Raw genomic sequence first — 57,671 nt, forward strand, 5'->3', positions numbered from 1 at the left:
ACCAGCCGTCCCAGAGCAGGAAGTGGCAGGTCAGCAGCAGCCGGTCGGTGCCGTCGGGGCGGCGCACCACGGTGAGCCGGACCAGCGGCGGGGTGTCCAGGTCGAACGGGCGGGTGCGGTCCTCGGCGGCAATCCGCTCGGGGTCGCCGTCGACGACGGTCACCACGGCCGGCACGCGCGCCGGGATGACCTGGTGCGGCCTCGGCTCGCCGGTGAACCCGGCCCGCAGCGTCGGGTGCCGGTCCAGCAGCGCGGCGAAGGCCAGCTCCAGCGCCGGCACGTCGACGCGCCGGTCCAGGTCGAAGACGTTCTGCGCGAGGTAGGTGGCGCCTCCGTCGGCGAACGTCGCCTGGTAGTAGACGCCCTGCTGCAGCGGCGACAGCTCCCAGACGTCCGCGGCGGGTGCGGCCTGCGGCGCGGTGACCGGCTGCTCGCCGGTGGCGGCGATCGCCGCGGCGGTACGGGTGCGGAAGACGTCCTGGGTGGACAGCACGATCCCGTCCCGGGCGAGCAGGTTGACCAGCCGGATCGCGGTGATGCTGTCCCCGCCGGCGGCGAAGAAGTCGTCATGCACGCCGACGGTCGCCACCCCGAGCACCGCCGCGAGCCGCTCGCAGACCAGCGCCTCGCGCGGGGTGCGCGGCGGGGTGGCCACGGCGGCTGCCGGGTCGGGCAGCGCGCGCCGGTCCCGCTTGCCGTTGGGCAGCAGCGGTACGGCGTCCAGCACGGTCACCGTCGCCGGCACCAGGTACCCGGGCAGTTCCTCGCGCAGCGTCGCGAGCAGGCTCTGCGGGTCGAGCGCGTCACCGACCACATAGGCGTGCAGGCTCCGCCGATCGCGGGCGACCGCCACCGCCTCGCGGACCCCCAGGCGGCGCAGCAGGGCCGCCTCCACCTCCGCCAGCTCCACCCGGTGCCCGTTGACCTTCACCTGGTCGTCGTTGCGGCCCAGGAACTCCACCGTGTCACCACGCCAGCGGCCCAGGTCGCCGGTGCGGTACAGCCGCTCCCCGGGGGTGAACGGGTCGGCCACGAACCGGACCGCGGTGGCGCCGCCCTGGCCCCGGTAGCCCCGGGCCAGCTGGGCCCCGCCGACGTAGATCTCGCCCACCGCCCCCGGGGCGACCGGGTCCAGGGCAGCGTCGAGCAGGTGGACCCGTACCCCCGGCACCGCCCGGCCGAGGGTGACCGGCTCCCCGGGGGTGACCACGCCGGCCAGCACGTCGCCGGTGTTCTCGGCGGCGCCGTAGGAGTTGACCACGGTCGCGCCGGGCGCAGCCGCCAGCAGCACGGCGACGGTGGCCGCGTCCAGGGCCTCGCCGCTGGTGATCCACCGCCGCAGCCCGCGGACCCGCTCCGGAGCGGTCTCGGACAGCGCGGCGGCCAGGCTCGGCACGGCCAGCAGCTGGGTGGCGCCGGACTCGGCGACCAGCCGGGCCAGGGCCGCGCCGTCGGCAGCCGCGGTCTCGTCCGCGACCACGACCGTGGCACCGGCGACCAGGCCGCCGAGCAGCTCGGTGGTGCCGTCGATGAAGCTCATCGAGCTCTTCGCCACCCGCACCGCGCCGTCCCAGGCGTCGCGGGCCCAGGCCAGCCGGTTGGCGAGGCCGGCGTGGGTGCCGACCACGGCCTTGGGCCGCCCGGTCGAGCCGGAGGTGTAGACCACCGAAGCCGCGTCAAGCCCCGCCACCGTCACGGCCGGCGCCTCACCGCGGGCGGTCCGGACCCGGACGGTCGGCAGGTCGTGCGGCGGCAGCGTGCGGGCGCTCGGGTCGTCGACCAGGACGCAGACGGGTGCCGCGTCCTCCAGCATGAACTCGATGCGGGCGGCCGGATATCCCGGGTCGACGGGCAGGTAGGCGGCCCCGGCCCGGAGCACGCCGAGCAACGCGACGGGCAGCTCGGCGGTGCGCCGGGTGGCGACCGCGACGACATCGCCGCGGCGTACCCCGGCGGCGTGCAGCGCACCGGCCACCTCGCCCGCGCGGGACCACAGCTCGCCGTAGGTGAGCGCGACCGCGCCACCCCGCACGGCGGTCAGCGTGGGGTCGACGGCCGCGATCATCTCGGGCACGGTGGCCTCGTGCCGCGCAGGTGCGCCGATCCCCCGGGTGAGCGCGGCGGCCCGCTGCTCGGCCGACAGCAGGTCGAGCGCGGCGACCGGCCGGGACGGGTCCTGCGCGATCGCGCTCAGCACCCGGAGGTACTGCGCCAGCAGCAGCTCGGCGGTCTCCGGGGCGAGCCGGTGGGTGAGGTCGACGGCGATGGTGTCGCCGGGCTTGACCATCAGCGTCACCGGGTAGTGCGGCGCCTCGATCGCGCGCATCCCGGCGATCCGCAGGTCACCACCGGCCGGCGCGGTCGTGTCCGGGTAGTTCTCGACGACCACGAGGGTGTCGAACAGCTCGGGCAGGCCGAGGCGGCGCTGCACGTCGGCCAGCGCGGTCTGCTCGTGCTCGACCACCTCGCGCTGGCTCGCCGCGAAGCCGCGCAGCACGTCGGCCAGGGTGTCGGCGCCGGCCCAGCGGACCCGGGCGGGCACGGTGTTGATGAGCAGGCCGGCGATCGTGTCGACGCCGGGCAGGTCACCGCCGCGGCCGGACACCGTCGAGCCGAACACCACGTCGCCGCGGCCGGTGACCCGGCCGACGAGCACACCCCAGGCGGCGGCCAGCACGTTGCTCACAGTGATGCCGTAGGCGCGGGCGACGGCCTGGACACCGGCGCCGTCGACGGTCGCGGAGATCCGCCCGGCCGGGGCGGCGGGGCCCGGCCGGGCCGCGCCGCCGACGGTCCCGGACTTCCGCGCCGCCGGGGCGGCGGCGCCGGGGGCCAGCAGGGTCGGCTCGTCCACGCCGTCGAGCAGGCGGGCGAACGCCTCCGGGTCGCCGGTGCCACGCCCGGCCAGGAAGTCGCGATAGGACGGTGCCGGCGGCAGCGACTCGCCGGCGTAGCGGGCGAGGAGGTCGTTGAGGATCAGCGGGACTGACCAGCCGTCGGCGACGATGTGGTGCACGGTCTGCACCAGCACGTGCCGGTCGGCGGCGAGCCGGACCAGCGCGTACCGCATGCCGGGCGGGCGGGCCAGGTCGAAGTGCTGCGCGCGCTCGGCGGCGGCCACCGTCTCCACGTCGTCGGTGACGACCAGGCGCCACGGCAGCTCCGGGCGGGCGGCGAGGACGGCCACCACCTCACCGTCCCCGATCGGCCGGAACGCGGCGGCCAGGTTCGGGTGGCGGTCGAACAGGTCCGTGGCGGCGCGGCGCAGCCGGTCCTGGTCCAGCGGCCCGTCCAGCTCGATAAGCTGCTGCACCACGTACGGGTCGGCGTCCGGCGCGTACGTGGCGTGGAAGTAGAGCCCGGCCTGCAACGGCGTCAGCGGCAGCACGTCGGTCACGTCCGGGCCGAGCGCGTCCACGTCGGCCTGGCTCAGGGTGACCAGCGGGAAGTCCGCCGGCGTGTGCCCGCGGACGTCCGGGTCGGCGGCGATCACGGCCAGCAGCTCGACCCAGCGGCCGGCGATCTCCTCGACCCGTCCCCGGCTCAGCACGCCGGCCGGCCAGCTGAACGTGGCGGCCAGCCCGGCGTCGACGGCGACGGCGTTGACCTCCAGCGCCCGCGGCAACGGCATCCGCGGGTCGCGGCGCTCGGCCACGGTCTCGCCGGCACCGAACCGGCCCAGGTAGTTGAAGAGCACCTGCGGCTGCACCGCGAGTTCGGGCCGGGGCGCCAGGTAGCGCAGGGCGCCGTAGGAGAGGCCGTTGCCCGGCACCGCGCGCAGCTGGTCCTTGACCGCCTTCACCGCGGCCGCCACGGACAGCCCGGTCACCTCGAGCCGCACCGGGAACAGCGTGGTGAACCAGCCGACAGTGCGGGACAGGTCGAGGTCGACCACGTCCTCCTCGCGCCCGTGTCCCTCCAGCTCGACCAGCAGCGGCGCGTCCGGGGAGAGCGCCAGCGCGAGGGCGGCCAGGAGCGCGTCGTTCGGGCCGCCGTGGATGGCCGCGGGCACGGTGCTCAGCAGTCGCTCGGTGAGTTCGGCCGGCAGCGTGACGGTCAGCGTCTCCTCGGTGGCGACGGTGTCCCGGGCCGGGTCCAGCGCCCGGCTGCCCAGCAGCGCGACCGGCTCCGCGGCGACCGCCGCCCAGTGCGCCTCGTCGGCGCTGAAGTCCACTCCGGACAGCGCGGTGGCCCACTGCCGGTAGGAGGTCGGCGCCGGCGCGATGGGCAGCCCGGTGCGCAGGTCCTCGGCCAGCACACGCAGCGACACCCCGTCCACGACAACGTGGTGGACCGCCACGATGAGCCGGCCGGCCGCGGGCGCCCAGTCCACGGCGACCATCCGCTCGGTGCTCAGCCGGGCGACGGTGGCGTCCAGACCCGCGTCGACGGTGAGGACGTCCGTCGGGGTGAACGGCGGGATCGTCAGCACCGCGCCGTCGAGCCGGGCCCGCAGCACGTCGTGCGCGGCCAGCAGGCCGTTGATCAGCTCACGCAGCCGCGCCTCGGTCAGGTCGGCCGGCGTCCGCACCGTGACGGCCTGGAAGAAACCGTCGGTCGCCGAGCCCACCTCGTCCAGCCACGCCACGATCGGCGTCGGCGGCACCGGCCCGGTCGCTTCGACGGTCGCGGGCGCGGGCTCGGCGGCGGCCGAGACGACCAGCGCCAGCGCGGCCGGGGTCGGATGGGCGAACAGGTCGCGGGCGCGCAGCGTGAACCCGGCCCGGCGGGCGGCCCGGACGGCGCCGATCGCGACGATGCTGTCCCCGCCGAGCGCGAAGAAGTCGTCCTCGGCGCCGACGGTCTCCAGACCCAGCACGCCGGCGAACACCTCGCAGAGCGCCGCCTCGGTGGCGGTGCGCGGCGCCCGGGACGCCGGGCGGGCCGGCCCGGGTGCGGGCAGGGCGCGCCGGTCGACCTTGCCGTTCGGGGTCAGCGGGAACGCGTCCAGCAGCACCACCGCGGACGGGACCATGTATTCCGGGAGCCGGTCGGCGCACCAGGCGCGCAGTTCCTCGGCGGTGGCGGGGGTGGCCGTCACCGCGTACCCGATCAGCTGCCGGTCGTGCACGACCGCGACCGCCTGGCGCACCGCGGGGTGGGTGGTGACGACCGCCTCGACCTCCTCCAGCTCCAGCCGCATGCCCCGGATCTTGACCTGGTTGTCGGCACGGCCGACGAACTCCAGCGTGCCGTCGCCGTGCCAGCGGGCCAGGTCGCCGGTGCGGTACATCCGTGCGCCGGGCTCGCCGAACGGGTTGGCGACGAACCGGGAGCCGGTCAGCGCGGGCGCGTTGACGTAACCGCGGCCGAGCAGGAACCCGGCGGCGTAGAGCTCGCCGGTGACCCCGGGGCCGACCGGGGCCAGCGCGTCGTCGAGCACGTAGAGCTGGGTGTGCGGGTTGGGCCGGCCGATCGAGGTGGCGATCCGCTCGGCCGCGTCGCGGTAGATCACGTGGGAGACCCCGATGGTCGCCTCGGCCGGGCCGTAGCCGTGGTAGAGCGTGGTGCCGAGCTGGGCGCGGAACCGGTCGAACAGCTCCGGGGTGAGCACCTCGCCGCCGCACCACACGTGCTTGAGCCCGTCCAGCAGGTGGGTGCCGCGGGCCAGCTGGAGCAGCACGTCCAGCATGGACGAGACCAGGTAGACGAAGGTCACGCCCTCGGTGGCGATCAGGTCGAGCAGGTACTGCGGATCGCGTTCGCCGCCGGGCTCGGCCACCACCACGTAGCCGCCGGAGACCAGCGGCAGCAGGATCTCGTTGACGCTGATGTCGAACGACAGCGGCGCCTTGAACAGCGACGCGTCGCCGGGGCCGAAACGCAGGACCTGCTCGACCTGCCAGCGCAGCCGCTCGGCGATGGCCTCGTGCCGGATCATCGCGCCCTTCGGCGTGCCGGTCGAGCCCGAGGTGAAGATGACATAGGCGAGCTGGCCGGGCGCGACCGGGATCGCCGGGTCCGTGGCGGCGCCGGCCGGCAGGTCGGTGAGCACCAGCTTCGCCCGGGCCTCGGCCAGCACCTGCGCGCGGCGCTGGGCCGGCCAGGCGGGATCAACTGGCACGAACGCGCCGCCGGCGACCAGCACGCCGAGCACGGCGATGACCATCTCGGCGGACCGCGGCATGCCGATGCCGACCACGTCCTCGGCCCGCACGCCGTGCTCGCGCAGGTGCCGCGCGACCGCGAAGACCCGGCCGCTGAGCTCGGCGTAGGTCAGCCGGGTCCCGCCGGCGACCAGCGCCAGCGCGTCGGGGGTACGCCGGGCCTGCGCGACAAAATCAGCGACCGGCGTCGAGACGGTCTCCGGCCTGGTGTGGTTGTTCCACCGCGCGAGAAGCCCCTCGACACCCTGCAGCCCTGCCGTCATCTGATCCCGCCCTCCGATGGGGAACGCCACGAGGGCGCGCGTCACCGACGCGGGATTAGGTTAGCCTAACCTTCTAGGTGCCTGTTCCCGGCCCAGCGGGCCACGGTGGGCCGGGAACCGCCCGGTCTCATCTCATGTCGACGAGGTCATCGAACTCTCCGCCCTTGATCCCTTCGACGAACGCCTGCCATTCAGAGATCGAATACACAATGGTTTCCGCGTCGGGCCGGCGGGAATGGCGGAACGCGACGGAACCGTCAACGAAAGCAACCTCCACGCAGTCGCCACCACCGCTCCGGGTGGAGATACGCCACGTGCCCTTGTTGCCCGTTGCTGAATGGTCCATGTAAATCTCCCTAATCGCGATGAGCTGTCTGGTCGAGGGCTTGGATACGGCGCCGGATCACGGCGTTCGAGCTCCGCGGCGCGAGGGCCTGCTTCGCCAGCGTTTCGAATGCCGTCCGGCACCGCTTCACGGCGAGGGGATCGGCCTCGAACGTCTGGCCGATCTGGTCCTCGACGTAGGCGAACTCGTCAAGTTCGGCGCCGAACGAGAATAGGCTGAAGCTGCCGTTGAGGCCGGGGTTCGGGCCGACACTGAGCGGCAGGATCTGCACGGTGACGTTCGGCAGCCGGGTGGCTTCCAGCAGGTCGGTGAGCTGCTCACGCATCGCCTCGGCACCGCCGAGGGCGCGCAGCAGCACCGACTCGTCGAGGACGGCGTGAAATTCCAGCGAGCGCGGAGCCAGCAGATTCTTGCGGCGTTCGAGCCGGGCCCGCACCGTTTCCTCGATCTGCTCGTCGCTGAAGTACGGGCGCAACGAACTGACCACCGCCCGGGCGTACAGCTCCGCCTGCAACAGGCCGGGAACCAGCATCGCCTGGAAGGTCGAGACGCTCGTGGCGTCGCCCTCGAACGTGAGGTACTTGGCGGTCCCGGTCTCGAGGTCGTGCCGCGACCAGTCGTTGTTGTCCCCCCGGACCGGCTCGGCCAGCTTCATGAACTCCGCGGTGGTCTGCTGCCCCAGGCCGTAGAAGTGGCACAGGGCCAGGACCTGCGAGGCCACCGGGGGCCGTTCCAACGATTCGAGCCGGCTGATCTGGGTCAGATTGATCCGGCTCGCGGCGGCCAGCTGCGTCGGCGTGAGACCCCGCTCCAGCCGGAGTTGCTTGAGCCTCGCCACCAGGAGCCGGTGCTGCGTCCTGGGTATGTAAGGCGCCCTCGCCATGGTGCGGCCCCCTTACAACATCGGGCGTTGCGGTGTCAAGAGTCCGGACGTTGCCGAGCACCGGCTGACCATAGTGCTTGCCATGCCCCGTGGCAAGTTGCCAAGCCGCATGGCAGGGCGCATTCTGGACTCATCGGACGATGCTACGGCGGTAGGCCCGCGGCGTCACCCGATCAAGTGATCGGGCTCCCGGCGGCAACCGGGAGCCCGACCCACCCGGCCCACCACTGCCCGCGGAGGACCAGCATGGAAAGGGTATTCCTCGCTTCCCTGTTCGCACAGCCAGGCAATGGCGCCACCGTGCTCGATCCGGGCTTTCTGACCGTCCTCGCCGTGATCCTTCTCGTGCTGGGCCTGGCCGCATTGCGCCGCGCCGTCCAGCCGATTCAGGAATTGCTGGTGGCGGCCGCCGCCGCTGGCGCGGCCGTGCTGCTCATGATCGTCGCTCTGCTGATCCTCGGCCTGGCGCTCTCCCGCCACCTCGTGCCGTAAAGGTCATCAGCTCCGTGGCGAGCTGCGCTTTCTCCGCGACGACCCGGCGCATGACATCCATGTAAAACTTGTCTCGACGCAACGACGCGCGAAACTCATCACGGCGCTGCCGAGGGGGCTGAGCATGCCTGACAACCCGGACCCCGCGGCGTCACGCCGCACGCTGCGAAGGGAACTCCGCAGGCTGCGCGAGGCGAGAGGGTGGTCGCACCACGACGCGGGCGCCACCCTCAATTGGGCACCGAACAAGCTCCTGCACATCGAGAACGGGGTCGTCGGCATCGTGCCGACCGACCTCACGACCCTGCTGGACGCCTACGGCGTGCACGACCGCGGCCACGTCGAGCAGCTCTTCCGGCTGGCCGAGACCTCGCGGCACCTTCCGACCGCGGCCTACCAGGCGGTTCCCCCGAGCACGATCAAGTTCTGGAACCTGCGGAGCTCGGCCGTGCGGGTCCGCCAGCTGGAGACGCTGCTGATTCCCGGTCTGCTGCAGACCGAGTCGTACGCGCGCGAGGTCATCCGGGCCTACAGCACGCCCGGCCTGTCCGAGGAGGACATCGAGAGCCGCGTCTCGGCCCGGCTCGACCAGCAGGCCCTGCTCGTGCGGGACGACCGCCCGCACCTCTACTTCCTGATCGACGAGGCGGCCCTGCTCCGCCCCGTCGGCGGTCGCGAGGTGATGCGCCGCCAGCTGGAGCAGCTGAAGCGGCTCGCCGACGTGCCGCGGCTGTCCGTGCAGATGCTCCCGCTGCAGCTGGGTGCCCACTCCGGAATTCGCGGGCCGTTCCAGATCCTCGAGTTCGTGGACGAGGACTTTGTGCTGTACATCGACGACCTGGCCGGCGGCAAGACGACCCGCGACATGGAGCACGAGACCCTCGAGTACCTGTCGGTCTTCTGGGAACTCGAGACCGTCGCCACCCGCCCGGACGACCTGCCCGACGTGATCGACCGCATCGTCGCCGGCCTGGCGGACTAGCGTCATCGACGGCGCAGCCGGATGAGCAGGGCCGGCAGCAACACCGCCGCCAGCGCCGCGAAGACGATCGCGCCGTAGCCGATCCGGTGGTGATCCGGCCCGCCGGTCGTGGCGGCGATCCAGTCGGCGAGGTTGTCGGTGCGGGCGCTGAGGTCCGGACCCCGGTGCGGACATCCCGGCCCGGTGCTGACCACGGCGACCAGCACCGCCGTGCCGTCCCGGCGCTCCCGGAAGTACGGCCCGCCGGAGTCGTGCGGGCACGGGCTGGTGTCCGGCCGCGGCGCTCTGCCGATGGTCTCGATGAGCGAGTCGGTGGCGTGGCCGACGACGAACTGCCCCGTCTGCAGCCGGCGCGGCGGCGCGGACCCGTCATCGGCGGTCAGCCCGTAGCCGGTCAGCCGGACGACCTCGCCGGTCGCGGGCGGCGTGGTGCCGATCCGCACCGGCGTGATGTCGGTGACCGCGGTGTCGAGCTCGGCCAGCGCCACGTCGGCGGTCTCCGCCTGCCGCACGGCGACGACCTCGGCCTGGTGGCCCGCCCGGCTGCGCAGATCCGCGCGCCCGACGGTGGCGACGGTGCGGGCCGCCACCGGCCGGCTCACCCGGCGGCCGTCGGCGGCGCGGAAGCAGTGCCCCGCGGTGATCACCCAGCGGGGTGCGACCAGGGCGCCGGAGCACGAGCTGTCGCGGGTACCGCCGCCGGCGGCGGGCAGCCCGGTCATGGTCAGCAGCACCGAGAACCGGTAGGCGCCGGTCCGGACGTCCTCGCCGTACGCGATGGCGGCGGCCGGCCGGGCGCTCACCGGCGCGACGGCCAGCGCCCCGGCCAGCAGCACGGTGGCGAGGCTTCGACGCAGAGGGCTCATGGCGGGCCATGCTGCGCGGGAGCCCGTCCGGGCGACGTCGGCGCCGTCCTTACGGATCCTTTATCGGTACTGTGCCAGCCTGGCGGGGCGAGCGTGGAGGCGAGGAGGGCGCGACGGTGCGGGTGCTGGTCGCGGACGACGAGCGGGTGCTGGCCGACATGGTGGCCGAGGGGCTGCGGCGGTTGTCCATGGCCGTCGACGTGGTCTACGACGGCGACACCGCCTGGGAGAAGCTGAGCGTCAACCGCTACGACGTGGCCGTGCTCGACCGGGACATGCCCGGCAGCACCGGCGACGAGGTGTGCCGGCAGATCACCGCCGCCGGGCTCGGCACCCGGGTGCTGCTGCTGACCGCCGCCGCCGGGATCCGCGACCGCGTCGAGGGGCTCGGCCTCGGCGCCGACGACTACCTGACCAAGCCGTTCGCGTTCGCCGAGCTGGTCGCGCGCCTGCAGGCGCTGTCCCGGCGTTCGACGCCGGCGCTGCCCCCGGTGCTGGAACAGGCCGGCATCGTGCTGGACGTGACCCGGCACACCGCCGCCCGCGACGGGCTGGCGCTGTCGCTCTCGCCGAAGGAGTACGCGGTCCTGCACGTGCTGATGCGCGCCGACGGCCGCGTGACCAGCGCCGAGGACCTGCTGGAACAGGCGTGGGACGAGCACGCCGACCCGTTCACCAACACCGTCCGCACCACGGTCATGACCCTGCGGCGCAAGCTGGGCGACCCGCCGGTGATCCACACCGTGCCCCGGGTCGGCTACCGGCTCGGGCCATGAGCACACCCTCGCCGGCCCGGCGGATTCTCCTGCTCTGCGCGATCCTGCTCGTCGCGGCGCAGGTGGCACCCACCCTCGCCGGCTATCTGCTCACGCTGTGGCGGGAGCTCGGGCCGTCCTGGTGCCACGTGGAGATGCTGCGGGCGCCGGGCGCCGACGCCTCGTCCCTCTGCGTCCAGATCTATCGGCGCCCCAGCATCGTGACCGTCCTCACCCTGACACCGGTGCTCCTGGCCTTCCTGGCGGTGTGTCCGTTCGCCGTACGGTGGTGCCTGCGCCCGGTCCGGGACCTGGTCCCGGTGATCGCGAACGTCGGCCCGCAGAACCTGGGCCACCGGCTGCGGCCCGGCGCCGGCGGGGACGAGCTGGCCCTGCTCGGCCGCACGATCGACGACATGATGGACCGCATCGCGGTGGGCTACGAGGCCCAGCGCCGGTTCGCCGCCGACGCCTCGCACGAGCTGCGCACGCCGCTCGCGGTCCAGCGCACGCTGATCGAGGTCGGCCTGGCCGGCGCCCGCACCGAGGACCAGCTCGCGCTGCTCACCGCCCAGCTGCTGGAGACCAACGAACGCAACGAACGGCTGATCGAGGGCCTGCTGGTGCTCGCCGAGAGCGACCGCGGCCTGCTGGCGCGCACCCCGCTGCGGCTCGACCACATCGTCGCGGAGGTGCTCGACGCCCACCGCGCCCGGGCCACCGAGGCCGGGATCACCATCACCAGCACCCTGCGCCCGCGCCTCGTCCTGGGCGAGCGGGTGCTGCTGGAACGCCTGGTCAGCAACCTGGTGCAGAACGCGGTGCGGTACAACCGGCCGGACGGCACGATCGACGTGCGGGTCGACGCCGACCCCGCCCTGATCGTCACGAACACCGGCGACGACGTGCCGCCCGACGCGGTGCCGGCCCTCTTCGAGCCGTTCCGCCGGCTCTCCGGCGCCCGCATCCACCACGGCGGCGGCGCCGGGCTGGGCCTGGCGATCACGCGCTCGATCACCCGCGCGCACGACGGTTTCATCGCGGCGTCCTCCACCGGCCACGACGGCCTGCGGGTCCAGGTCTCGCTGCCCGATGCCGAAGGGGCGTACGGTCATCCCTGACTGTCGGTAGCGGACACCATCAGATCGACTGTCGGGTCCGGTCCCGGCTCGGGCGGCAGGCCCCGGTGCTCGACCGAGCCGTCGATGAGGCCCACCATCAGCGACACCAGGCCACCCTCGTGTTCCCACCAGTCGCCGTTCGAGGTGTGGACGACGGCCGGCCACCGGTCGGGGTCCGGGCCGTCCAGGCGCCAGAAGAAGAGGTCGCCCTCGTTGGATTCGCCCCAGGGGAACAGCCCACCCGGGTGGGGATGGAACGTGTAGTTCTCCGTCATGTCGCGCTCGGCCAGGCGGGCCATCATCCCGAGTGTCTCGAACGCTCCCCGGAGGTAACCACTCTCGTCACCCGGTTCGGGCACCACGATCATCATGAAGTCGTCGTACGACAGCGCCGGATAATGATCCACGTACTCGCGGTAGTCCGCCGGGAACGTGATCCCCAGGTCGGTCCGCAGCACCTGCCAGTCGACGGGCCGCGCGGTTGCCGACCGATGAGGCAGCAGCGCCGGCGCGACACGCTCCAGGTCACCCAGCGTCAGCATCCGATGCCCAACTCCTGACCGGCGAGAATGTGCGTTCGATTGTAGGTGGACGAGGCAGGGTCCGGTCCGCCGGTTCAGAGCTGGTGCAGCCAGGCGACGAAGAACAGCACCGCGGGCAACGGCGCCGTCAGCGACACCGGCAGCACCCAGCGGGCGGGCCGCCGACCGGCGAGCAATCCCGACAGCCGGTCGTGCACGGCGGCGAGGCCGGCCAGTAGCAGCAACGCCACCACCGCTATCGGCAGGCCGATCAGGAAGTGCGCCGCCCACGCACCGGCCCGGCTCGGCCCGCCCCACGAGTGGTCGTACGGCCCGGGGTCCACCAGGCCGTAGCAGACCCCGCGGACCACGAACGCCAGGATCAGGCCGAGCGGAATCAGCGCGGTGAGCCCGAGCAGCACGGTCAGCAGGGCGTGGCCGGCCACCACCAACGGCCCCGGCGGCGGCACCGGAGCCGGGGCGGTGCCGCCGAGCAGCCCGGACCGTAGCCGCGACCACCAGCGGACGGCGACCGGCGACCGGCCGGCAAACACCGCGAGCAGCGACCCGAGCGCCAGCGGCAGCAGCGCGACACAGTAGACGGCACGTTTCCCGAGGGCGATGACCATGCGTCCACGCTCGTCCGGACCGCCCGCCGCGACCACCGGGCCACCCCTACTCCGCCGGTACGGTCACCCGCCCCTGGTCCGCGCCGCGGGTCGCCCAGGCCGACCAGAGCTGCGCGTACCGGCCCCCCGCGGCGACCAGGTCCGCGTGCGGTCCGGACTCCACGATCTCGCCGTGCTCCAGCACGATGATCCGGTCGGCGGCCGCCGCCTGGGTGAGCCGGTGCGCCACGATCAGCACCGTCCGTCCCCGGGTCGCCGCCGCCGCGGCCTCCTCCAGCGCCCGCGCCCCCGCGCTGCCGGCCTCGGCCGTCGCCTCGTCCAGCACGGCCACCGGCGGGTCCAGCAGCACCAGCCGGGCCAGCGCCAGCTGCTGCGCCTGCGCGGCCGTCAGCTCATGGCTGCCGTCGCCGACCAGCGTGTCCAGGCCCTCGGGCAGCGCCAGCGCCCAGTCCAGCGCGCCCACGGTCGCCAGCGCCGCGGTGACCTCGTCGAGGCTCGCGCCCGGCCGGGCCAGCCGCAGGTCCTCGATCAGCGGGCCGGCGAAGACGTGCGTCTCCTGGCTGATGATCGTCACGGTCCCGGCCGGCAGCTCCGGCACCGGCACCCCGCCGACCCGCGCCACCCCGTCGTCGGGTCGCAGCACACCGGCGGCGATGGAGGCCACCGTGGTCTTGCCCGCGCCGGTGGAGCCGACCAGCGCCACCCGCTCCCCCGGCGCCAGCCGCAGGCTCACCCCGCGCAGCACCGGCGTCCGGCCGTCGTAGCTGAACCGGACGTCGTCCAGGGTCAGCGCCGCGTCCGCCGGCGGCCGGCCCGCGCCGCGCTGTTCCACCGTCATCGTCTCGACCCCGACCAGCCGGGACAGGCTCGCGCCGGCCGCCTGGATCTCGTCGAAGGTGAACAGCAGCGTCGACACCGGGTTGAACAGCCGGTGGAACAGCAGCGCCGCCGCCGAGGCCTGCCCGACGGTCACCGATCCGTCGCGGACCAGCCAGAAGCCCGCCACCAGGATGGCCGCCAGCCCGAAGAACTCGGCCCGGTTGATCCGGCCGACGAAGCGGGTGAAGAGCGTGAACACGCCGACGTCGAGGTCGCGCGCCTTGGCCGACGCCGCGTCGATGTCCGCCAGGTGCCGCTGCTCCAGCCGGTACGCGTGCACCGTCCGCAGCCCCTGCATGCTCTCCACGAGCAGCTGCGACCGCTCGGCGACGGCCCGGCGCTCGGCGGCGTAGCGGGGCGCCGAGCGGGGCAGGTACCAGCGCAGCGCGACCACGTAGAACGGCACCGCCACGGCGCCGGCCAGCCCGAGCCGCCAGTCGATCCCGGCCATCGCCACCAGGCTCAGCACGCCCAGCAGCAGCGCCGAGATGACGTTCGGCAGCACGTCGGAGACGGCCTTGCCGATCGCGGCGATGTCCGCGCCGACCCGGGACAGCAGGTCGCCGCGGCCGGCCCGGTCCAGCACCAGGGCGGGCAGCCGCAGGGCGGTGGCGACGGTGCTCTCCCGCAGGTCGGCGAGCATCCGGGCGCCGAGCCGGCCGATCAGGTACGCGGACAGCCCGGTCGCGCCCCCGCCGACCAGCGCGGCGGCGACGATGACGACGGAGATCAACACGATGGCACCCGGGCCGGCGCCGTCGCGGACCCGATCGACCAGCATGCCGAGGGCGTACACGGGAACGATCGACGCCGCGGCGGCGAGCACGCCGGCCAGCAGCGTCCCGGCGACCTCGGCCCGGCGGCCCCGCAGCTCGGCCCGCAACCAGGCGCGGGTCTGCCGGGTGGTCGCGATGGGCAGGATCTCACTCATCGCAGCACCAACTGCCGGTAGATCTCGTCGCTCGCACCCAGCGTCTCGTGTGCTCCCTCGGCCGTGACCACGCCGTCGCCGAGCACGACGATCCGGTCGGTGGCGGCGAGCAGCGCGGGGCTGCTGGTGATGACGATGGTGGCGAAGCCGGCGTCCGGGCCGTGCCGCAACGCGCGGATGCCCTGCGCGATGGCGTGCTCGGTGACCGCGTCGACGGCGGTGGTCGGGTCGTGCAGCACCAGCACCGGCGGCCGGGCGAGCAGCGCGCGGGCCAGCGCGATCCGCTGGCGCTGGCCGCCGGAGAGGCTGGCGCCGCGCTCGGCGACCAGCGCGTCCAGCCGGTCCGGCTGGGTGTCGAGCACCTCGTCGGCGGCGGACGCGCGCAGCACCTCGGCCGGGATGCCGGCGTCGGCGTGCACCGCGACGTTGGCGGCGATGGTGCCGGTGAACAGGTCGGTGTGGTGCGGCTCGACCAGCAGCAGCCGGCGCGCGTGCGCGCGCTCGACCTGCTCCAGCGGCGCGCCGCCGAGCAGCACGCTGCCCTGGTAGCCGGCGGGCACGCTGAGCAGCCGCACCAGCGCTTCCGCGTCGCCCGGTCGGCGGGCCACCACGCCGACGAACTCACCGGGCCGCACGTGCAGGTCGAGCCCGTCGAGCGGGCCGTGCCGCACGCCGGACAGCCGCAGGTCACACGGGTGCTCGGCGGGCCGGTCGGCGCCCTCGGGCAGCACCAGCCCGGCGTCGGTGACCAGCGCGACCCGGTCCGCGGACGCCCGCGCCTCGGCGATCCAGCTGGGCACCACGGCGAGCGTGCCGAACGGCTCGATGAGGAACTGGGCCAGCCCGATAACCGTGATGAACTGGCCGACGGTGATCCGGCCGGTCAGCGCGAACCAGCCGGCCATGATCGCGATGCCGCAGGCCAGCAGGGTGCTCAGGATCGTGGAGGCGGCCAGGTAGCCGCCCTGGGTGCGGGCGGCGCGCACGGTGGCCGCCAGCGAGCGGCGGCTGACCACCCGGTAGCGCTCGGCCGCCGCGTCCTGCGCGCCGATGCCCCGCATCGGCCGCAGCCCGGTGACCAGGTCGGTGGCGAGCGAGGTGGCCCGGCCGGCCTGCTCCTGCTGGTCGGCGACCCGCCTGGTGATCAGCGGCGAGCTGATCTGCAGCAGCACCAGCACCAGCGGGGTGGCGATCAGGACCACCAGGCCCAACGGTACGGAGATCAGCAGCAACGCCACCGCGCTGATCACCGTGGCGACCACCGCACCGGCGATCCGCGGGATGTAGTCCAGCAGGTACGAGGTGTTGTCGGCGTCGCTGGTGGACACCGTCAGCAGGTCACCGGCCCGCAGCTCGGTACGCACCCCGCGCGGGTGCAGGATCTTCGCCGACACCTCGAGGCGCAGCTGGTGCCCCTCGGCGGCGATGGCCTTCATGAGCTGCCGCGCCCCGAACCGGTACGCCGTGGTCAGCAGCGTGAACTGCACGGCCAGCACGCCCACCCAGAGCAGCAGCTGGCCCAGGTCGCCGGGGGTGACCGCGCGGTCGATGACCACCCCGATCAGGATCGGCACGAACGTCTCGCAGACCTGGTGCACCGCGATCAGGGCGGTGCCGGTCCACAGCCGTTTGGCGTTGCGGGTGGCGGTGCGCAGCAGGATGCGGGAGCCCGGAGAGCTCAACTCACTGGGCCATGCTGTCGCGCAGCGACTTCGGCCGCAGGTCGGTCCAGTTGGCGTCCACGTAGTCGACGGCCTCCTGCCGCGACGCCGGGCCGAACACGCTGCGCCAGCCCGCCGGGACCTCCTTGAAGGACGGCCAGAGCGAGTGCTGCTCCTCGTCGTTCACCAGGACGTGGAAGGTGCCGTTCTCGTCGTCGAACGGGTTGCTGGACACGACGTCTCCCCACAGGTCTGCCGAAAAGTAAGGACAGCCTAACCTATGCGCTGGCTCACCTTCGAGCGTGGGATCACCAGCGGGGTGCCGGTCTCCGGGTCCTCGATGATCCGGCAGCCCAGCGCGAAGACGTCCTCGACCAGCCCGGCCGTCAGGACCTCCCGCGGGTCGCCCTGCGCCACGATCGCGCCGGCCTTCATCACGACCAGGTGGTCGGCGTACCGGGCGGCCTGGTTGAGGTCGTGCAGCACCGCGACCATCGTCGTGCCCTGCTCCCGGTTGAGCCGCACGCACAGCTCCAGCAGCTCGATCTGGTGCGCGATGTCGAGGAACGTGGTCGGCTCGTCCAGCAGCACGATCGGGGTCTGCTGGGCGAGCACCATGGCCACCCAGACCCGCTGCCGCTGCCCGCCGGAGAGGGTGTCGACCAGCTCACCGGAGAGCTCGGTCACCCCGGTGGCGGCCATCGCCGCGAGCACCGCGGCCTCGTCGGTGGCCGACCACTGCCGGATCAGCCGCTGGTGCGGGAACCGGCCGCGCGCGACCAGCTCGGCGGCGGTGATGCCGTCCGGCGCGATCGACGACTGCGGCAGCAGCCCGAGCCGGCGGGCCACCTCCCGGGCCGGCCGCGAGTGGATGTCCCGGCCGTCCAGCAGCACCTCGCCGGCGCCGGGCCTGAGCAGCCGGGCCAGCGCGCGCAGCAGGGTGGACTTGCCGCAGGCGTTGGGCCCGATGATCGCGGTGAACCGGCCGTCCGGCACCACCAGGTCGAGGTGCTCGCTGATGACCTTCTTGTCGTAGCCGACGGTGATGTCACGGGCGGCGAGGCTCATCCGGGCTCCCTAACGTCGCGCCTGGCGGACCAGCAGCCAGACGAAATAGATGCCGCCCACCGACACGGTCACGACGCCGACCGGCAGCTGGGTCGGCGCGAACGCCCGCTGGGCGAGCAGGTCGCTGATCATGAGCAGGCAGGCGCCCATCGCCGCCGACGGGATCAGCGCGATCCCGGGGGTGCGGGTGAGCCGCTGGGCGAGCTGCGGTGCGGCCAGCGCGACGAAGGAGATCGGCCCGGCGGCCGCTGTCGCGACCGCGGTCAGGGCCACCCCGATGATCAGGTACGCGAGCCGGGTCGCTTCCACCCGTACGCCGAGAGCCGCCGCCGCGTCCTCACCCAGCTCGAGCATCGCCAGGCGGGGGCCGTACCCAAGGAGAAGCAGGCAGAGGACCGCCACCGTGACCGCCACCGGGGTGACCTGGGCCCAGCCGAGCCCGTTGAGGCTGCCCTGCCCCCAGAGCATGGCGGCGAACGCCGCCTGCAGGTCCACCTTGATGATGAACCACTGGTTGACCGAGGCGAGCATGGCGCTGACCGCGATGCCCACGATGATCAGCCGGAAGCCCTGCACGCCGCGCTTGACGGCGAGCAGGTAGACGGCGAGCGCGGTGGCCAGCCCGCCGGCCAGCGCCCCGGCCGCGACCAGGTAGTAGCCGTTGCCGGCGAGCACCGTCACCAGCAGCACCCCGGTGTACGCGCCGGTGCTGAACCCGATCACGTCCGGGCTGCCCAGCGGGTTGCGGGTCAGCGCCTGGAAGACCGCGCCGGCCAGCCCCAGCGCGACCCCGATGATCAGCGCGAGCAGCACCCGCGGCAGCCGCCACTCGACGACCACCAGCCGGGCGGCCCGGGTGCCCTCCCCGGCCAGCGCCCGCAGCACCTCGGCGGGCGTGAGGGTGAACTCGCCCGTACCCAGGGCCAGCACCCCGGCGGCGAGCGCGGCCAGCACCAGCACGCCGCAGACCAGCGCGGGCCGCACCGCCAGCCGCCCGGACACGCTCCGATGCGGACGGACCACCACGACCTTGCGGCCGAAGTCGACGCTCACAGGCCGCTCACCCGGGCCCGGCGGACCCACCAGATGAGCACCGGCGCCCCGAGGAACGCGGTGACCACGCCGACCCGCAGCTCGCCCGGCCGCACCACGAGCCGCCCGACGATGTCGGCCAGCAGCAGCAGGACCGGACCGCACACCACGGTGTAGCCGAAGATCCAGCGCTGGTCCGGCCCGACGATCCAGCGCACCACGTGCGGCACCATCAGCCCGACGAACCCGATCGGCCCGACCGCGGCGGTGGCCGCGCCGGCCAGCAGCATGACCGAGACGGTGGCCAGCACCCGGGTCCGCCCGATCCGGGCGCCGAGGGTACGGGCAAGATCGTCACCGAGCGCAACGGCGTTCAGTGACCGCGCCACGACCAGCGCCAGCAGCGTGCCCGCCAGCACAAACGGCAGGATCGTGGTCGCCACCTCCAGCGGCCGCCCGGCCAGCGACCCGATGTCCCAGAACCGCAGGTAGTCGAAGGCCCGCGGCCGGACCAGCCGGATGCCACCGGAGATGCCGTCCATGACCGCACCGAGCGCGACCCCGGCGAGCGTCAGCCGGATCGGCGTGGCGCCACCCCGCCCGGCGGACCCGAGCAGATAGACCAGGGTGAGCGCGAACGCGACGCCGGCGAACCCGAACCACAGGTACTGCCCGAGGCTGGTGAGCCCGAGCACCCCGACCGCGAAGACCACGAACAGCCCGGCGCCGGCGTTGATGCCGAGGATCTGGGAGTCGGCGAGCGGGTTGCGGGTGACCGCCTGGATGACCGCACCGGACAGTCCGAACGCGACCCCGGCGAGCAACCCGAGCACCGTACGCGGCACCCGCAGGTCCCGCACGATCGACTGCTCGTCGGTGTCGGCGTAGTGGAAGAACGCGTCCCAGACCACACCCGGGGCGATGGTCCGGGTGCCGAGCGCGATGCTGAGCAGGCACACCAGCACCAGCGCACCGAGGCAGATCAGCAGGCCGACGCCCCGCCGGGCCTGACTCGCGGCAACCCCGGCGGCGGGCGCCACGGGCCGTACCGGCGCAGGCGTCCGCGTCAGAACCATGCCCGAAGCTTAGGCTAACCTTCCTAACCCGTCACCATCGCTCCAGCCGCACCGACAGCAGGGCAAGCGCCGCCATGCCGGCGGTGGAGGTCCGCAACACCGAATCCCCGAGCCGCATCGGCTGCGCCCCGGCCGCCACGAACGACCCGAGCTCCTGATCGCTGATCCCACCCTCGGGCCCGACCACCAGCACGATGTCACCCCCGTCGGGCAACTTCGCCCGGCTGAGCCGATCAGTGGCCTCCTCATGCAGCACAAACGCCGCCGCGGCCCCGGACAGCAGCCCGGCAACCTTCTTGGTGGAAACATCGGGACTGCCGCCGACAACGGGAAGCCAGGACCGCCGGGCCTGCTTGGCGGCCTCCCGGGCGGTGCTCACCCACTTCTCCCGCGCCTTGACCCCCCGATCCCCCCGCCACTGCGCAACGGAACGGGAAGCGGCCCACGGCACGATCTCGTCCACACCGATCTCGGTCATCGCCTGCACGGCAAGCTCACCCCGGTCACCCTTGGCAATGCCCTGCACCACCACAAGCCGAGGATCGGGCGCGGCAGCGAACTCCCGCCCGAGCACATCAACATCAACACTGCCCCGCCCCACGGCGGTCACCTCGGCGACGGCGGTGCCACCCCGCCCATCGGAAAGCAAAAGATCCTCCCCGACCTTGAGGCGCTGCACAGTGGCGGCATGGTGCCCCTCGGCACCAGCAAGCGTGAACCGCTTACCACCGGGCAACTCGTCAACAAGGAAAAGAGGCGCAGACACCCACCCACGCTACCGAACCAAGAGATCACCTGTCCCCACCACAACACGCCCCCCACCCCAACCAGCAGCACCCCACCGAAAAGAAGCACTCCCCCAAGACCGCCGGACCGCCGGACCTCCGGACCTCCGCACCGCCGCACCGCCGCACCGCCGCACCGCCGCACCGCCGCACCGCCGCACCGCCGCACCGCCGCACCGCAAGGCCACCGCACCGCAAGGCCACCCGCCGCCGCACCCCAAGGCCGCCGCGCCCCAAGGCCGACCACCACACAAGGCCCACCGCGATGCAGGCTGGCTGTCCTGCGGCCCGACCGCGGCGCGGAGCCCGCCGTTGTGCGCAGCCTGCGCGCGGCAACCGCGGCGATCCTGCATGCCGATGCCCAACGCGCGCCCTCCGACAGCGGCAGAAAGCCCACCCCGCATCACACCCGGCATTGGCAGATCTTGGAGCGCCACGGCTCCGCTAAAGAGTCTTTTGCATGGCTATTGTGATGATCGATCGCCATCCCCGGACGGGCGACACGCTTCTGCCGCGCCGAAACGGCCGCGCCAAGCATTGCCGTAGGCCTGCCCACCGCCGAACCCGCAGCACCGGCCCACATATTGAGCAGGATTCTCACACCGCAGAACCCCTAAGGGAACAAAGGGCGTAAAAGTCACGAAGCAGGCAGCGAATTGTCGATCTTGTGGACTTAAGGTTCGGAGCTCACACCACATCAACAAGATCTAAATCTTGCGCGTCGGTAGCGGTCGGCGCGCGGCCCACGTCACTCCGGCGAGCTATTGCCATCGCCCGATACACCAACCACGCAAAAGACTCTAAATCGAGTTAGCTATCCAAGATCTACTGGAGCACAGCACTGAGAACAACCCGGCGACCATTCGTCCACGCCATGCCACCCCGAAATCCAGAGAGAACGAGCTCAGCCACCCCAAGACCTCAACGGAGCGGCACCCACCCCGGTGCAACTGCCAGGAGGCGGCACCCGAGCGAGACGAGTCCAGGCGAGACGGGCCCAATCGGGAGCCTGAGCGGGACGGAACAAACCTCAGCAAGGGAGCATATCAACTCAAATCAATAGAAAACTGAACGTAACGCCGGCCGAGCCCCAGCTCAGCCACGACGCAACGCCGCCCGCCGTGCCGCGCCGCGGGCGCGATCCAAGATCGACCACAACCCAACGCAGCCCCGACGCCAGGCGAGACCCAGGATCGACCACAACCCAACGCAGCCGCGACGCCAGGCGAGACCCAGGATCGGCCATGACACGACACCGCGCATGACCCAAGGCCAACCATGACCAACGCCAACCGCACCAAGACGCCGGCCGTGCCCCAAGGTCAGCCGTGCCCCAAGGTCAGCCGTGCCCCAAGGTCAGCCGTGGCGCGACGTCAACCGTGGGCACGACGTCAACCGTGGCACGACGGCTGCGGTGGTGCGCAGCCCGCGATGCAGCCGCAGCGACGATCCCGCATGCCCGATCCCCGAATCCGGCCTCGGCCAGCAGCACCAAGCCGGCCCACAACGGGCTTGGGGGCGGGGATGACCCACGCAGGGACCAAGCCTGACAGAGATGCCCCCAAGCCCACCATGCAACCACCAGGCAGCAGATAGAACATGCAACCAGCCGGCAATCGGCGGGAGCGACGGTCAGCACCATGCAACCAGGCACGACATCCAGGTTTTAATGCCCGTTGAACGCATCCCGCATCCGCGAGAAGAACCCGCCCTGCTTGCTCAGCTCCGCGATGTCCTCGCCCCGTGTCTTGGCGAAGTCGCGCAGCATCCGTTCCTGATCCGGCGTCAGCTTGGTCGGCGTCTTCACGTCCAGGTGGACGAAGAGCTCGCCGCGGCCCTGGCCGCGCAGGTGGGGCACGCCCTTGCCGCGGATGCGCAGCGTCGAGGCCGGCTGGGTGCCCGGTTTGACCTCGATGTTCTCCTCGCTGTCCAGCGTCTTGATGGTCAGCCTGGTGCCCAGCGCTGCCGCCGTCATCGGCAGGGTGACCCGGCAGTGCAGGTCGTCGCCCTTGCGGGAGTAGACGTCGTGGGGGCGTTCGTGGATTTCCACGTAGAGGTCGCCGGCTGTGCCGCCGCCCGGGCCCACTTCGCCCTGCTGGGCCAGGCGGATGCGCATGCCGTCCTCGACGCCGGCCGGGATCTTCACGGTCAGCGAGCGGCGGGTGCGGATCCGGCCGTCGCCGGCGCAGGTCGGGCAGGGTTGCGGGATGACCGTGCCGTGGCCCTGGCAGACCTGGCACGGGCGGGACGAGACGACCTGGCCGAGGAAGGTGCGCTGGACCGACTGGACCTCGCCGCGGCCGCCGCAGGTTTCGCAGGTGGCCAGGTGGGTGCCGGGCGCCGTGCCCGCGCCGGAGCACTGGGTGCAGAGCACCGCCGTGTCGACCGTGATCGGGGCTTCCACGCCGAACGCCGTTTCCACCAGGTCGAGTTCGAGGCGCAGGATCGCGTCGGCGCCGGGACGGGTGCGGGGGCGCGGGCCGCGGGAGCCGCCGCCCGCCGCCGTGCCGAAGAACGCGTCCATGATGTCCTGGAAACCGACGAACGGGCCGGCGCCGCCGGGGCCGCCCGGACCGCCCGGGCCACCGCCGCCGCCCGGGGCCAGCGGGTCGCCGCCGAGGTCGACGATCTGCCGCTTCTGGTCGTCCGAGAGCACCTCGTACGCGGCGTTGATGTCCTTGAACTTCTCGTGCGCCTCGGGGTCGGGGTTGACGTCCGGGTGGTATTGACGGGCCAGCTTGCGGTAAGCGCGCTTGATCTCGTCGTCGGTGGCTTCCCGGCTGATGCCGAGAATTCCGTAATAGTCCTTGGCCACAGGGTTTCGAGTCCTCATGTCTGCCCAGCGCTGAGCGGTTCCGTCAGTTTTGTGCCAGCAAATCGCCAACGTAGCGTGCCACGGCACGCACCGTCGCGATGGTGCCGGGGTAATCCATCCGGGTCGGCCCGAGCACGCCGAGCCCACCAACGATCGTCGTGCCTGGTCCGTAACCCGAACTGACCACGGACGCCGCCCGCAGGTTGTCGATTTCGTTCTCGTCGCCGATCCGGACCCGGGTGGTGCTCGGCTCCACCTCGCCGATGAGCTTGAGCAGGATGACCTCCTCCTCCAGCGCTTCCAGGACCGGGCGCAGCGAACCCTGGAAGTCCAGCACGCCGCCGCGGGTGAGGTTTGCCGTGCCCGCCAGGGCGAGGCGTTCCTCACTGCGCTCGACCAGTGTCTCGAGCAGCACCGAGGCGATGCACGCCATCGTGATGCGTTTCTCCGGGGCGCACTCGTCGACCAGGGTCTGCACCAGCGGCGGGGTGTCGGCCAGCTTCTCGCCGGTGAGCTTGGTGTTGATCTTGCGGCGCATGTCGAGCACGTCGTCGGTCGCGGTCGGCCCGGGCAGCTCCACCAGGCGCTGCTCGACCCGGCCGGTGTCGGCGATCATCACCAGCATCAGGCGGGTGGTGGAGATCGGCACCAGCTCGAGATGGCGCACCGAGGAGCGGGCGAGGCTGGGATACTGCACGACGGCCACCTGGCGGGTGAGCTGGGCGAGCAGCCGCACCGTGCGGTGCACCACGTCGTCCAGGTCGACCGCGCCGGCCAGGAAGCGCTCGATGGCGCGGCGCTCGGCCGGGCTCAGCGCCTTGACCCGGGAGAGCCGGTCGACGAAGAGCCGGTAGCCGGCGTCGGTGGGCACCCGGCCGGCGCTGGTGTGCGGCTGGCGGATGTAGCCTTCCTCCTCCAGCACCGCCATGTCGTTGCGCACGGTGGCCGGGGAGACCCCGAGCTGGTGCCGCTCGACCAGGGCCTTGCTGCCCACCGGCTCCTGGGTCGCCACATAGTCCTCGACGATGGCGCGGAGCACTTCCAGCTTGCGGTCGTCAAGACTCATGTCGACCCTCCTCCCGGCTCCTGGCAACTCCGCATACTTCCTGGCACTCCGCAAAGTCGAGTGCCAGTCTACGTCGCCCGCGCCCGCCGCGCGATGATCAGCCGACAGGGCCTCCGGCACTTAGCCGAGTGTCTATTCTCCGACCTCACCCGGGTGTTGCCCTCGCCACGTTCGACGCGCGGTCCTACCGTGTGCGCATGACTGAACCGCCGCGTCCGCCCGGTGAGGGGAACCCCTCGGACCCCACCGCGCCGCTCAACCCATATTCGGGTAACGATCCGACCTCCGGATCCGCCCCGCCGCCGCCGGCCTACGGCTCCCCGCAGCCGCCGACCTACGGCAGCCCTCCCCCCGCCTACGGCTCGCCGCCGCCCACCTCGGCTCCGCCCGGTGGCTACGGCCCGCCGCCGACCTCGGGTGCGCCCGGCGGCTACGGCCCGCCGCCGTCCTCGGGCGCCGGCGGTTACGGCCCGCCGCCCGGTGGCACCCCCTACGGTCCTCCCGGCGCCTACGGCCAGCAGCCCGGCGGTTACCCGCCCGGCGGCTACGCCCCCGGCAACGACGACAAGACCTGGATCCTGGTGGCCCACTTCGGTGGCGCGGCCGGCGCGTTCCTCGGTGGCGGCTGCTCCGGCTGGATCGCGCCGCTGGTGGCGCTGCTGGCCAAGGGCAACCAGTCCCCGGTGGTGCGGGCCGAGGCGGTCAAGGCGCTGAACTTCCAGATCCTCTGGTCGATCATCGCGATCGTCGGCTGGGTGCTCACCTGCATCATCATCGGCTTCTTCGTCGGCATCGCCGCCTGGGCGATCGCCACGATCATCGGCATCATCGCCGGGGTCAAGGCGAACAACAACGAGCCGTACAACTACCCGATGACGGTCTCGCTCATCAAGTAGCGCTCCCGGTGGCGCCGGGCTCCGGCCCGGCGCCACCGGCGTCACGGCAGCAGGTCGCGGATCACCGCGTCGGCCAGCAACCGGCCGCGCAGGGTGAGGACCACCCGGCCGGCCTCGTACGCGGCCGGGTCCAGCAGGCCGTCGGCCAGCGCCCGGGCGGCGCCGGTCAGGCCGGGCGCGTCGAGCGTGTGCAGCGGCAGGCCGTCGCGCAGGCGTACGCGCAGCATCACGTCCTCGACGTGCCGGTCGGTGTCGGTGAGCAGCTCCCGGCCCAGTCCCGGGGACACGCCGTCGGCCACCCTTTTCGCGTACGCGGTGGGGTGCTTGACGTTCCACCAGCGCACCCCGCCGACGTGGCTGTGCGCGCCCGGCCCGAGGCCCCACCAGTCGCCGCCGGTCCAATACAGCAGGTTGTGCCGGCAGCGGGCGTCCGGCGTCGTCGCCCAGTTCGACACCTCGTACCAGGAGAAACCCGCACCGCCGAGGGTCTGCTCGGCGGCCAGGTAGCGGTCGGCCGCCACGTCGTCCTCCGGGTACGGCAGCTCGCCCCGCCGCATCCGCGCGGCCATCCGGGTGCCGTCCTCGACGATGAGCGAGTACGCGCTGACGTGGTCCACCCCGGCCGCCACCACGGCCCGCAGCGACGCGTCGAAGTCCTCGGCGGTCTCCCCCGGCGTCCCGTAGATCAGATCCAGGTTGACGTGTGCGAAGCCGGCCTCCCGCGCCTCGATCGCGGCCTGCGGCGCCCGGCCCGCGGTGTGCCGGCGGTCCAGGATCCGCAGCACGGCCGGGGCGGCGGACTGCATGCCCAGCGAGATCCGGGTGAAGCCGGCCTGCCGCAGCGCGCGCAGCGAGGCCGGGGTGACCGACTCCGGGTTGGCCTCGGTGGTGATCTCCGCGCCGGCCGCCAGGCCCCAGGTCTGGTTGATGCCCTCGAGGATCCGGCCCAGGTCGGCGGGGTCCAGCAGGGTCGGGGTGCCGCCGCCGACGAAGACCGTGTCGACCGGCGCGCCGGTGACCGAGGCAGCCAGCTTCAGCTCGGCCAGCACCGCGTCCGCGTAGCCCTCGCGGCTGGCGCCACCGCCCAGCTCGCTCGCCGTGTACGTGTTGAAGTCGCAGTACCCGCACCGGCTCGCGCAGAACGGGACGTGCACGTAGACCCCGAAGCCGCGTTTGCCGACGTCGCGCAGGGCACTGTCGGGCAGCGAGCCGTCACTCGGTACGGGCTCACCGTCGGGCAGGGGACCAGGCATCCGTCAAGTGTGCACGGCCCCGGTTAGGGTTCCGGCATGGAGTTGGTCCGTACCGTCACCGCCGCCGGGGTGACCACCGTGACGCTGGACAGCCCGGCGAACCGTAATGCGCTTTCCGCCCAGCTCATGCGCGAGCTGCTGGAGGGGCTGAGCGCCGCCGTCACCGACCCGGCCGTCCGGGCGGTGGTGATCTCGCACACCGGCCCGGTCTTCTGCTCCGGCGCCGATCTCAAGGAGACCGCCGCCGCGCGCGTGACCGGGCGCATCCCGGCCGAGCTGCTGGCCGACGTGCTCGCCGCGATCTGGGAGTTCCCGAAGCCGGTGCTCGCCCGGATCGCCGGGCCGGCCCGGGCGGGCGGGCTCGGCCTGATCGCGGCCGCCGACCTCGCGGTCTGCACCCGGGAGGCCACGTTCGCGTTCTCCGAGGTGCGCCTCGGCGTGATCCCGGCGGTGATCAGCGCGACGGTGCTGCCGCGGCTGGCACCCCGGGCCGCCGCCGAGCTGTATCTCACCGGCGACGTGTTCGACGGGGTCCGCGCCGCCGAGATCGGCCTGGTCACCCGGGCCGTGCCGGCCGACGAGCTGGATGCGGCCGTCACCGCGTACACGGATTCGCTGGTCCGGGGTGGTCCGCTGGCGCTGGCCGGCACCAAGCAGCTGCTGCGCCGCAGGCCGGCCGAGTCCGTCCGGGCCGACCTGGCCGAGCTGTCCGAGCGCTCGGCCGGCTACTTCCGGTCGGCCGAGGGCCGCGAGGGTGTCACCGCCTTCCGGGAGAAGCGGCCGGCCTCCTGGGTGCCGGTCCCGCAGGAGACCGGCGCGCATTGATTACGCTTGTCACCTGACGGAGGGAGTGTGCGTGCGGAGAAAGCCGATCGTGGTGGTGGCTCTGCTCGCGCTCCTCGGCGTCTTCGGGGTGGTCGTGGTCGTCAACTCCGTCGGCGGAAAGATCCAACTCCCGCAGCTCGGGCCGGAGTGCATCGTGCGCGCGGACGGCGAGGTCGCCCTCGACCTCGTGCAGATGGCGAACGCCGCCACGATCACCGCGGTCGGCATGCGGCGCAAGATGCCCGAGCGGGCCGTGGTCGTCGCGCTGGCGACCGCGTTCCAGGAATCCAAGCTGGAAAATCTGGACACCGGGGACCGGGACTCGGTCGGGCTGTTCCAGCAGCGCCCCAGCCAGGGCTGGGGCACCCCGGAGAAGATCCAGGATCCGAGGTACGCGGCGAGCAAGTTCTACTCGGCCCTCAAGAAGGTCAAGGGCTGGCAGAAGATGCGGGTCACCGACGCCGCGCAGAAGGTGCAGCGGTCGGCCTACCCCAACGCGTACGAGAAGTGGGCCGACGAGTCCACGGTGCTCGCCAAGGCCCTCACCGGCCGGGCCACCGGCGCGGTCGAGTGCACGATCAACGGCGAGCCGGCGCTGCGCGGTGCGGCCGCGGCCGCGGCGCTGGCCGAGGGCATGCGGCTCGACTGGGGCAAGGGCCTGGGCGCCGTCGACGAGTCGCAGCCCGGCGGCCTGTCGCTCGCGGTCAAGAACGTCAACATCGGCTGGCGGTACGCCCACTGGCTCGTCTCGCACGCCAGCAGCACGGGAGTGCAACGGGTCCGGTTCGCCGACCGGGAGTGGAGCGCACCCGACGGGAAGTGGCAGCCGGTAACCGGCGCCCAGGGCGCGGGCAACGCCACCGTCGTCGCCGAGGTCTTCCGCTGAGCGGACCGGCCTTCACATTCACGTTTATTCACGTGCCACGGTGTCACGTTCACCATGTTCCCAGGTCATAGCGCTGCGTATATGTTCACATGGACAGACAGCGACCAGGCTGGTACTAGTTAGTCGTGCTCCACGCCATCGAGTTGATCCATCTGGGAGCCTTCAGCGTCGCCGCCATCATCATCGGGGTATGCCGGCACAAGCCCGCCCGGGTCGGGCCCTGGCTGCTCCTGGCCGCCTCCGTCGCCGCGGTGACCATCGGTGACGTCTTCCACGCGCTCAACCACGACTCGGCGGCGGACATCGCCTACCTGGCCATGTTCGCGCTGGTGGCGCTGGCCCTGCTGCAGCTGACCCGGGTGGGCGCGCTGCTGATGGACCGGGCCCGGCTGATCGACCTGGTGGCGTTCGCCAGCGCGGTGCTGCTGGTGATCTGGGTCTTCCTCATCGGCGGCAGCGGCAGCCTCGGCAAGATCTCCCCGGAGGACATGCTCGGCGCCCTGCTGCTGGTCGGCATCTGCGCCCGGCTGGTCGCGGCGTCCTGGTTCAACTGGTCGGCGGTGCTGCTCGGCATCGGCGCCCTGGGCTGCCTGGTCAGCGACATCGCCTACCCGCTCGCCCCGAGCAGGTGGTCGGAGGCGGGCTTCACCCTCCTCTACGTGGTCTGGGGAGCCGCCGGGCTGCACCCCTCGATGGCCCGCCTGACCGCGCCGCTGCCGGCCCGGCCGAAACCGTGGCAGGGACGTTGGGCGACGCTGCTGGGCCTGTCCGTGGCCACGCCCCCGCTGGTGCTGCTCATCGAGGCGCTGCAGGGCCCGGTCCGCGACGGGGTGGTCATCGCGGTGGCCGGCGCGCTGACGGTGGTGCTGGCCTTCACCAGGCTGGCCGACTCCGTGGCGCAGAACAGCCAGGCGCTCGTCCGCGAACGGGCGCTCCGCGAGGCCAGCGCGGCGCTGGTCGCGGCGGCCGACGACGCGGCGGTCGACGAGGCGGTCCGGTCCGCGGTGGCCCAGCTGCTGCCCCCGCACGACGTGCAGCGCGTCGTCTTCGCCACCGACGACCGCCAGCTCACCCTGCAGGCCCTGCCCGCGGCCGCGACCAACCCCCGCCCGCGCAGCTGGTGGCTGGACGAGCAGGCCAAGCCCGGCACGGCCGCGACGGACGGCACGCTGGTCTGTCCGCTGTGGCTGGAGCCGCTCGCGGTGGCCCGCCCGAACGGCGGCGCGCTGGTGCTCGCCGGCCGCCGGGACATGCTCACGATCAGCCGCGACGCCCTGGAGGTGCTGGCCGGCCAGGCGGCGCTGGCCCTGGACCGGATCTCCCTGGTGGAGGCGGTCGGCCGCCGCGACAGCGACCTGTACCTGCGCGCGGTGATCCGGAACACCGCGGACATCATGCTGGTGATCGACGACGACCAGCAGATCCGGTACGCGAGCCCGGCCCTGCACGAGCTCATCGGCCAGCAGGAGCTGGCGCCGTTCACCACGCTGCAGGACCTGGCCCACCCGGACGACCGTGGCCAGATCCGCCGGGCCCTGCGCGACGAGGGCGACGGGGTGCTCTACTGCGCCCTGCAACGCGCGGACGAGACCCAGGTGATGGTCGAGGTGACCTACCGCGACCTGCGCGAGGACCGTCTGGTCCAGGGGTACGTGGTGACGATGAAGAACGTCACGGAGTCGCCCGATCAGGCGCAGCAGGCGCCGTTCCTGGAGAACGTGGACGAGCTGCCGGCCTGGGTGAACCGCCGCAGCGCGCAGCACAAGTTCCGTTACTGACCTGTCGAGAACCCCCGGTCGGCTCCGTCCCCCTCCTGACGCCCACAGCGAAGGAGCTGACCATGGACCGCCAGGACATCGCCGGGATACTGGCCGAGCCGATCTCACAGGAGCTGCTGAGCTCGTCGATCCCGGCCCGGCTGGCCTACGTCGGCATCGACGGAGCGCCGCGGGCGATCCCGATCGGATTCTGGTGGACGGGTGAGCAACTGCTCCTGGCCACCGTGCCGGCCGCGGCGAAGGTACGCGCGCTGCGCCAGAACCCCCGGGTGGCCCTCACCATCGACACCCAGGACGCGTGGCCCCCGCGGGTCCTGCTGATCCGCGGCACGGCCCGGGTCGACCTGGTGGACGGGGTGCCGGACTTCTACATCGAGGCGTCCCGGAAGGCGGTCCCGGCCGAGCACTTCGCCGACTGGGAGCAGGGGGTGCGGGCCCTGTACGAGCAGATGGTCCGCATCACGGTCGAGCCGGACTGGGCGAAGCTGCTGGATTTCGAGACCACCCTCCCCAAGGCCGTCGAGGACCTGGTGCGGGCACATCAGCTGGGGTAGCCGCCATTTCGGAAATGACAGCCGGATATGCGGAAACGCCGGGCCCGAGGGCCCGGCGTTCCGGTATTTCAGATCAGCTTCAGCTGACGGTGGTTCAGCGGGTCACGCCGCGACGGCCGCCGATGCCCACAACCAGCGCCACACCAACGGCGGCGAGCAGAACCTGGAACAGCAGCTCGATCCAGTCGATACCACCGGTCGAGTCCACGCCGAAGGCGCGGGCCAGAACCGTGCCCAGCAGGGCAGCCACAACACCGATGACCATGGTCAGCCAGATCGGGATGTTCTGCTTGCCGGGTACGACCAGGCGACCCAGGGCGCCGATGATCAGGCCGACGATGAGAGCGGTGATGATGCCGGTGACGGTCATGGAAGTCTCCTTGGGGGGTAGAACAGTTGTTGCGTTCGTCTGAGCCCCAGAGTTCCCGACCGGCGCGAAAACCAAACCGCCCTACTTCTTGGAAGTTTTCGATTCCCCCGAGTCGGACGTCGACAGCGCGGCGATGAACGCCTCCTGCGGCACCTCGACGCGGCCGACCATCTTCATCCGCTTCTTGCCTTCCTTCTGCTTCTCGAGCAGCTTGCGCTTCCGGCTGATGTCACCGCCGTAGCACTTGGCGAGCACGTCCTTGCGAATGGCGCGGATCGTCTCGCGGGCGATGATCCGGCTGCCGATCGCGGCCTGGATGGGCACCTCGAACTGCTGCCTCGGGATGAGTTTCTGCAGCTTGGCGGCGATGGTGACGCCGTAGTTGTAGGCCTTGTCCTTGTGCACGATCGCGCTGAACGCGTCCACCGGCTCGCCGTGCAGCAGGATGTCCACCTTGACCAGCTCGGCCGCCTGCTCGCCCGAGGGCTCGTAGTCGAGCGAGGCGTAGCCCTTGGTCTTGGACTTCAGCTGGTCGAAGAAGTCGAAGATGATCTCGCCCAGCGGCAGCGTGTACCGCAGCTCCACCCGTTCGGTGGAGAGGTACTCCATGCCGAGCAGCTGGCCGCGGCGGCTCTGGCAGAGCTCCATGACCGCCCCGACGAACTCGTTCGGGACCAGCACCGTCGCGCGGACCGTCGGCTCGTGGATCTCGGCGATCTTGCCGTCCGGGAACTCGCTCGGGTTGGTGACGACAAACTCGGCGGCGTCCTCGGTGAAGACCCGGTAGACCACGTTCGGGGCGGTGGAGATCAGGTCGAGGTTGAACTCACGCTCCAGCCGCTCGCCGATGATCTCCAGGTGCAGCAGGCCCAGGAAGCCGCACCGGAAGCCGAACCCGAGCGCGGTGCTCGTCTCCGGCTCGTAGGTGAGCGAGGCGTCGTTGAGCTGCAGCTTGTCGAGCGCGTCACGCAGCGCCGGGTAGTCCGAGCCGTCGATCGGGTACAGGCCGGAGTAGACCATCGGCTTGGGGTCGGAGTAGCCGCCGAGCGGCTCGGTGGCCGGCTTGACGCTGTTCGTGACGGTGTCGCCGACCCGGGACTGGCGGACGTCCTTCACGCCGGTGATCAGGTAGCCGACCTCACCTACGCCGAGCGCGCCGGCCTTCTCCATCTCGGGTGAGACGACCCCGATCTCGAGCAGCTCGTGCACGGTGCCGGTGGACATCATCTTGATCCGGTCGCGCGCCTGAATCCGGCCGTCGATCACCCGGACGTAGGTGACAACACCCCGGTAGGCGTCGTACACCGAGTCGAAGATCATCGCGCGGGCCGGCGCGGCGGCGTCACCGACCGGCGGCTGGAACTGGCGCACGACCTCGTCGAGCAGGTGCGCGACCCCGACACCGGTCTTGCCGGAGACCCGGAGCACGTCGTGGGGCTCGCAGCCGATCAGCTTGGCGAGTTCCTCGGCGTACTTCTCCGGCTGCGCGGCCGGCAGGTCGATCTTGTTGAGCACCGGGATGATGTGCAGGTCGTTCTCCATCGCCAGGTACAGGTTGGCGAGGGTCTGCGCCTCGATCCCCTGCGCCGCGTCGACGAGCAGCACGGCGCCCTCACAGGCGGCAAGGCTGCGCGAGACCTCGTACGTGAAGTCGACGTGCCCCGGAGTGTCGATCATGTTGAGAACCGCGGTGTCGCCGGTGCGCTCACCCTCACGAACGATCCAGGGCATGCGCACGGCCTGGCTCTTGATCGTGATGCCGCGCTCGCGCTCGATGTCCATCCGGTCGAGATACTGAGCCCGCATCTGCCGCGGATCGACCACGCCGGTGATCTGCAGCATCCGGTCGGCCAGGGTCGACTTCCCGTGGTCGATGTGCGCGATGATGCAGAAGTTGCGGATGCGACCAGGATCGGTCGCTCCGATGATGTTCACGCCGGGGTCGAGCGGTCCAGGCACGATCGTCCGTTCTCTACAAGCGGGCTGGCTGCCGATGGAAGCACCGGCAACGTCTATCGTCCCACGCCGCAGGGACAGCCCGGATCACACCCGGTCCAGCGGCAGCGGCGGCCCACCCGGAAGCTCAACCTGGATCTCCGTCCCGGGCCGGATCGAGCCGCCCCGAAGAACCACAGCCATGACACCGGCCCGCCGGTCGAGCGAGCCGTCAGGGCGCCGGCCGAGGACACGTCTGAGCAGGCCGGAGCGGTAGTTGTTGATCTGCTGGCAGGGGTTGCGCAGGCCGGTGAGGAGGATCGCGGGGCGCTGGTCGGGGGTGTCGCTCGCGGCGGGAAAACTCTCGGCGGCAAGGCGCGCGGACAGGGTGGCGACCGCGGCGGCGGCTGAAGCGTCGAGGTTGGCACGCCGCGCTGCGGCGACGACGGCTGCGGCACCAGCGGGCGGACCGGCAGGGCCGGACACCGCTGCCGGGCCAGGCTCGGAGGCCGCGCCGGGCGCGGGACCGGGCTCGGGCGCGGGACCGGGCTCGGGCGCGGGACCGGGCTCGGGCTCGGGCGCGGGACCGGGCGCAAGGCCAGACCCCGCGGGCGCAGACGCGGGCGTAGGACCGGGACCAGACGCGGGCGCAGCGCCAGACCCCGCAGGCGCAGACGCGGGCGCAGGACCGGGACCAGACGCGGGCGCAGCGCCAGACCCCACGGGCGCAGACGCGGGCGCAGGGCCGGGACCAGACGCGGGCGCAGGGCCAGACCCAAAACCGCGCTCAGATGGTGGGCTGGATTCGGGCGTCGGGACGGTTGCGGGGACCGAGCCGGTTTCGGGGGCCTCCGCTGGGCGGGGGCCGAAGCGCAGGATTGTGCCCACCGGCAGGCTGAGCAGGTCGATGCCGGTCGTGGTGACGTTCTCCCCGAGCCCGCCGGCCGGCACCGTGTAGCCCGCGCCGATCAGCTCCTCGTGCAACTCGCCCTGGATCAGGTGCACCTGGCGCAGGTTGGGCTGGTCCGGGTCGGCGGCCACCCGGCTGCGGTGCCGGACCGTCACGCCGGCGTGCACGTCACCCGCCACGCCGAGGCCGGCGATCAGCACGATCTCGTCGCGGGTCGGCTTGCTGAACGAGTACGCATCGTTGCAGCTCACCGCCGCCACCGCGCCCAGCAGCGATGGCTCCTGTCCATCCGCCACCGTGCCCCGCAGCGATGCCTTCTGCCCCTCCGGCACCGTGCCATGCATCGATGACTGCCGTTCGGCCGGCGCCTTCCCCTGCTCGTGAGCGTCCATGCGCCCGAGTCTGCCCAAGCCCCACCAGCCTCCTCGACCGGATTTCCCAGCCCGTGATCGATGCCCGCGCCGGCTACTCCGGCGGCTCGAGGAACAGCGCGGACAGGCGGGGCAGGCGTTTCTGCATCTCTTCCTCGTTGTCGAAGTCCCACAGCATCGCCGGGTCGGGGCGGCTCCTCGGCGTCTCCCGGGGCGGCAGCTCGTCGCCCGTGGCCTGCCGGTGGGCCTCCTCGGCGACGGTCAGCACCTCCTCGGCCTCGAAGACCGCGCCGGTGGAGGCCGCCGCGCGCACCGAGGGGAGCTCGGCCAGCGAATCCGGCTCGCGGACCGCGCGGGCCACCACGTCGCGCCCGTTCGCGATCAGCCAGCCGCGGAAGTTGTCGAAGCCGTCCTCGGAGCAGCCGCCGTTGATCAGGTAGGCGGCCGCCCAGAGGTCTTCCTTGCCGGAGGCGGCCAGCACCTTGTCGAGGTGCCGGCCCCACGCCACGATCTCGTCGGGGTCGCGGCCCACCAGCTCGGCGATGGCCCGTTTGGCCACCTCGTCGGGCGAGCCCGGCCGGTCGGCGGTAGCCCGGTCGATGACCGCCCAGAAGTCGTCCGTTCTCATGGGCCACAGCCTGCCAGCCGGGTACGACAAAATCGGGGAGGCAGGATGGGGGCATGCGCGCCGTCTCCCTGCCTGAGGTTGCTTACGGGGCTACCGCCGTACGCCCGAATTGGGGTGATCTGCCCGCGGCGCTGCGGGATGCGATCAGCGGGCGGCTCGGCGCGCCGGTCGCCCGCGCGACCAGCGCGGGCGGCGGTTTCACCAGGGCTTTCGCGGCGCTGATCACGACCGCGGACGGTGCTGAGGCGTTCGTCAAGGCCGCGCCGCTGACGGAGCCGCTGGCCGGCTGGTACGCCCGTGAGGCGGCCGTCACAGCGGCGCTGCCGGAGGCGGTCCCGGCCGCCCGCCCGCGGTGGACCCTCGAAGCGGCCGGGCACTTCGTACTGTGCCTGGACGCCGTCGCGGGGCGGGTGCCGGCGCTGCCATGGGCGCCGGACGACCTGAGCGCCGCGCTGACGGCCTGGCTGACGTCGGCGGTGGCCCTGAGCCCACCCGGTGAGGATCTGCTCAGGCTGGGCCTTCCCGGGCTCGGCGACATCGTGCGCGACGAGCTGTCGTGGTGGTCCGAGATCGCGGCGGGGCGGGCGCCGCTGCCGCCGGCCCCGGTCTGGGTGCCGGACCGGCTGGGCGAGCTGGCCGCGCTGGAGCGCGGGCTGCCGGAGCTGGTCGCCGGGCCCGGCATGCTGCACGGCGACCTGCGCGTGGACAACATTCTGCTGGACGGGTACGGCAAAGCGTGGCTCTGCGACTGGGCCTGGCCCTGCCTGGGCCAACCGTGGTTCGACACGGTGACGTTGCTCATCACGGCGTACGCAAGCGGCCTCGACGTGGACACCGCGCTGGCACCGTGGCACGCGCCGGACGAGGGCGTCGACGGAGCCCTGGCGGCACTCGGCGGATACTGGCTGACCAGCGCCGCCCGGGGGCCCAGCAGCGCGTCCCCGCACAGCCGCCAGCACCAGCGGTTCAGCGGCACGCAGGCGCTCGCGTGGCTGGCCGAGCGCCGCGGCTGGGCGCCGCCGACATGAGCCGCGAGCTGGGCTTTCGACCCCATCCGGGGCGAGCGATTTGGGTGGCACGAAGCGGGCCTGATACATTGGTTCGTCGCGTGTGGTGACGTTGCTTCCGGCTGCGTCGCCACCGTCCGAGTACATCATCCGAACTAGTCAGGACAAGGCTGTCGCGTGGCGAACATCAAGTCCCAGATCAAGCGCAACCGGCAGAACGAAAAGGCCCGGCTGCGCAACAAGTCGGTCAAGTCGTCGCTGAAGACCGTGATCCGCAAGCTGAACGAGGCGAGCGAGGCCGGCAACAACGAGACGGCTACCGCGCTGCTGCGTGACGCCTCGCGTCAGCTCGACAAGGCCGTGAGCAAGGGCGTCATTCACAAGAACCAGGCGGCGAACCGCAAGTCGGCCATCGCCAAGCGGGTCTCCTCGCTTTCTGCCTGACCGCAGACTGGTCGCAGACCACACCTCCGGGCACCGCGGAACCTCCGGGTTCAGCGGTGCCTGAGTTGTCTCCGGATCCCGGTGATCCACATTGCCTCGCCGCGGGGCGGGGGCGCTGTGCGGCGGGTGGGCTCGTAGGCCGGCCGCCCGGAAGGGCGAGGCAAGCCGGATAGAGCGAGTTGAAGCTCGAGCCGCACGCGGGGCCGCACCAACGTCAAGCCGCGCGCGACACGACCTTGCGTCCCCAGCCGCCCGCAAGGGCGAACTGGACCTCAAGCCGCGCACGCGGACGAGCCAAAGCTCCCGCCGCGCGCAAGAGCGACCTCAAGCTCCGGCGACGCGAAGGACCCGGCTCCGGACAAGCCCACAAGCCGGGGCCGCAGCCCCTCGGCTCAGCCAGGGCGAGCCGGTCAGGCATCGGCCTACTCGTAGCGGCGCGCCGCCGACTGCCGCGCGCGTTGCTGCTGGTCGTCCAGGTCCTCGGTCCATTTCCGGGTCACCGGCGGTCCGTTCAGCGCGCTCGCGTCCGCCCCCGCGACACTCCAGCCTTCCTCCTCGCGCGCCCCCGGCACCGCGTCGGCCGCGACCTGCCGTGCCGTTGCCGGGCGCAGCGGGGGTGCCTGCCCGGTGACCTGCGAGATCACCGTCGGCGGCAAGCGCACGGTCTTGGCTCCCGGCGAGCCCGGGGACGACGGCCGGGCGGGCGGCGCCGCGGGCGGCGCCGGGCGGATCAGCGCGCCGGCGACCACGTCGTTGAGCTTCACCATCACCGCGACCATCGCCGGCAGCACCAGCACGCCCCACCAGCTGACCAGCTCGGCGAGCGCCAGCAGGATGCCCAGCGCCACCGCCCCTTCGAGGAACACGAAGCACAGGAAGCCGCCCGGCGCGAGATACTGCAGGCCGAGCATGCGGGCGTACAGGGGTTGCTGGCGGGCCTCGTCGCGGGACAGGCCGGCCCGGCGTGACCTGGTCATCGGGCTGCCCCGGCGTTCCTGGCGGCGGCCACCGCGAAGACGGCCTGCTCCAGTGCGTACCCCCGGTCCTCGGCACCGCCCTTGACCGCGGCGTTGCAGTCGGCCGCCGCGCGCATCGCGTCGACCAGGCCCTCCGGGGTCCAGCCGCGGCTGCGCTCCTGGGCTTTCTGGATCTTCCATGCCGGCATGCCGAGCGAGCCGGCCAGCTGGTACGGGTTGCCGCGCCCGGCCGAGGCCACCCGGGCCACCGTGCGCACCCCGTCGGCGATCGCGTCGGCGATCGGCACCGGGTCGACGCCGACGTGCAGCGCCCAGCGCAGGGCCTCGAGCGCGCCCGGCACGTCACCGACCATGGCGGCGTCGGCGACGGCGAAGCCGCTGACCTCCGCCCGGCCCTTGTAGTAGCGGGCGACGACGGCCGCGCTGATCTTGCCATCGGTGTCGGCGAGCAGCTGCGAGCAGGCGGCGGCGATCTCGCGCAGGTCGTTGCCCACGGCCGCGAGCAGCGCCGCCGCGGCGGCCTCGTCGCAACGCCCGCCGTGGCGCCGGAACTCGTCCCGCACGAACGCTGTCCGCTCGCGGTCGCCCTTGAGCTTCGCGACGGGCACGACGGTCGCGCCGGCGGCGCGCAGGCCGTCCGCGAACGCCTTGCCCTTGGCGCCGCCCACGTGCGCCACGATCAGCAGGACCTCGGGGTCGGGGTTCTTCGCGTACGAGAGCAGGGCCGTGACCAGGTCTTTCCGCGCGTCCTGGCCGCTGCGGACGACCAGCACCCGGCGCCCGCCGAACAGCGACGGGCTGAGCATCTCGGCGACCTCGCCGCCGCTGAGCGCACCGGCCTCGTATTCGCGGACGTCAGCGCCGGGCTCGTCGGCCCGCGCCGCGGCGACCGCCGTGGCGATCGCCCGGGCGGCGAGCAACTCCTCGTCTCCTTGGACGAGCAGCAGAGGTGCGGAGGGCGCGGTGGTCACAGGGGAAATCTTCGCACGAAGGTCTGACGCTTCCGCACGGCTCACTCCCCCGCGCAGCCCGCTGACCGAGGAACGCGAAAGCTGACATATCGGCGATCCGCCATGCGGGCCCCGCGGTAATCGTTCTCGATCAGGCTGAATGTCTGGCTTGCCCGCCGAAGGTGATCCGACCCACATCCGAACCGATCGCCCGGGGTCGAACCGCACGCTCGGCCTAATCCGGGCGTGTCGGCGGGCCGGGGCGCTCGCCACGGCCCGCCGACGCGTGTCAGTGGTCCTTCGGCAGGTCGTCGGCCGCGGTCGCCCAGGCCTTGTTCGGCGTCGCCCCCAGCGTGAACCCGACCGTGCCGCCGCGCTGCAGGAACGACTCCGGCAACCAGGAGCGACGCAGCGTCGAGCCGTTCAGCGTGACCCCCTGCACGTACTTGTCCGTGGTGTCGGCGTTCACCGTCAGGCGCACGCCGTTGCCGCGGTCGATCACCACCCGGGTGAAGACCGGGCTGCCCAGCAGCAGCTCCGCCCGCCCCGGCACCTGCGGGAACATGCCGATCGCCGCGAACGCGTACCAGGCACTCATGGTGCCCAGGTCGTCGTTGCCGGGCAGGCCCGCCGGGCCCGTCCCGTACGCGGTGTCGACGATCTGCCGCACCGTCTCCTGGGTCTTCCACGGCTGGCCGAGCCCGTTGTACAGCCACGGCGCGTGGATGCCCGGCTCGTTGGTCGGGTCGTACCGCAGCGCGTTGCCCCCGAGCACCGCCCAGTTGCCGTTCTCGTCGTGGAACAGCCCGTCCAGCCGGGTCGCCGCCGCCGGCCGCCCGCCCATCAACGTGGCCAGCCCCGACACGTCCTGCGGCACCATCCAGGTGTACGTGGCGCTGGACCCCTGCGCGAAGCCCACATCGGTCGACGGCGTGAACCCGCTCTGCCAGCTCCCGTCCGCGCGCCGCGCCGCCTGGTAGCCGACCGCCGGGTTGTACGTGTTCTTCCAGTAGTCACCCCGCGGCAGCAGCTGCCGGTACAGGTCGTTACGGCCGGCCCGCCGCGCCCACATCGCCAGCGAGAAGTCGGCGAGTGAGTTCTCCAGCGTCTCCGCCGCCCCGCCCCAGCAGTGACAGATGTCGTTCGCCGCGTACTTCAGCGCCAGGTACGTGTTCAGCGTCGGCCGCTGACCGAGGCACTGCCCGGGACAGCCGGCGTCGGAGAGGGCGTCGGGATTCTGCACCGTCGCCTGCCGGACCAGCGAGTCGAGCGCGCCCCGGACGTCGAAGTTGCGGGCGCCCATCGCGTAGTACGTGGCCAGCGTCGGCGCGGCCGGGTCGCCGGTCATGACGTGCGTGGGCGCGCCCAGGTGCAGCCACCGGTCCCAGATGCCCTTGTTCTGGGTCGCGAAATCCAGCATCGACTGCGCCATGTCCCCGGCGACGTCGGGGCGCAGCAGGGCGAGGAACTGGATCTGCGCCCGGTACTGGTCCCAGCCGGAGAACGTCCCGTAGGCCGCCCGCTGACCGGCCCGGATCGTGTGCACCTGCAGGTCGGCGCCGAGGTAGCGGCCGTCGAGGTCGTTCATGGTCTGCGGCTGCATCAGCGCGTGGTAGACGGCGGTGTAGAACGCGGTCGTCCGGGCCTCGGTGCCCCCGCCGACCCGGATCCGCTTGAGTTCGGTGTTCCAGGCGTCCCGGGTGGCCGCGGCAACGGAGTCGACGGTGGCGGCGGCGGGCACCTCGGTCTCCCGGTTGGCGACGGCGCCGGCCAGGCTCACGTACGAGATGCCCACCCGCATGCGGACCGCCCCGCCGGCGGCGGTGTCGAAGCCGACCCAGCCGCCGGAGCCCTTGCCGGCCCGGTCGGCGCCGGTGAGGTAGCCCTCTCCCCCGCTCGCGGTCGTGCCGCCCGGGGTGACCGTCGCGTTCTGCCAGGTCCCGGTGCGGGCGAAGTCACGGTCGAAGACCGCGCTGAAGTACAGCCGGTAGTACGAGCGGCGGTTCGGGTTGGTCGCCCCGCCGCCGTTGCCCCGCCGCCCGCAGAAGCCGCCGGTGAGCACCGACCCCGTGACGGTGCGGGTCGCGGCATCGATGCTGATCTGGGCGTCCTCGCTGCCGTTGAGCGAGTTCGACGTGCGGAACAGCAGGTTGGCGGCGGAGCCGGCGGGGAACGTGAAGTCACCGATGCCGGCCCGGGTGTTGACCGCGAGGTCGGTCCGCACGCCGTTGTCCAGCCCCACGGTGTACCGGCCGGGAGTGGCCGACTCGTTCGCGTGCGAGAACGTGGACACGTACTGCTGGTCGCGCGAGTCCGCCGTGGGCGAGGTCGTGACGTCCCCGACGTACGGCATGATCGGCACGTCGCCGGCGGCGCCCGGGCTGCACCCGGCGCCGTTGACGTGGGTGAGGCTGAAGCCGCGCACCCTGGTGACGTTGTACTCGTAGCCGTTGGCGGCGCCGGTGTTGGTCTGGTCGCCGTTGGTGCTGGTCGGGCTCCAGGCCATCATGCCGAACGGGCGGATCGCGCCCGGCCAGGTGTTCCCGCCGCGGGTGGTCCCGATGAACGGGTCCACGTAGCCGGCCGGATCGTCGACCAGCGGCACCGGGACGGGGGCGGCGGAGGCCGGCAGGGCCGGGGCGAGCGTGGTCACCAGGACCGCCCCCACCGCCGCGGCCAGCACGGCACGAACACGAGACATCGACATGCGCCGACCCTACGACGACGTTGATGATCTCCGATGCACCCACACCCGGCGGCGGGGTGAACGCCGCGCGAACCGTCATCGGCGCCGCCCGGCCAGCCACTGCTCGTAGGTCTGCGTGCCCCGCTGCCCCGGGCCGGTGGGCAGCAACCCGCCGTGGGCCATGGGTCCGGGCAGCCAGAGCGGCAGCACGGGACGCCGCCGGACCGTGCCGGTCCGGATCAGCCGCCGGGCCATGTCGGGCAGCGACTCGACCCGGGGCCCGGCAAGATCGGGCGCGGCCTTCTGCGGTTCGCCGGCGGCCAGTGCCACGAGAGCCTCGGCCACCTCCCGTACGGCGACAGGCTGCACGGTCAGCCGGGGCACCAGCGCGACCGGCCCGGGCATCCGCTCGAGAATCTGCTCGGCGAACTCGTGGAACTGGGTGGCCCGCAGGATGGTCCACGGCACCGGGCCGTCCCGGACGATCTCCTCCTGACGTAGTTTGCCCTGGTAGTAGCCGGTGCTCACCCGGTCGATGCCGACGATGGACAACGCCACGTGATGCCGCACCCCGGCCCGCGCGGCGGCGCCGAGCAGTTGCCGCCCGGCCCGGTCGAAGAAGCCGACCGCCTCGGCCCGCTTCAACGTCGTCACGTTGCTCACATCGATCGTGACGTCGACCCCGGCGAGCGCGGCGTCCAGCCCCGCACCGGTCACCAGATCCACACCGACGGACCGGGCCAGCGGCACCGCCTCGTGGCCCGCCGCGCCCAGCGCCTCGATGACGTGCCGGCCGGTCAGACCCGTACCGCCGGCCACTGCGACCTTCATGCTCGTTCTCCCTACGTTTGTCGTCATCAGCGGGACGAGGTGGCACCGCGGGACGTGACAGCTACGCGGGCGGATCACCGCGAGCCACGACCGCGAGACCCGACCCGGTGCTCACGGCGGCGAGATCACCGCCCCGATCGGTACGCAGCACCCGCGCCCCGCCCCGGCTCAACCGGGCGAGCAGCGCGGCATTCGGGTGCCCGTAGTCGTTGCCGGCCCCGACCGACACGAGCGCCACGGCCGGGTCGACGGCATCAAGAAACTCCGGCAACTGGTACGCCGAACCGTGGTGTGCCACCTTCAGCACGTCGGCGCGTACCGCCGGGGGTCCGAGGTGGTGGAGCAGGTCCTGCTGTTCCTCGGTCTCGGCGTCACCGGGCAGCAGCAGGGTCCGGCCGTCGACCCGGGCGCGCAGCACCAGCGAGTTGTTGTTCGGATCGGAGTTGGTGCCGCGCAACGGCGCGAACGGCCCGACGACGGTCAGCCCGAGCCCGCCGACCGTGTACGACCAGCCGGGACCCACAGCGGCCATCGGCACTCGGGCACCGGCAGCCTGCGCGGCGACCACGGCCCGCCCGCCCGGCGGCTCAGCCCAGTCCGGCGTGATCACACCCAGCACCGACCGGTTACGGAACACACCGGCCACGCCACCGATGTGATCAACATGGAAGTGGCTGACAACGAACAGCACCACCTGCCGCACCCCGAGCCGGCGCAGGCAGTGGTCAACCGGGGTCGGCTCGGGCCCGGCGTCGACGACCACGGCCCGCCCGGCGCCGGCCGGCAGCACCACGGCATCACCCTGGCCCACGGCGCAGGTGACGATCAGCCAGCGTGGGGGCGGCCACCCCGAGGCGATCACCCGTACGGGCAGAGTCCCCAGCACCGCCCCGACCGAGACAACCGCGACCAGCCGCCGGATCAGCGGCCGCCGTACGGCGATGAGCAGCGCGAGCGTGACAACGGCCAGCAGCAGGGCGCCCAGCACCCCACCCGGCCACGGCACCGCGCCGGCGGGCACCCGGGCGCCGTACGTCGCGACCAGCACCAGCCACCGGGCGGGCCACTGCCCCAGCCAGGCGGCGAACTCGGCACCGCCGGGCCACACCGGCGACAGCACGGCGGCGGACACGCCGAGCAGGGTGGCGGGCGCGATCGCGGGCACCACCAGCAGGTTCGCCGGCACCGCGACCAGACTGACCGACCCCGAGATCCCGGCCACAACCGGACCACACGCGACCTGCGCGGCCGCTGGCACCGCCAACGCCTCGGCGGCCGGCTCCGGCCACCCCCGCCGCCGCAACGCGTCCCGCCACTTCGGCGCAAGCAGCAGCAGCCCGCCGGTGGCCAGCACGGACAGCGCGAACCCGAGGTCACCGGCAAGCTCCGGGTCGACGACGATCAGCACCGCCACCCCGGCGGCCAGGGCGGGAAGCGCAGCCCGCGGCCGCCCGGCGGCAAGCCCGACAAGCCCGATCGCCCCCATCGCGGCGGCGCGCACCACACTCGGCGACGGCCGGGCCAGCACGACGAAGCCGACCAGCGCAACACCGCAGACCACGGCGGTGAGCAGGGGCCCGGCCCGGGCCCACCGCACCACGAACAACACAACCCCGAGCACGATCGCCACGTTGGCCCCGCTGACCGCGTTCAGGTGCGTCATGCCGGTCGTGCGGAAGTCCTCCTCAAGGGCAGGTTCGAGCCGGCTGGTGTCACCGACGACCAGCCCGGGCAGCAACCCACCGACATCATCGGGCAGCGGCGCGCAGGCCCGCTGCAGGCCGGCCCGGAGCGTGCCCGCGGCCCGCTGACCCCACGACGACCGCCCGTGCAGCCGGGGCGGATCCTTCACCGAGAGCACGGCAGCCCGCAGATCACCCCCGCGCGGCGCCAGCAGGCGACCGGTCACCGAGGCCCGCTGCCCGGGCAGCAACGACCGCCAGGCGGGGTCGGCACCGAGCACGAGCGCCCGCGCGGAAAGCCTGAACCGCGGCGCGTCCTCCGGATACACCGAAGTCAGCTCAACGGCGACCAGGTAGGTGGGCGGCAGCCCGGGCGGCCCCCGCAGGGCCCGCGGATCATCCCGCACCACAAGATCAACCCGTACGGTGGCAGCAGCGTCAACAAGCGCAACCAGCGGCCCGGCATCCCGGACACTGACCCGCGCCGCGGTGGCCACGGCCCCGCACCCGCCACCGAGCAGCACGGCGGCAACCAGCCATCGCAGTGCCTGTCCCCGGTTGCGCAACCAACTCCTCACGCCCGGCGCCGACGGGGTGGGAGGTTTGGGTCCGCAGTCCCGGTGGATCAGGGCGGTGCCTGCCGCCGATGCCAGTGCGACGGCGGCGAGAACCAGGGCCCCACGGGTGGACAGGTAGAGCGAGGCCAGCGCCGCAAGCCACACGGCCACCGCGAAGCCGGCCAGCCGGAGATCCGGCGGCCGACCGTCGCCCACCGCCGCCCGCGGCGAAGGACCGGGGATCGGGCGACGACCCGTCGGGCGCCGGTCGCCCGGCGGCGGGTCGGGTGGGCGGACACCGGGCGGGCGGGAACCCGCGGTGCGCGCCGCCCCGGCCCGACTCGGGCGCGACGGATCGGAGCGCCGGCGGCTCACACGGTCACCAGGTCTTTGAGTTGTTCGTAGCGGGCGGTGCCTATCCCCTGCACGTTGCGCAGATCGCTGACCGCTTTGAAGCCACCCTGAGCCTCCCGGGCTTCCAGGATTCGCTGGGCCAGGACCGGGCCCACGCCGGGCAAAGTATCCAGGTCGGCGAGGGTTGCGGAGTTGAGGTTGACCGGGCCGGCGCCGGGCTGACCCGGTGCTGCCGGACCGGCGGCACCCGTCGGCGCCGCGCCCGGTGGCGGTGTGACTCCGACCATGATGAGTTCGCCGTCGGTCACCTTGCGGGCCAGGTTGAGCGGTGCGACGTCCACGCCCGGTTTGGCGCCGCCGGCCGCCTTCAGCGCGTCCGCCACGCGGGCGCCGGCCGGCAGGGCGACCAGACCGGGCTTGCGGACCTTGCCACCCACGGCGACGACAACTGCGGACGGCTTCACACCGGGCACCGCGGGGGCGTCGGTCGCACGATCGCCCGTGAGCGAGGCATCCGCGGCGGCGGGGTCTATCCCCGGCGGGGCGACCGGATCCACACGCGGGCGGGCCCGCCAGGCCAGAATCGCCGCGATCAGCACCACCGCGAGCACCGCGACAGCCAGCACCTTCACACCCGGGCGTCCCGGGTCAACGGAGATCAGCCGGGAGCGCGAGGAATCACCGAACGCGCCGGCGCCACTGAGCGGGGGGCCATCCTCGGCGTCGTCGTCATCCTCATCCTCATCCTCGAACGAGCTGGGTGTGAAGTCCTCGAACGAGCTGGGTGCGAATTGGGCAGGCGGGCGCAGCGGCCGCTGAATAGGCACAGCAGGCGCATAGGGCGGCCGGGTGGCCAGGTCCTCGGCGGCCGGCACAGGCATCGGAGACGGCGCGACGGCGGGCATGGCGGCCACTGGCTCACCGCGCTCCAACGTCACATCGTCGGGCCAGCCGGGGAGCAGGTCGTCCCAGGTGAGCGGCGGCCCACCCGGCGCCGGCCAGCCACCGCCGTCCCCCACCTGACCCCGCACACCCGCTCCTCCGCGCGCCGCGGAAGACAAGGGAGGCGCGGAAGACACGGAAGGCGCGGAAGACAAGGGAGGAGCTTCGGGAGGGAAAGGAGCCGCGGAAGGGGAGCGAGGCGAGAGGGCCGAGGAAGCTGGAACCGCCGAAGATGGAAATGCCGAAGGAACCGGCGATCCCGCAGGGACCGCCGGCAAGGCGGAAGACGACAAGGGAAGCGAAGACGCCCGCGCCGGACGGCCCGGCGCCGCCGCCAGGTCCGGCGCCGCCGCCAGGTCCGGCGCCGCCGCCAGGTCCGGCGATGCCGCCAGGTCCGGCGATGCCGAGGACAAAGGATCACCAGCACCAGCCACGGCACGATGAACCGGCCACTCCCCGGTCACCGACGAACGCCGATCCGGTCCTACCGAACTCGCGACGCCGATATGAGGAGCAGCACCCCGATCCGGCTCAGCAGGACGATCCCCCCGAACCAGCCCCTCCCGCCCCCAGGACGAGAGCCCAGGGACCTGACCCGGTGGAGCAACCCACGGTGACCCGGAAGGACGCACCTGAGCTGGCGCCAGGACCGTCCGCAGCCTGGCGCTGACGTCGTCGGTTTTCCTCGCCTCACGCACCCGCCGAAACTAGGTCTCCGGACCCCCATCCCGCCCCGCCCCCTGTGGACAAATCCGGACTGTGGATAACCCTCGCCCGTTCCCCGCGCTGTGCTAGAACATGGCGTCGTGACAGTTGAAGACCTAGCCGACGTGATCATGCAGCTCCGGAAGGCCGGCTGTGTCTTCGCCGAGGACGAGGCAGCCGTGCTGAGTGAAGCCGCCACCGACGCGGCGCATCTCAGTGCCCTGGTCGAACGCCGCGTGCAGGGCGAGCCGCTGGAGCAGGTCGTCGGCTACGCCGACTTCTGCGGCGTCCGCGTTCGGCTGCGCCCCGGCGTCTTCGTCCCCCGGGTCCGCAGCGAACTCCTCGTCCACACCGCCCTCACCGAACTGACCGAGAAGGCCGAGCAGAGCGAGAAAGCCGAGCAGAGCGAGAAAGCCAAGCAGAGCGACAAAGCCGAGCAGAGCGACAAGGAAGCCGGCAGAACCGTCGTAGACCTCTGCTGCGGCTCCGGCGCCCTAGGCCTCGCCGTACGCCTCAAAGCCCCCACCATCCACCTCCTGGCCGCCGACAGCGACCCCGCCGCCGTAGCCTGCGCCCTCGCCAACCTCGGCGGAAACGTCTTCCAGGGCGACCTCTACACCGCCCTCCCCGACTCCCTCCGCGGCCGCATCGACCTGCTGCTCGCCAACGTCCCCTACGTCGCCACCGACCACATCCCCTTGCTCCCCGCCGAGGCCCGCCTGCACGAGCCTCGCACCGCCCTGGACGGCGGGCCCGACGGTCTTGACGTCTTCCGGGCCGTTGTCGCCGCTGCCCCGGGCTGGCTTGCCCCCGGTGGGCTGCTGCTCTCCGAGATCACCGAGGCGCAGACCGGGGCCGCCGTCGCCGCCGTCCGGGCCGCGGGGCTGCTGCCGGCCGTGGTGCGGGACGAGGATCTGGAGGCGTGGGTGGTCACCGCCCGGCGGCCGGAACTTCCGGGAGTAACCGGCCTGCGATAAGGTCAGCGGCCGGTGACGGCCGGCAGAGCAAGGAGGCGCTGCGCGTGGGCTTGTTCCGCAGGGTTGCCCGGGCGCGGCTGGCCAGCCTGGTCATCAAGCGGCTGCGTCGGGCCGGGTTCGCCGACGCCCGATATCACTCGGCGACTTTCTCGGTAAGTTTCACTCCTGACGGTGACACCGTGCCGAGCGTGTTGCGGCTCGACGGGCTGCTGGCGCAGCGGTCCCGGGGGCGGCGCCGGCGGGTCGACCGGTTCGTCGCCGGTTTCCTGCGCAATCCGGGTCTGCCGGTGGATTGGCATGCGGCCCGTCCGCTGCTGCGGCCGGTGCTGCGGGGCGTCACCACGCCGTCGGACGTCAGCGCGCCGCTGAGCCGGCCCGCGCTGCCGTTTCTGGCCGAGTTCGTCGTGGTCGACCATCCCGACACGATGACGTTCGTGTCCGTCGACAACGGCTGGGAGGTGGACGCCGAGGAGATCTTCGCCGCCGCCCGGGCCAATCTGACCGCGGCGACCCTGCTCGGCAAGGCGGCCGAGCCTGTTGTGGTGCAGTTCGTCGACGACGGGGATTCCTACTGGACCTCGCATCTGCTGCTCGACGGGTGGCTGGCCGGGCTCGCCGGGCAGGTCGGCGGGACCCCGGTCGCGTTCGCGCCGGACCGGGGCACGCTGCTGGTCACGGCCGACCGCAGCGATCATCTGCCGGGGTTGTTCGCGCAGGCCGAGGCCGTGTACCTGGCTTCGCCGCGGGCGATCACCCCGATGGCCTACGTGAGCGACCCCGACGGCCGCACGGTGCCCTACCGGGCCGCGCCGGGCTCACCGTACGAGATCTGCGTGCGGCGGGCGCAGGCGTTGCTGGCCGCCCGGGAGTACGCCCGGCAGGCGGAGCAGTTGCCGCTGGCGGCCGAGTTGCTGATCGCGGACGACGGCCGCACCCGGGCGTTGTGGCCGCAGGACGGGCCGGCGCTGTTGCCGGAGGCCGACGAGGTGCAGGTCGGCGAGACGATCCGGCCGTGGCGTGAGGTCGTCCCGCACCTGGTCGAGCAGGATCTGGCACCCGCGCGCTGGCGCGGCGAGACCTGGCCGAAGCCACAGGACGCGCCCACCGTCAGCGAGTAAGGCGGCGGTGCACGACCACGCCGGCCACGCCCGGCCCCACATGAGCCGCGACCACCGCGCCGATCTCTGTGATGTAGCAGTCGCGCAGCCGGTCGCCGAGGCGCACCGTCACCGCATCCGCCAGCGCCGTAGCCCGGTCCGCCGCCCCCAGGTGATGCACCGCGATGTCCACCTCGCCGTCCCCGGAGGCCTCCACCGTCAGGTCCACCAGCCTGGCCAGCGCCCTGCCGGCCGTGCGGACCTTGTCGCGGACCACGACCGAGCCGTTGACCACGTGCAGGATCGGCTTGACCGCCAGCGCCGTGCCGAGCAGGGCCGAGGCCGCGCCGATCCGGCCACCGCGCCGCAGGAATTCCAGGGTGTCGACGTAGAACAGGGTGCTGACCTGCGCCGAGTGGTCGACGGCCGCCTGGCGCACCTCTTCCAGCGTGCCGCCGGCCGCGGCCAGGGTGCTGGCGGCCAGCGCCACGAAGCCCAGGCCCATCGCGGTGGTGCCGCTGTCCACGACCTGGACCTGCGGTCCGACCTCACCCGCCGCCAGCACGGCCGCGTCGTAGGTGCCGGAGAGCTGCGAGGACAGGTGCACGGAGACGATGCCGTCCGCGCCGGCGTCCAGCAGCCGGCGGTACGCGGCCACGAACTGCTCCGGCGCCGGCCGGGACGTGCTGACGGTGACCCGCCGCTGGCCCAGCGCGCGGGCCACGTCGGCCGGGGATATCTCGGAGCCTTCCAGGCCTTCGTCGCCGTTGATGACGACGGTGAGCGGGACGACGGTGAGGTCGTACGTCCCGCTCAGCTCGGACGGCAGGTACGCGGTGGAGTCGGTGACAACCGCGACGGGCATGCGGGCACCGTAGCCGATGGCGAGCTACTTTGCGCGCAGTGCGGTGACGACGAACGGCGTGCCCTGCTGGCAGGTGGTCATCAGGCCCGGCGCGGCCCGCCCGGTGGCGGTGACCGTGGCGCCCACCTTGGCGAGGGTTTCCAGCTCGGGATCCTTGATGATCAGCAGGTGGTTGTCGAGGAGCAGGCAGTTCGGCTCGACGCCGGCGACGATCGTGCCGGTGAGGGTCTTGGGGCCGGCCGCCGGCGGCGCGCTGGTGCCGGATTCCTCGGTCGGCGCCGCGGAGGTGGCCGCCGGCACCGACGGGGCGGGCGCACCGGCGGAGTCGCCGGAGCCGCCGTTGGCACAGCCCGCGAGGGCCAGGGCGACGAGCAGAGGCAGGCTGATGCGTCGGATAGTCATGGTGGCTTGGACGCTACCCGCCGCCCGCGGCGTTCCCGGCATCGGAGATCAAACCGGCGGCGGGACGGGCCGGTCGGTGAACGGGCCGATGTTGTACGCGCCCAGCTGCCAGCCGCGGACGTCGTCGTGGGTGAGCTCGGCCCAGTGGCAGTTCTGCAAAGCGCGCAGGGTGCGCAGCTGCTCGCGGGGCCAGCCGAGCAGCTGCCCGATGCCCGAGCGCGCGGCCGCGCCGTGGGTGGCGACGACGACGGTGCTGCCCGCGGGGACCCGGTCGGCGGCGGCCTGGAGCGCGTCGGCGACCCGCTTGCCGAGGTCGTCCAGGGTCTCCACGTCGCCGCCGATGACGTCGGCGCCGGCCGCCCAGCGGGCGTGCTCCTCGGGCCGGGTCGCGGCGACCTCGGTCATCGACAGGCCCTCCCACTGACCGAACGAGCGCTCCCGGAGCCGCTCGTCATGGGTCACCGACAGGCCGGTCAACGCGGCCAGCGCCGCCGCGGTGTCGGCCGCCCGGCGCAGGTCGCTGGCGACCAGCGCGGTGGGTTTCAGCCGGACCAGGAGGTCGGCGGCGTCGACGGCCTGCTGCCGGCCGAGGTCGTTGAGCGGCACGTCGGTCTGGCCCTGGACGCGGCCACCCGCGTTCCAGTCCGTGTTGCCGTGCCGCCAGACGATGAGGCGAGTGGTCATGCCGCGCCGGAGGAGGCGTCCGCCTCGGCCAGGTCACGGTCGACGAACTCGATGGTCGGGCAGTCCTTCCAGAGCTTGTCGAGGGCGTAGAACTCGCGCTCCTCGGCGTGCTGGACGTGGATGACGATGTCGACATAGTCGAGCAGCACCCAACGACCCTGCCGCTCACCCTCGCGGCGCATCGGCTTGGCCTTCTCGGGCAGGTTGAGCAGGGCTTCCTCGATGGCGTCGACGATCGAGCCGACCTGGCGCTCATTGGCCGCCGAGGCGATGACAAACGCGTCGGTGATGTAGAGCTGGTCGGCGACGTCGATCAGGACGATGTCCTGGGCCTTCTTGTCGGCCGCGGCCTGCGCGGCGGTCAGCGCGAGCTCGCGGGCGCGTTCGGTGACGGGCACCGGTCTCCCCTCGTTCGGTTTCAGAGTTACCAGCCTCTCATACGGGTATGACATCTCTACCCGGATGAATGGCCTAAACGGGACTTTCGGGACGATAAAGCCTCCGCTTTGCGATGTACTGCACCACACCATCGGGTACCAGGTACCAGACCGGTTCGCCGCCGGCCACGCGCGAGCGGCAGGTGCTCGACGAGATCGCCATGGCCGGCACCTCGACCAGCGTCACCGTGTCGGCCGGCAGGTGCGCGTCGGAGAGCTCGAAGCCCGGGCGGGTGACCCCGATGAAGTGCGCCAGCGAGAGCATCTCGAGGGCGTCCTTCCACGAAAGGATCTTGGCGAGGGCGTCCGCGCCGGTGATGAAGAACAGGTCCGCCGAGGGGCCGAAGACCGCGGACAGGTCGCGCAGGGTGTCGACGGTGTAGGTGGGCCCGTCCCGGTCCACGTCGGCCCGGCTGACCTGGAAGCGCGGGTTGGACGCGGTCGCGATCACGGTCATCAGGTAGCGGTCCTCGGCGGGACTCACCGGGCCCTTCTGGTACGGCTGCCCGGTCGGCACGAACACCACCTCGTCGAGCGCGAAGCGGCTCTGCACCTCGCTCGCCGCCACCAGGTGACCGTGGTGGATCGGGTCGAAGGTGCCGCCCATGATGCCGATCCGTCGCCGCTTCTGCACCGGCGCATCCTAGATCAGCCGTCGAGTCGCCGCCGAACGGCGGTGAGCAGCCCGGCGGCGGTGAACGGCTTCTCCAGCAGCACCACACCCGGGTCCAGCGTGCCCTGTGAGGCGAGCACCGGCTGGGCGTAGCCGGACATGTAGAGCACCCGGGTGTCCGGCCGCGCGTCGACCAGCCGCTCGGCCAGCTCCTTACCCAGCATCCCGGGCATCACCACGTCGCTGACCAGCAGGTCGATGCTGCCCTCGTGCCCGGCGGCGAGCTCCAGCGCCTGCTCCCCGCCGGCCGCCGTGAGCACCCGGTAGCCCGCCCCCGACAGGATCCGGCCCGCCACGTCGCGCAGCGCGTCCTCGTCCTCCACCACCAGCAACGTCTCGCCGTGCCCGGCGGTGACCACGGGCAGGAGCGCGGGCGCGACCGGATCCTCGGACGCGCCGGTGGGCAACAGGACGGTCACCGTCGTGCCCAGGCCCGGCTCCGAGGTCAGGCTGACGCTGCCGCCGGCCTGGGTGACGATGCCGTACACGGTGGCCAGGCCCAGGCCGGTGCCCTCACCGCTGGCCTTGGTCGTGAAGAACGGCTCGAACGCCCGCCCCACCACATCGGCGGTCATGCCCTGCCCCGAGTCCGAGATCCGCAGCCGGACGTAGTCGCCGGGCGGGAGATCGGGGTGATCGCCCGGCGCCAGGTGCGCGCTGGCGGTGTCGATCACCAGATCGCCGCCGGACGGCATCGCGTCGCGGGCGTTCACCGCGAGGCTGACCAGCAGCTGCTCGATCTGGCCGGGATCGCAGCTGACCGTGGGCAGCCGCTCGGCCGGCCGGGTGATCAGCGAGACGTGCTCGCCGATCGCGTCGCGCAGCATCTCCTCGTTCGCCGCGATGACGTCGTTGAGGTTCAGCACCCGGGGGCGTACGACCTCCCGGCGGGCGAACTTGAGCAGCTGGTGGGTCAGGTCGGTGCCGCGCTGGCCGGCCCGGATGACCTGCCGGGCGTCGGCGGAGATCGCCCCCAGGTCCGGTGACTGCGACTCGGCCTCCTCGATCACGAAGTTGGCATAGTTCACGATCACGCCGAGCATGTTGTTGAAGTCGTGGGCGATCCCGCCGGCGAGCTGACCCAGCGCCTCCAGCCGCTGGTTGCGGTGCTCCTGGACCTCGCTGCGCTGACGTTCGGCCTCGTCCCGGAGCCGGTGTCCCTCGGTCATGTCCCGGATGACCGCGACGGTGAGGTGGCCCTGCGGGGTCTGCACCCGCGACAGCGAGGCCTCCGCCGGGAACACCGTGCCGTCGTGCCGGCGCACCCGCAGCGCCACGGTGCCCATCCGGTGGGTGCCGGAGCCGCGCACGTCGGCATTGCGTCGCAGGTCGGCCAGGGCGGGCTCGCTGTCACCGTCGGCCAGCAGCTGCTCGGCGCGCCGGCCGACCAGGGCGTTGCCGGGCCAGCCGAAGACTTCCGCGGCGCGCTCGTTGACCAGGACGATGCGGCCCTCGTCCATCACCACGATCGCGTCCGGCGCCGCCTGCAGCAGACCGCTGGACAGCTCCTCCGACCACTCCACCAACCCACCCCCGTCCAGCCGAGGCTAACGCCTCGAACGGGGGACAAAGGTCCAAATCCGCTATCCCCGGGCGAGCAGGGCACGCCGCACGTCGTCGTCGCAGTCCATCACGACGCGGCGCAGGATCGCCGACAGATCCGGGGTGGCCAACAGCTCGGCGGCCAGCTCCCGGGTCTGCAGGCCGACGGCCACCGTCGGGTACGCCGCGGCGGCCACCCGCTCGCCGCTCATCCCGGTCCGCCGGCGCAGCATCCCCGGCACGTCGGCGAAGTACCGCGGCACGTACTCGGCGGTCAGGGCGAGCTGCTCGGGCTGCCAGAAGCCACGCGCGGTGGCCTCCAGGATCCGGTTCGAGACCGAGGTGTCGTTGATGATCAGATCCCAGGCCCGGGCCTTGGCCTCGGCGTCCGGCAGCGCGGCCCGGCAGAGCGCGGCCCGCTGCTCACCGGTGGCGCTGAGGTCCGCCGCCAGCGCCGCCTCGATGTCGTCCCGCCCGGCCGCGCCGAGCACGACCAGCCGGTACAGGATCAGCCAGCGCAGGTCGTCGTCGACGGCCACGCCCGCCGGCACGCCCTCGCCGGCCAGCCAGCCGCGCAGCCGCGCCACGTCGACGGTCGTGCCGATCAGCCCGCGCAGCCCGGCGAGCTGGCGGGAACCGCCCGGCTCCGCCGCGGTCACCAGCCGGTCGCTGGCCTGGGCCAGCATCTCCAGGGCCGCGGGCCGGGTCTCCGGGGCCGGGTAGAGGTCCACCAGCGAGCGGGTCATCGCCAGCACGTCCTCGACCACGACCACCTCGCGCTCGACCGGCAGTGCGGCCAGGACCAGCGTGACCAGCTCGGCGACCGGCCGCTCGCCGTCGACGACGGCGTCGAGCGTCGACCCCCAGACCAGCGCGCGGGCCAGCGAGTCGTCCAGCAGGGGCAACATCTGCGGTACGGCGTCCGCCGACGCGTCATCCAGCCGGATCTTGGCGTACGTGAGATCGCCGTCGTTGATCAGCAACAGCTCCGCGGCCGGCTCCCCGGTCAACCCCGGCACCGGGGTGCGGCCACCGTCCACGGCCGGATCGATGTCGACCTCCAGCAGCCGGCGGCGCTTGACGACCCCGTCGGCGCCCCGGTCGTAGAGCCCCACGCCGATCTTGTGCGACCGCAGCGTCGGATAATCGTCGGGGGCGGTCTGCACCAGGGTGACCGCCGCATACCGGCCGTCGGCGTCCCGTTCGACCTCGGCGCGCAGCGTGTTGACCTGGGCGCGGCGCAGCCACACCTCGGCCCAGCCGGTCAGGTCCCGCCCGGACGCCTTCGACACGGCCGCCAGCAGGTCGGCCAGCGTGGCGTTGCCGTACGCGTGCGCCGCGAAGTGCTCGTTGAGCCCGGCCAGGAACGCCTCGTCACCGACCCAGGCGACCAGCTGGCGCAGCACGGACGCGCCCTTGGCGTACGAGATGCCGTCGAAGTTGAGCAGCGCGAGCGCGGTGTCCTCGACGTCGCTGGGCGCGACCGGGTGGGTCGACGGGCGCTGGTCGGCGCGCATGCCCCAGGCCTTGCGGCGCATCGCGAACGTCGTCCAGGTGCCGGTGAAAGCGGTCGCCTCGGCGGTGATCCGGGTGCCCAGGTACTCGGCGAACGACTCGTTCAGCCACAGGTCGTCCCACCAGGCCATGGTGACCAGGTCGCCGAACCACTGGTGGGCCATCTCGTGCGCGATGACCATGGCGCGCTGCTCACGGTCGCCGTCGGTGACCGCGGAGCGGTGGATGAACTCGTCCCGGAACACCACCAGCCCGGGGTTCTCCATCGCGCCGAAGTTGAACTCGGGGACGAACGCCTGCCCGTAGTGGCCGAACGGGTACCGGACGTCGAAGATCTCGTGGTAGCGGTCCAGGCACTGCTTGGTGATCGTGAAGATCTCCGCGGCCTGCTCGTCGAGGTGCGGGGCGAGCGCCTGGCGGCAGTAGAGGGCCAACGGGATGCCGTCGTGGGAGTCGGTGCGCGCGTGGTACGGCCCGGCGATCAGCGAGACGAAGTACGTCGACAGCGGCGCGGTGGTCGCGAACCGGAACCGCCCGTCCTCGGCGGCACCGGCCGGCTCCCCGTTGGCGGCCACGAGCCAGCCGTCGGGGGCGGTCACGGCCAGCGTGAAGGTCGCCTTGAGGTCGGGCTGGTCGAAGCACGGGAAGATCCGCCGGGCGCCGTCCAGGAACATGTGCGCGTACAGGTAGACGCGCTCGTCGGCGGGGTCGGTGAAGCGGTGCAGCCCCTCACCCGTGTTCGAGTACGCCATCAGGCCCTCGACGACCAGCTCGTTCTGCCGCGCCAGCCCGGTCAGGGCGAGCCGTTCCCCGGTCAGCGCGGCCGGCTCCACCGGGGCGCCGTTGAGCGTGGCCGACACCAGCTCCGCCGGCTCGAACTCGACGAAGGTCGTGGCGTCCGGCTCGGCGGTGAAGCGCAGCACCGTCCGGGACCGGAAGGTGTCTCCCCCGGTCGTCAGGTCGAGCTGGATGTCGTACCCGGTGACGGTCAGGGTGGCGGCCCGGGCGGTGGCCTCGGTGCGGGTCAGGCTCGGCATCCGCCCATCATGCCGTTCCGGTGCGCACGACGCAGGTCGACGCCCGGCGCGGGGAGAAACTCGTCACTGCGGCTCATCCGTTCGCCTCCCGCGCCGATCGCAAGAACGTGCGAAGAAATGGGCGGTCCGGCGAGGACGGGTTCACGATGATCGAGGTCATCGTCGCCCTGGCCCTGATCAGCACGATGATGGCGTCGCTCAGCACCTACTTCGTCTCGTCCATGCGTACCAGTCGGTATCAGGCCCAGGTCCAGACCGCGACGCGCCTGGCGCAGAGCGGGATGGAGCAGGCTCGCGGCTTCGGCGGGCCGGCCCTGCTGGTCGGCCGCGCCCAGTGCGGCACCTGCCTCAACGTCAGCGGCTTCGACACCCTCGGCTACCTCACCAGCACCACCCGCTGGGACGCCAAGGTCACCGGGGTCGCCCCGACCGTACCGCTGAACGACGTGGCCGAGACCTTCACCGTGGGCAGCGTCGTCTACCAGCGCTACTGGTTCGTGGGCCGGTGCTGGCAGGCGCTGACCGGCGGGGCGTGCGGCACCACCAGCACGCTGCCGGTCGCCATGGTCCGGCTGGTCGTCGGGGTGGCTTGGTCCGGGCCGGACTGCCGGTACCGGATCTGCATCCGGGCCGCGTCGTCGCTGTTCAGCGCGAGCGCCGCCGATCCGGTCTTTCCCCAGTGAGCCCTCGCTGGTGGCGGCGACGCCGCCGAGCCGACGACCGTGGCTCGCTGCCCGTGGCCGTGCTGCTCATCACCATCGGGATGGGCCTGAGCGGATTGCTCGCCACCACCGTGACCGCCCAGATCAAGGCCACCCGGGCGACCGTGCACAGCGCCGAGGCGCTGGACGCGGCGCAGAGCGGCCTCGACATCGCGCTGAGCCGCATCCGGCTCGCCACCGCGGCGGACGGCACCGGGGACTTCCGCAAGCTGCCCTGCGGCCCGTTCAGCGGCACGGTCAACAGCGGCACCGACCAGACCTACCAGGTGACCGTGATCTACCTGACCGCCGAGCCGCCCGCCGGGGACACCACCTGGGCGCAGGCCAACAAGCTGCCCTGCACCAGCACCTACCTGGCCGCGGGTTCGCCGGTCTACGTGATGCTGACCTCGGTCGGCAAGGCGCTCAACAGCGGCGCCCCGCGCACGGTCACGGCGACCTACACCCTGCACAGCAAGACCCGGGAGAACATCGCCGGCGGGCTGATCCACCTGTACGGCCCGCAGTCGCCCGACCTCTGCTTCGCCGCGCCCAGCGCCAAACCGGCCGCCGGCGACCCGGTCACCATGCAGCTCTGCGACAACAGCGTCGACACCCAGCGCTTCGCGTACGAGTCCGGCCTCAACCTGGTGCTGGTGTCCTCCCGCGCGGACGGCACGACCGGCATGTGCCTGGACGCCGGGCCGACCGACCGGGAGCAGGTGCGCTTCCAGCCCTGCGCGGCGACACCCGTGCCCCGCCAGCAGTGGAGCCTGAACGACCGGGCCAACTTCGAGGGCACCACCAACGGCGTCGACCTCAACGCCCAGTGTTTCCACCTGACCTCGCCCGGCGCCGTGGGCAGCACTATCGAGCTGCACGCCGAGGCCACCGACCCGGCCGGCACCTCCCAGTACGACCGGGCCTGCTACAGCGACTACACCAACAGCCGCAGCTTCGCGCCGGACGCCGCCGTCGGCACCGGCCGGGCCGGCACCGCCACCGATCAGCTGGTCAACTTCCAGCAGTTCGGCCGCTGCATGGACGTCTCCGGCGACGACGTGAACGCCGGCTTCCTGGTGATCTGGCCGTGCAAGCAGAAGCCCAGCGGCCCCATCCAGTGGAACCAGGTGTGGCACCTGCCGGCCGTCCCCGTCGGCGCCACCAGCGGCACCGGCCGGATCTGGCTGCACAACGACCGGGACAACAAGGACTACTGCCTGACCAGCCCCGGCTCGATCGCCGCCGGCAAGTACGTGACCGTGCAGCTCTGCCCCGCCACGATCGGCCCGGCGATGTCCTGGACCCGGCACGCGGCCACCGGCGTATTCGGCACGGCGTACCGGATCGAGTCGACCTACATGGCGCCCACCGGGCAGACCTGGTGCCTGTCCGGCACCGGCAGCACCGACTACTGGGCGGGCCACGGCGACATCAGCAAGGTCGTGCTGGCCACCTGCGAGGGCTCGACGCTGCAGAAGTGGAACGCCAGCCCGACAGTGCTCCAGGCGGCGCTGACCAACATCACCGAGCAGTGACCGCCGCCAGCGACTTGGCAAAACACACGCTGTACGGGTTGCCCACGTACTCGCCGAAGACCGGGATCGGGGCGTAGCCGGCGGAGCGGTACAGGGCGATCGCCGCCGGCAGGTAGGTGCCGGTCTCCAGGCGCAGCTCCGGGCGGTCGTCGGCCAGCGCCTCCTCCTCGAGCGCCACGATGAGCTGGCGCGCGATGCCCCGGCCGCGGAACGCCGGGCGCACGTACATGCGCTTGAGCTCGGCCACGCCGGCGCCCAGCGGCTGCCACGCCCCGCACGCCACCGCCCGCCCCTGCAGCACCACGACCAGGTACGCCGCGTCGTCGTGCGGCAGGTAGACCTCGTCGTCGAGCTCGCCGGCCGCCTGGGCCAGCTCCTTCTGCT

At 72.5% G+C, this 57,671-nt stretch carries 49 protein-coding genes (2 of these 49 cut by a window edge); 15 read left to right on the top strand and 34 right to left on the bottom strand.

What is annotated here, in order from left to right; translation table 11 throughout:
- The 3 genes from ACIBQZ_RS27115 to ACIBQZ_RS27125 all read right to left on the bottom strand — a co-directional run.
- Window positions 1-6,370, bottom strand: partial view of an amino acid adenylation domain-containing protein gene (locus tag ACIBQZ_RS27115; protein ID WP_396091598.1) — the start only. 14,696 nt of this gene lie to the left of the window's left edge; the window shows 6,370 of its 21,066 coding nt (coding positions 1-6,370); it begins with the start codon at window positions 6,368-6,370; its stop codon lies beyond the left edge, outside the window.
- Between the two features lie 127 nt (window positions 6,371-6,497).
- Window positions 6,498-6,716 carry a DUF397 domain-containing protein gene (locus ACIBQZ_RS27120; RefSeq protein WP_396091599.1) on the bottom strand — a complete coding sequence of 73 codons (219 nt, stop codon included), beginning with the start codon at window positions 6,714-6,716 and terminating at the stop codon, window positions 6,498-6,500.
- 10 nt (window positions 6,717-6,726) lie between these two features.
- The gene (locus ACIBQZ_RS27125) at window positions 6,727-7,554 is read right to left on the bottom strand and encodes a helix-turn-helix transcriptional regulator (RefSeq protein WP_396091600.1); all 828 of its coding nucleotides are present in this window, start codon (window positions 7,552-7,554) and stop codon (window positions 6,727-6,729) included.
- Between the two features lie 291 nt (window positions 7,555-7,845).
- Between ACIBQZ_RS27125 and ACIBQZ_RS27130 the strand changes: the two genes are divergently transcribed.
- Both ACIBQZ_RS27130 and ACIBQZ_RS27135 read left to right on the top strand, forming a co-directional pair.
- On the top strand, window positions 7,846-8,091 hold the full coding sequence (locus ACIBQZ_RS27130) for a hypothetical protein (protein ID WP_396091601.1): 246 nt from the start codon (window positions 7,846-7,848) through the stop codon (window positions 8,089-8,091).
- Between the two features lie 124 nt (window positions 8,092-8,215).
- A complete protein-coding gene (locus ACIBQZ_RS27135; RefSeq protein WP_396091602.1) occupies window positions 8,216-9,073 on the top strand; it encodes a DUF5753 domain-containing protein in 858 nt (285 codons plus the stop codon).
- A gap of 2 nt (window positions 9,074-9,075) precedes the next feature.
- On the opposite strand, the gene ACIBQZ_RS27140 is transcribed toward ACIBQZ_RS27135, so the two are convergent.
- Window positions 9,076-9,939 carry a S1 family peptidase gene (locus ACIBQZ_RS27140; RefSeq protein WP_396091603.1) on the bottom strand — a complete coding sequence of 288 codons (864 nt, stop codon included), beginning with the start codon at window positions 9,937-9,939 and terminating at the stop codon, window positions 9,076-9,078.
- A gap of 116 nt (window positions 9,940-10,055) precedes the next feature.
- Between ACIBQZ_RS27140 and ACIBQZ_RS27145 the strand changes: the two genes are divergently transcribed.
- Together ACIBQZ_RS27145 and ACIBQZ_RS27150 are read left to right on the top strand one after the other, a co-directional pair.
- Complete coding sequence (locus ACIBQZ_RS27145; protein ID WP_396091668.1) at window positions 10,056-10,715, top strand: response regulator transcription factor; 660 nt, start codon at window positions 10,056-10,058, stop codon at window positions 10,713-10,715.
- Window positions 10,712-11,815, top strand: a complete 1,104-nt coding sequence (locus ACIBQZ_RS27150) for an ATP-binding protein (protein WP_396091604.1) — start codon at window positions 10,712-10,714, stop codon at window positions 11,813-11,815. Before ACIBQZ_RS27145 ends, ACIBQZ_RS27150 begins: the two co-directional genes overlap by 4 nt.
- Here the strand turns inward: ACIBQZ_RS27150 and ACIBQZ_RS27155 are convergent.
- The 11 genes from ACIBQZ_RS27155 to hrcA all read right to left on the bottom strand — a co-directional run bounded on the left by ACIBQZ_RS27155 (window position 11,806) and on the right by hrcA (window position 24,278).
- Window positions 11,806-12,357 (bottom strand): hypothetical protein, encoded by a 552-nt coding sequence (locus tag ACIBQZ_RS27155; protein ID WP_396091605.1) that lies wholly within the window; start codon window positions 12,355-12,357, stop codon window positions 11,806-11,808. The genes ACIBQZ_RS27150 and ACIBQZ_RS27155 overlap by 10 nt on opposite strands.
- A gap of 74 nt (window positions 12,358-12,431) precedes the next feature.
- Window positions 12,432-12,965, bottom strand: a complete 534-nt coding sequence (locus ACIBQZ_RS27160; RefSeq protein ID WP_396091606.1) for a hypothetical protein — start codon at window positions 12,963-12,965, stop codon at window positions 12,432-12,434.
- A 46-nt stretch (window positions 12,966-13,011) separates the two neighbouring features.
- Complete coding sequence (locus ACIBQZ_RS27165) at window positions 13,012-14,775, bottom strand: ABC transporter ATP-binding protein (protein ID WP_396091607.1); 1,764 nt, start codon at window positions 14,773-14,775, stop codon at window positions 13,012-13,014.
- Window positions 14,772-16,457: an ABC transporter ATP-binding protein gene (locus ACIBQZ_RS27170; RefSeq protein WP_396091608.1), complete on the bottom strand. Its 1,686-nt coding sequence runs from the start codon at window positions 16,455-16,457 to the stop codon at window positions 14,772-14,774. Before ACIBQZ_RS27170 ends, ACIBQZ_RS27165 begins: the two co-directional genes overlap by 4 nt.
- 1 nt (window position 16,458) lies before the next feature.
- Window positions 16,459-16,671, bottom strand: a complete 213-nt coding sequence (locus tag ACIBQZ_RS27175) for an MbtH family protein (RefSeq protein WP_396091609.1) — start codon at window positions 16,669-16,671, stop codon at window positions 16,459-16,461.
- 38 nt (window positions 16,672-16,709) lie between these two features.
- Window positions 16,710-17,504 carry an ABC transporter ATP-binding protein gene (locus ACIBQZ_RS27180; RefSeq protein ID WP_396091610.1) on the bottom strand — a complete coding sequence of 265 codons (795 nt, stop codon included), beginning with the start codon at window positions 17,502-17,504 and terminating at the stop codon, window positions 16,710-16,712.
- 9 nt (window positions 17,505-17,513) lie between these two features.
- Entirely contained in the window at window positions 17,514-18,557 is a 1,044-nt protein-coding gene (locus ACIBQZ_RS27185) for a FecCD family ABC transporter permease (RefSeq protein ID WP_396091611.1), read from the bottom strand.
- Window positions 18,554-19,612 (bottom strand): iron chelate uptake ABC transporter family permease subunit, encoded by a 1,059-nt coding sequence (locus tag ACIBQZ_RS27190; RefSeq protein ID WP_396091612.1) that lies wholly within the window; start codon window positions 19,610-19,612, stop codon window positions 18,554-18,556. Before ACIBQZ_RS27190 ends, ACIBQZ_RS27185 begins: the two co-directional genes overlap by 4 nt.
- A 31-nt stretch (window positions 19,613-19,643) precedes the next feature.
- Window positions 19,644-20,378 (bottom strand): 16S rRNA (uracil(1498)-N(3))-methyltransferase, encoded by a 735-nt coding sequence (locus tag ACIBQZ_RS27195; RefSeq protein ID WP_396091613.1) that lies wholly within the window; start codon window positions 20,376-20,378, stop codon window positions 19,644-19,646.
- Window positions 20,379-22,063: 1,685 nt separating this feature from the next.
- The gene (gene dnaJ / locus ACIBQZ_RS27200; RefSeq protein WP_396091614.1) at window positions 22,064-23,212 is read right to left on the bottom strand and encodes a molecular chaperone DnaJ; all 1,149 of its coding nucleotides are present in this window, start codon (window positions 23,210-23,212) and stop codon (window positions 22,064-22,066) included.
- Window positions 23,213-23,255: 43 nt separating this feature from the next.
- Window positions 23,256-24,278 carry a heat-inducible transcriptional repressor HrcA gene (gene hrcA / locus ACIBQZ_RS27205; RefSeq protein ID WP_396091615.1) on the bottom strand — a complete coding sequence of 341 codons (1,023 nt, stop codon included), beginning with the start codon at window positions 24,276-24,278 and terminating at the stop codon, window positions 23,256-23,258.
- A 197-nt stretch (window positions 24,279-24,475) separates the two neighbouring features.
- Here hrcA and ACIBQZ_RS27210 point away from each other — a divergent pair, with 197 nt between their 5' ends.
- Window positions 24,476-25,174 carry a DUF4870 domain-containing protein gene (locus tag ACIBQZ_RS27210; protein WP_396091616.1) on the top strand — a complete coding sequence of 233 codons (699 nt, stop codon included), beginning with the start codon at window positions 24,476-24,478 and terminating at the stop codon, window positions 25,172-25,174.
- A 41-nt stretch (window positions 25,175-25,215) separates the two neighbouring features.
- On the opposite strand, the gene hemW is transcribed toward ACIBQZ_RS27210, so the two are convergent.
- On the bottom strand, window positions 25,216-26,427 hold the full coding sequence (gene hemW, locus ACIBQZ_RS27215; protein ID WP_396091617.1) for a radical SAM family heme chaperone HemW: 1,212 nt from the start codon (window positions 26,425-26,427) through the stop codon (window positions 25,216-25,218).
- Window positions 26,428-26,463: 36 nt separating this feature from the next.
- Here hemW and ACIBQZ_RS27220 point away from each other — a divergent pair, with 36 nt between their 5' ends.
- From ACIBQZ_RS27220 to ACIBQZ_RS27235, 4 genes are all read left to right on the top strand, one after another.
- Entirely contained in the window at window positions 26,464-27,252 is a 789-nt protein-coding gene (locus tag ACIBQZ_RS27220; protein WP_396091618.1) for an enoyl-CoA hydratase-related protein, read from the top strand.
- 25 nt (window positions 27,253-27,277) lie between these two features.
- A complete protein-coding gene (locus ACIBQZ_RS27225; RefSeq protein ID WP_396091619.1) occupies window positions 27,278-28,138 on the top strand; it encodes a hypothetical protein in 861 nt (286 codons plus the stop codon).
- A gap of 125 nt (window positions 28,139-28,263) precedes the next feature.
- Window positions 28,264-29,916, top strand: a complete 1,653-nt coding sequence (locus ACIBQZ_RS27230; RefSeq protein ID WP_396091620.1) for a PAS domain S-box protein — start codon at window positions 28,264-28,266, stop codon at window positions 29,914-29,916.
- A gap of 62 nt (window positions 29,917-29,978) precedes the next feature.
- Window positions 29,979-30,470: a pyridoxamine 5'-phosphate oxidase family protein gene (locus ACIBQZ_RS27235; RefSeq protein ID WP_396091621.1), complete on the top strand. Its 492-nt coding sequence runs from the start codon at window positions 29,979-29,981 to the stop codon at window positions 30,468-30,470.
- Between the two features lie 94 nt (window positions 30,471-30,564).
- Here ACIBQZ_RS27235 and ACIBQZ_RS27240 read toward each other — a convergent pair whose 3' ends face one another.
- The 4 genes from ACIBQZ_RS27240 to ACIBQZ_RS27255 form a co-directional block, all read right to left on the bottom strand.
- A complete protein-coding gene (locus tag ACIBQZ_RS27240) occupies window positions 30,565-30,840 on the bottom strand; it encodes a GlsB/YeaQ/YmgE family stress response membrane protein (protein ID WP_396091622.1) in 276 nt (91 codons plus the stop codon).
- An 81-nt stretch (window positions 30,841-30,921) separates the two neighbouring features.
- The gene (gene lepA / locus ACIBQZ_RS27245; RefSeq protein ID WP_396091623.1) at window positions 30,922-32,799 is read right to left on the bottom strand and encodes a translation elongation factor 4; all 1,878 of its coding nucleotides are present in this window, start codon (window positions 32,797-32,799) and stop codon (window positions 30,922-30,924) included.
- A gap of 84 nt (window positions 32,800-32,883) precedes the next feature.
- Window positions 32,884-34,077 (bottom strand): transcription elongation factor, encoded by a 1,194-nt coding sequence (locus ACIBQZ_RS27250; RefSeq protein ID WP_396091624.1) that lies wholly within the window; start codon window positions 34,075-34,077, stop codon window positions 32,884-32,886.
- Between the two features lie 73 nt (window positions 34,078-34,150).
- Window positions 34,151-34,684, bottom strand: coding sequence for a DUF4240 domain-containing protein (locus tag ACIBQZ_RS27255; protein ID WP_396091625.1), 534 nt, complete (start codon window positions 34,682-34,684; stop codon window positions 34,151-34,153).
- A gap of 53 nt (window positions 34,685-34,737) precedes the next feature.
- Here ACIBQZ_RS27255 and ACIBQZ_RS27260 point away from each other — a divergent pair, with 53 nt between their 5' ends.
- Window positions 34,738-35,712 (top strand): phosphotransferase family protein, encoded by a 975-nt coding sequence (locus ACIBQZ_RS27260; RefSeq protein ID WP_396091626.1) that lies wholly within the window; start codon window positions 34,738-34,740, stop codon window positions 35,710-35,712.
- 156 nt (window positions 35,713-35,868) lie between these two features.
- Window positions 35,869-36,135: a 30S ribosomal protein S20 gene (gene rpsT / locus ACIBQZ_RS27265; protein WP_396091627.1), complete on the top strand. Its 267-nt coding sequence runs from the start codon at window positions 35,869-35,871 to the stop codon at window positions 36,133-36,135.
- Between the two features lie 422 nt (window positions 36,136-36,557).
- Here the strand turns inward: rpsT and ACIBQZ_RS27270 are convergent, their stop codons facing one another.
- The 6 genes from ACIBQZ_RS27270 to ACIBQZ_RS27295 form a co-directional block, all read right to left on the bottom strand.
- Window positions 36,558-37,112 carry a hypothetical protein gene (locus ACIBQZ_RS27270; RefSeq protein ID WP_396091628.1) on the bottom strand — a complete coding sequence of 185 codons (555 nt, stop codon included), beginning with the start codon at window positions 37,110-37,112 and terminating at the stop codon, window positions 36,558-36,560.
- Window positions 37,109-38,092, bottom strand: coding sequence for a DNA polymerase III subunit delta (gene holA, locus ACIBQZ_RS27275; RefSeq protein ID WP_396091669.1), 984 nt, complete (start codon window positions 38,090-38,092; stop codon window positions 37,109-37,111). Before holA ends, ACIBQZ_RS27270 begins: the two co-directional genes overlap by 4 nt.
- Window positions 38,093-38,351: 259 nt before the next feature.
- Entirely contained in the window at window positions 38,352-40,769 is a 2,418-nt protein-coding gene (locus ACIBQZ_RS27280; protein ID WP_396091629.1) for a GH92 family glycosyl hydrolase, read from the bottom strand.
- Between the two features lie 75 nt (window positions 40,770-40,844).
- Complete coding sequence (locus ACIBQZ_RS27285) at window positions 40,845-41,579, bottom strand: SDR family oxidoreductase (RefSeq protein ID WP_396091630.1); 735 nt, start codon at window positions 41,577-41,579, stop codon at window positions 40,845-40,847.
- A 61-nt stretch (window positions 41,580-41,640) separates the two neighbouring features.
- Window positions 41,641-44,061 (bottom strand): ComEC/Rec2 family competence protein, encoded by a 2,421-nt coding sequence (locus tag ACIBQZ_RS27290; protein WP_396091670.1) that lies wholly within the window; start codon window positions 44,059-44,061, stop codon window positions 41,641-41,643.
- A gap of 128 nt (window positions 44,062-44,189) precedes the next feature.
- Window positions 44,190-45,077: a helix-hairpin-helix domain-containing protein gene (locus ACIBQZ_RS27295; RefSeq protein ID WP_396091671.1), complete on the bottom strand. Its 888-nt coding sequence runs from the start codon at window positions 45,075-45,077 to the stop codon at window positions 44,190-44,192.
- A gap of 873 nt (window positions 45,078-45,950) precedes the next feature.
- Between ACIBQZ_RS27295 and ACIBQZ_RS27300 the strand changes: the two genes are divergently transcribed.
- Window positions 45,951-46,796, top strand: a complete 846-nt coding sequence (locus ACIBQZ_RS27300; RefSeq protein WP_396091672.1) for a methyltransferase — start codon at window positions 45,951-45,953, stop codon at window positions 46,794-46,796.
- A gap of 44 nt (window positions 46,797-46,840) precedes the next feature.
- On the top strand, window positions 46,841-47,914 hold the full coding sequence (locus ACIBQZ_RS27305; RefSeq protein ID WP_396091631.1) for a hypothetical protein: 1,074 nt from the start codon (window positions 46,841-46,843) through the stop codon (window positions 47,912-47,914).
- Here ACIBQZ_RS27305 and ACIBQZ_RS27310 read toward each other — a convergent pair.
- The 7 genes from ACIBQZ_RS27310 to pepN all read right to left on the bottom strand — a co-directional run bounded on the left by ACIBQZ_RS27310 (window position 47,904) and on the right by pepN (window position 55,048).
- A complete protein-coding gene (locus ACIBQZ_RS27310) occupies window positions 47,904-48,758 on the bottom strand; it encodes a DegV family protein (protein ID WP_396091632.1) in 855 nt (284 codons plus the stop codon). The genes ACIBQZ_RS27305 and ACIBQZ_RS27310 overlap by 11 nt on opposite strands.
- Window positions 48,759-48,782: 24 nt before the next feature.
- Window positions 48,783-49,160 (bottom strand): hypothetical protein, encoded by a 378-nt coding sequence (locus ACIBQZ_RS27315; RefSeq protein ID WP_396091633.1) that lies wholly within the window; start codon window positions 49,158-49,160, stop codon window positions 48,783-48,785.
- Window positions 49,161-49,208: 48 nt separating this feature from the next.
- A complete protein-coding gene (locus tag ACIBQZ_RS27320) occupies window positions 49,209-49,844 on the bottom strand; it encodes a histidine phosphatase family protein (protein WP_396091634.1) in 636 nt (211 codons plus the stop codon).
- Window positions 49,841-50,242: a ribosome silencing factor gene (gene rsfS, locus ACIBQZ_RS27325; protein ID WP_396091635.1), complete on the bottom strand. Its 402-nt coding sequence runs from the start codon at window positions 50,240-50,242 to the stop codon at window positions 49,841-49,843. Before rsfS ends, ACIBQZ_RS27320 begins: the two co-directional genes overlap by 4 nt.
- A gap of 73 nt (window positions 50,243-50,315) precedes the next feature.
- Window positions 50,316-50,915 carry a nicotinate-nucleotide adenylyltransferase gene (gene nadD, locus ACIBQZ_RS27330; protein WP_396091636.1) on the bottom strand — a complete coding sequence of 200 codons (600 nt, stop codon included), beginning with the start codon at window positions 50,913-50,915 and terminating at the stop codon, window positions 50,316-50,318.
- Window positions 50,916-50,929: 14 nt separating this feature from the next.
- A complete protein-coding gene (locus tag ACIBQZ_RS27335; protein ID WP_396091637.1) occupies window positions 50,930-52,477 on the bottom strand; it encodes an ATP-binding protein in 1,548 nt (515 codons plus the stop codon).
- 60 nt (window positions 52,478-52,537) lie between these two features.
- Window positions 52,538-55,048: an aminopeptidase N gene (gene pepN, locus ACIBQZ_RS27340; protein WP_396091638.1), complete on the bottom strand. Its 2,511-nt coding sequence runs from the start codon at window positions 55,046-55,048 to the stop codon at window positions 52,538-52,540.
- Between the two features lie 20 nt (window positions 55,049-55,068).
- On the opposite strand from pepN, the gene ACIBQZ_RS27345 reads away from it, so the two are divergent.
- Both ACIBQZ_RS27345 and ACIBQZ_RS27350 read left to right on the top strand, forming a co-directional pair.
- Window positions 55,069-55,731, top strand: a complete 663-nt coding sequence (locus ACIBQZ_RS27345; protein ID WP_396091639.1) for a prepilin-type N-terminal cleavage/methylation domain-containing protein — start codon at window positions 55,069-55,071, stop codon at window positions 55,729-55,731.
- A gap of 53 nt (window positions 55,732-55,784) precedes the next feature.
- Entirely contained in the window at window positions 55,785-57,287 is a 1,503-nt protein-coding gene (locus tag ACIBQZ_RS27350; protein WP_396091640.1) for an RICIN domain-containing protein, read from the top strand.
- Here ACIBQZ_RS27350 and ACIBQZ_RS27355 read toward each other — a convergent pair.
- A protein-coding gene (locus ACIBQZ_RS27355; protein ID WP_396091641.1) for a GNAT family N-acetyltransferase crosses the window boundary here: on the bottom strand, window positions 57,274-57,671 show its 3' portion. 58 nt of this gene lie beyond the right edge of the window; only the last 398 of its 456 coding nucleotides appear in the window; its start codon lies beyond the right edge, outside the window — the gene reads right to left on this strand; it ends in the stop codon at window positions 57,274-57,276. The genes ACIBQZ_RS27350 and ACIBQZ_RS27355 overlap by 14 nt on opposite strands.

Origin of the sequence: Actinoplanes sp. NPDC049599, from assembly GCF_044465625.1 — a bacterium.
GTDB lineage: Bacteria > Actinomycetota > Actinomycetes > Mycobacteriales > Micromonosporaceae > Actinoplanes.

Coding starts and splice junctions, on each gene's coding strand:
- ACIBQZ_RS27315 (WP_396091633.1), bottom strand. CDS start 49,160: ATGACTATCCGACGCATCAGCCTGCCTCTGCTCGTCGCCCTGGCCCTC.
- ACIBQZ_RS27270 (WP_396091628.1), bottom strand. CDS start 37,112: ATGACCAGGTCACGCCGGGCCGGCCTGTCCCGCGACGAGGCCCGCCAG.
- ACIBQZ_RS27255 (WP_396091625.1), bottom strand. CDS start 34,684: ATGAGAACGGACGACTTCTGGGCGGTCATCGACCGGGCTACCGCCGAC.
- ACIBQZ_RS27160 (WP_396091606.1), bottom strand. CDS start 12,965: ATGGTCATCGCCCTCGGGAAACGTGCCGTCTACTGTGTCGCGCTGCTG.
- ACIBQZ_RS27165 (WP_396091607.1), bottom strand. CDS start 14,775: ATGAGTGAGATCCTGCCCATCGCGACCACCCGGCAGACCCGCGCCTGG.
- ACIBQZ_RS27140 (WP_396091603.1), bottom strand. CDS start 9,939: ATGAGCCCTCTGCGTCGAAGCCTCGCCACCGTGCTGCTGGCCGGGGCG.
- ACIBQZ_RS27300 (WP_396091672.1), top strand. CDS start 45,951: ATGCAGCTCCGGAAGGCCGGCTGTGTCTTCGCCGAGGACGAGGCAGCC.
- ACIBQZ_RS27180 (WP_396091610.1), bottom strand. CDS start 17,504: ATGAGCCTCGCCGCCCGTGACATCACCGTCGGCTACGACAAGAAGGTC.
- ACIBQZ_RS27240 (WP_396091622.1), bottom strand. CDS start 30,840: ATGACCGTCACCGGCATCATCACCGCTCTCATCGTCGGCCTGATCATC.
- ACIBQZ_RS27280 (WP_396091629.1), bottom strand. CDS start 40,769: ATGTCGATGTCTCGTGTTCGTGCCGTGCTGGCCGCGGCGGTGGGGGCG.
- ACIBQZ_RS27295 (WP_396091671.1), bottom strand. CDS start 45,077: ATGCCCGCCGTCGCGCCGTCTCCGATGCCTGTGCCGGCCGCCGAGGAC.
- ACIBQZ_RS27250 (WP_396091624.1), bottom strand. CDS start 34,077: ATGGACGCTCACGAGCAGGGGAAGGCGCCGGCCGAACGGCAGTCATCG.
- ACIBQZ_RS27130 (WP_396091601.1), top strand. CDS start 7,846: ATGGAAAGGGTATTCCTCGCTTCCCTGTTCGCACAGCCAGGCAATGGC.
- pepN (WP_396091638.1), bottom strand. CDS start 55,048: ATGCCGAGCCTGACCCGCACCGAGGCCACCGCCCGGGCCGCCACCCTG.
- ACIBQZ_RS27120 (WP_396091599.1), bottom strand. CDS start 6,716: ATGGACCATTCAGCAACGGGCAACAAGGGCACGTGGCGTATCTCCACC.
- hrcA (WP_396091615.1), bottom strand. CDS start 24,278: ATGAGTCTTGACGACCGCAAGCTGGAAGTGCTCCGCGCCATCGTCGAG.
- ACIBQZ_RS27150 (WP_396091604.1), top strand. CDS start 10,712: ATGAGCACACCCTCGCCGGCCCGGCGGATTCTCCTGCTCTGCGCGATC.
- ACIBQZ_RS27210 (WP_396091616.1), top strand. CDS start 24,476: ATGACTGAACCGCCGCGTCCGCCCGGTGAGGGGAACCCCTCGGACCCC.
- ACIBQZ_RS27190 (WP_396091612.1), bottom strand. CDS start 19,612: ATGGTTCTGACGCGGACGCCTGCGCCGGTACGGCCCGTGGCGCCCGCC.
- ACIBQZ_RS27320 (WP_396091634.1), bottom strand. CDS start 49,844: ATGACCACTCGCCTCATCGTCTGGCGGCACGGCAACACGGACTGGAAC.
- ACIBQZ_RS27285 (WP_396091630.1), bottom strand. CDS start 41,579: ATGAAGGTCGCAGTGGCCGGCGGTACGGGTCTGACCGGCCGGCACGTC.
- ACIBQZ_RS27235 (WP_396091621.1), top strand. CDS start 29,979: ATGGACCGCCAGGACATCGCCGGGATACTGGCCGAGCCGATCTCACAG.
- ACIBQZ_RS27310 (WP_396091632.1), bottom strand. CDS start 48,758: ATGCCCGTCGCGGTTGTCACCGACTCCACCGCGTACCTGCCGTCCGAG.
- ACIBQZ_RS27220 (WP_396091618.1), top strand. CDS start 26,464: ATGGAGTTGGTCCGTACCGTCACCGCCGCCGGGGTGACCACCGTGACG.
- ACIBQZ_RS27260 (WP_396091626.1), top strand. CDS start 34,738: ATGCGCGCCGTCTCCCTGCCTGAGGTTGCTTACGGGGCTACCGCCGTA.
- hemW (WP_396091617.1), bottom strand. CDS start 26,427: ATGCCTGGTCCCCTGCCCGACGGTGAGCCCGTACCGAGTGACGGCTCG.
- ACIBQZ_RS27135 (WP_396091602.1), top strand. CDS start 8,216: ATGCCTGACAACCCGGACCCCGCGGCGTCACGCCGCACGCTGCGAAGG.
- ACIBQZ_RS27155 (WP_396091605.1), bottom strand. CDS start 12,357: ATGCTGACGCTGGGTGACCTGGAGCGTGTCGCGCCGGCGCTGCTGCCT.